The following is a 55,414-nucleotide window of genomic DNA, read 5'->3' as shown; positions in this document are numbered from 1 at the left end:
TATCTCCAGGAGGCGCGGCTAAAAGAGCCGCCTTGACCGGTCGTGCCGCTTCCCCTGCTTGGAATAATAGGTGGAAACCACGAAGTCTGTGATTCGTTGAATATCCCGAGGGGTGTTCTGAACATCGTTCCACCGGCGCGGAATTCCGTCGCCCAGATCCCACGTGCCCTCGGTCCAGCGACAGTAATCCTTGACGGTCTTCAATCCCGTGGCAAATCCCTGAGTATCCGGAACATCGTCGCCGCTGCCGCTTGTGTCGGCGATGGCGTCCATCAGATAGCCCATGCTAATGATCCCAGCGCCATGCATCAGCCGCGATTTGCGAGGGGGCTTACCCCACGCATCCTCACCGAATACCTCCCGCACCGCAGTCCAGAAGTCGCTTAGTACGGTCACCATAAGTCCGATGTTCGGCAAGGTGCTGTCGCTGCCACGGAAGCGATACAGGACGCCGTCCGAGATGCTGTTTTCGAGCATGCGCAGCATGGAGTTGTCTTTGATGACGCCGGCAGGATTCGTCGGCGTTTGAATCATGTGACGCAGCGGTGAACGCTCGTCGAAGTTGAGGCGCTCAAGAACCGTCGCGGGGAGTTGACGTACGCGCAGCTGGTTCGGCAGCGGGCCAGAGGCGGCCGGGAGCAGCTCGTGAATTAGGCCCTTTGGAAGCGGCTTGGTCGAGTTCACGAGGATGAACTGCGACCGGTGGTCAGCCTGGTCGGCGGTGATGAAGGCGGTGACGCAGATCGGGAACGCCTCGATGCCTGCGTCTCGGATAGCGGCGCAACGCTGCTGGCCGTCCACGATGAAGCCTGGCTTGTCGGCGTCCTCCCAGTCGTCGCTGACGGGTACCAGGAGAGTTCCCGAGCGTACGTAACCAGGGCCGTCAAAAGCGGTGTCAGCCGGAACGAAGCGAACTCGGTCGTCGAAGGCCACCACGATCGCATTAGGCAGCATGGGGCTCTCGGCGGACTCCACGTAGCGTCGGATTGCCGCCACGTGTGCGAGGACCTCGGGGCGCTGGTAGCCGTGTAGTTGCTGCTGGCTGTCACGCCGCACACGCGAAACGGCGGCAAAGGACGGGACTTGCTTCCCGTCCACGGCGAAGGTGTAAAGACGGCGATTCGGGCCTTGCCTGATCTCGAGAGCGGGGAGATGTAGCACGTTATTCTGGTTCCCCGCCTCGACCATGCCGCTCTTTCGGCCCTGCTTAGTCACGATCGTCTTCTCCAAGCTGCCGGCGCACTCGCTGGCCGAACACGTGTAGGTTGTGGAAGCCCCGACGCTTGTTGCGCTCGGCGCCACGAAAGATGATCACTTCAATGCCTACTGATGCACAGATCGTGCAGTCGCAGGCCCGCCACGGCCGATTTTCAAGAGTGTCGCGGTATTGGCTGGTCCTATCAGCCTTGCGATCCCACACGGCGCTGTAGGCCGCCAAGGCCTCTAGGGCGGCGTCCACGTCGACCTCGTCCTTATCGAACTGGCGAAGGCGAGCCAGCGCGGTGCGTTCCAATTGCATGGCTTGCCCTTGGCTGATCTCGCCGGAGCGAATTCTCGCCTTAAGCTTGGCGTTGCCGTCAACCTGGGGAACGCGGAGTGCCACGAAGGTTCGATCGGGGGCGTAGTAATTGTCTCGGTCGTCCTTGAACGCCTGCCGGAAGGGTGAGGTGCTGTCGAAACTCGTCACGCCATGGTCAGCGAAAGTTGGGATCTTTTCGCAACGGCTGATTCCCAGCAGATGTAACTCTGTATCGGATTCCCGTACGTCATCGATCCTCTGAAGGCAGGCGAGGATCTCATTTGTCTTGAGCGGCACCATGCCCCCGAGGGCAATGCGTCGATACCCGATCCGTTGCAGTTCCTTTACGGCGTACGCGTAGGACTCCGGGCTCCAACCCTGAGCGACCCCAAGCGGAATGAAGTGGACATCGCTAGCGCTGCATCGCCTCCAGAAATCGGCGGCCAAGTCGAGGGTGATCTTTTGCCTGCGAACCCACTCAGCGGCAGCATCATCAGTACGAACGACCTTCGGCTCGTACTGAAAGATAACGTGGTCGACTGAGATGCCGTAGTCGAATCCACACCCCTCGTAGAAGCTCACCACCTCTTCAACGCTGTACGGCGGGTTCTCTTCGCCGACGTAGGAGAAGGCACCGCAATCGCCCATGATCTTCAAGGGCGAACTCCCGTTGTTGAGACGAAAGAACTCCCTTGCCCCCTGCCGGTACAGGCGGTGGCGCTGGGGTCCGGTGTACTTGCCGGTGCTGGAGCTGGCGGTGCCGTCCACGATGGCCTTGGACACCAGGAGGCCGTTGAACGGTGGTGGCTTCAGCACTTCGTGCGCGTACAGATCGTCGCGTTGGCGCACCCGGAACGGGTCGCGTTCCTCACTGAGGAAGTCGAACGTCGGGTCTACCTGGTCCTGGCTGTCAGGAAAGAAAAACTTCATCGGATTCCCGCCCGTTCGTTCAGGTAGACGCGGATGAGGTAGTTGGACAACTCCTGCACATGGCGGGACAGGTTTTCAATCTCGTTCCACCGAAGGTTGAGCTCGTCCCACCTTCCCCCCGTCCACTGACAGTGCGGCGCAATCACCGCGAGGTGTTTGCTGACCAGTTCGGGCGCCTCGGGGAGACGGGCATCCACCGTGCCCAACACTCGATCCATCAGTCGTCCCATGGCCCGTATGCCTGCTCCGTGCATGAGCCGGCTCTTGCTCGGCGGCTTGCCCCATGCGTCGGGGAAGGTGTCACGGACCGCTGACCAATAGGTGCAGAGTGCCTGGAGAATTCCGTCGAAGTCGGTCTCGTTGCGGGTGACGTCGCGGTAGGGGAAGAGGCACCCAGCCGGCGAGGTGAGGCTCTCCTGGATCATCTCGACGACGACGGTATCGGTAATCACCGCATTCGGTGACTGCTGCCGGTTGGTCGACGCCCGCTTGATCAGCCCGTAGAAGGGCGATGCCTTGTCGACGTTCAGGACGTCGCACAGTGCCGAGGGTGCCTTCCGTATGGCGAGTCGGGGAGGTAGCGGGCTGTCGACCTCCGGCAGGAGTTCGGTCACCAGGCCACGCGGTAGCGGGCGGGTGTTGTTGATTCGCAGGAACTGGTCGCGCTGGAAACTGACGCTGTCCGCTACGAAGGCGGTCACCGGCACCGGAAACTGCTGCCGCTGGGTACGGGACAGCGCGAGAGCCCGCTGCTGCCCGTCGACGATCCATGCGGGCTTGGGCTTGCCGGGTTGCGGCAAGGGAATGCTCAGTAGTCCGGAGGTGGCGAGTCCGTCCGCGGCGCCAGGTCCTCTGCTCGACTGGAACCGTACGTTGGAGGACAGGGCCAGGATGATGGGATTGGGAAAGACGGCGGCTTCGCTGTCGAGGTAGTCGACGATCTCTTGTATGTGTTTCCGCACCTGCGGGCGTTGGTAGCCGATCAGCTTCCCGGCGTCGTCCCGACTGACGCGGGAGATGTCCGCGATCTGCAGGACCTCTTCCGCTTGCAGCGTGAAGAGATAGAGGGCCGGGGTGCCGGGCTGGGCGATTCGCAGGGCACGGCGCGCGATGGTCTTGGGATCGTGTGCGGGCGGCATCAGCAGCGCACATCCAATGAGATCTCGTCGAACAGTTGTTTAAAACGTGCCTGCTCGCATGACTTGCCGGAGTCCCGTAGCTGGCGAAGCAGGCGCGTTGCCGAGGTTGGCCCGGCGCCTGCTAGCGGCCGGATGAAGGCCTTGACCTCGTCGTCGGTCATGCGCTCGCGATGAGCTTGAGGCGTTGGCGGGGGCGCTGTGGCTGCCAGTTCGTGGGCCAGGGCGCGGAGGTGGGAGCGGCGGTGGGTGCCGGAGTCCGCGGTAACGAGGCCGACGAGGCGCTGCGCGACCCGGACGTTGAGGGCGAGCAGGCTGCCGCCGACCGCCGGCCTCATCCGAGCGGTCACCCCGACGACCAGTTCGTTCAGGTCGGGATCCGCCTGGGCCGGTCCGACGATCGTCAGCCGTTGCGGGTCGCGTAGCTGCCCCGCCGCCCTACGGAGATCGTCACTGCACGGCCGGAGGTAGGTGTCCGACAGGACGGCGATGATCGTGTCGTCGGGGTTCGTTCGGGCGAGGTCGTAGAACGACCGAGGTGCGCCGGGCTCCGGGCCCACCCACTCGCTCAGCCCGCGCCACCAGTCGCGGTTCTCGGTCGAACTCCGCCCGACCGAGTCTCCATCCCGCAATGCGAAGGTAGCGGCATAGGGACGGACGTGAGCGGTGGCAGGAATCAGTCCGTACCCGGCCGAACAGACCCAGAGTTGCGCCTCCACGCGTACAGAGGTGGCCAATTGACGCGCCGCGGCCCAATGCTCGCCGGCATAGAGTGACGTGGCGGCAGTGGAAGGTCGGTCGGGTTCGGACAGTCGTCGAATCCACTCCGCGAGCCTCTGCCTCGGCAGGTAGTCCGACAGGGCTCCGACGCGCAGGGCGGCGGGCACCGGAAGATTCTTGCGGTTCGCGCAGGTCACGACGATGTGAATGCGCGCCGGCGTTTCCTCCGGACTGTTATCCACGGTCGCGCCCGATCGATGCTCGTCGGTCGTCGCTTCCGTCACGGGGCATCGCCCCGGTAGACGGCACCCGAGGTGCAGGTCTCCCTGACCACGATGGCCGACAGCGGCAGCTGGTCGATAAGCCTCCCCCAGATCCACTGCGCCAGCACCTCGCTGGTCGGGTTCTCGAGCCCCGGCACCTCGTTCAGGTAGTAGTGGTCCAGCTGGTCCAGGATGGGCCGGAACGCCGCCTTGATGTCACCGAAGTCCATCACCCACCCGGACGACGCTCCGACCTCGCCACGCACGTGCAGTTCAACCCGGTAGGAGTGGCCGTGGAGGCGAGCGCACTTGTGCCCCTCGGGCACGTGCGGCAAGCGATGAGCAGCTTCGAAGGTGAACTCACGGAAGATTTCCATCAAGCAATCCCGATGTATTTGTGGGTCTGAAGGCTCAAAGACCATTGAGGATGGGCGAGGCAATAGCTGATGGCGGCCTGAGTGTTCGCGGCTTGGTCCGGTCCGTCCATGGGTTGAAGGAGAAAGTGGGCGAAGTTCAGACCTTCGAATCGCTCAGGCTCCGCGTCCGGTTGCGGGTAGACAAGCTTGAGATCGTCACCCTCCGTTAGGACTAGCTCAGCCCCAGCCTTCGGACTGACGCAGATCCAGTCGACGCCGGCGGGCGCCGGTCGCGTCCCGTTCGTCTCGATAGCAACCTCGAAGCCCTCATCGTGAAGTGCCTCGACGGCAGCAGCGTCGAGTTGCAGTAGTGGCTCTCCACCGGTGCAGACGACGTACGGCCTGCTCTTCGGGTGCGCTGCACCGGCCCAGGCCTTGGCTACCGCTGCAGCCAGGTCTTGAGCGGACCGGAAGCGGCCGCCTCCCGGCCCGTCAGTACCTACGAAGTCTGTGTCGCAGAACTGACATATGGCTCGGTGGCGGTGTGCCTCGCGGCCAGTCCAGAGGTTGCAACTTGTGAACCGACAGAAGACCGCGGGCCGCCCGGCATGAGTACCTTCGCCCTGGAGGGTGTAGAAGATCTCTTTGATGCGGTACGCGGATCTCATGACACGGTGCCGACGGCGGGGTCTGACATGCCGAGTTCGGCGAAGCCCCGGGTACGCAGCAGGCAGGAGTCGCAGGTGCCACACGGCCGGCCATCGACGGGGTCGTAGCAGCTGTGGGTGAGCGAGTAATCGACACCGAGGCTGAGGCCCAGCCGAATGGTATCTGCCTTCGTCAGGTCGATGAGGGGAGTATGAATCTTCAGCCGCTGACTGCCCTCGACGCCAGCCTTGGTGGCGAGGTTTGCCATCCGCTCGTATGCCTCGATGTACTCGGGCCGGCAGTCCGGGTAGCCGCTGTAGTCGAGGGCGCTTACCCCAATAAAGACATCGGAGGCCCCAAGGGTCTCTGCCCAGGCAAGCGCGAACGACAGGAAGATGGTGTTCCGAGCGGGCACGTAGGTGATGGGGATCTCGCTCCCGATCTCCTCAGCGCTCTCGTGATGAGGAACAGCAAGGTCATCGTCGGTCAGTGCGGAACCTCCAAAGATCCTGAGGTCGATGTCCGCGACAACGTGTCGCGTCGCCCCCAGAGCCTTCGCGACCCGTGCGGCGGCTTCGAGTTCCACGTTGTGCCGCTGCCCGTAGCGGAAGCTGAGGGCGTTAGCTTCGAACCCCTCCTTGGCGGCCACAGCCAGGGCTGTGGCCGAGTCGAGACCGCCGCTTAGCAGTACTACGGCTTGGGGCTTGGATGCCGACATCTGAGGCTCCTCGCTTCGTCGATGGTCGAGAAACTGCAGTAGCGTGTTCCGCCGGTGATGCGTAGTTTCTGCTCGCAGGTTGCGTCACGTTACCCGAGTACTGCGCGTTGTCGGAAGGTGGCCAGGGCGTGTCCTTCGCGCTCAAAAAGACCGGATCCGTGGCATCGACCGGGACCGGCCGGCTGGCTGAGTCGGTGCGAAGTCCGCTGGCAGGAGACAGCCGACATGTCGGAAGCGGGCTACACGGGCACTTGGAGTTGGTCCGCGACCATCCGCCACTCCAGCTGGGCGGGCAGCGGCGCCACGATGACGCCCGCCCCTTGAAGTAACCGCAGGTGCCGGCTGTAGCTCGGATGGGCGGCAAGCTGCGCCTTGACGTTCGGGAACGCGTACACCGAGATGCCAGCGCCAAGTGCTTCGTTAAGGATGCCGAGCGCAAGGGTGTCGTTGATCCCCTGGGCCCACTTATTGATGACGTTGAAGGTGGCGGGTACGACGGCAACCGCGTTCGCTGGAGGATGGGGCTCCGGGTCGCCGGGCATCCGCCACTCGCCCCGGACTGGATAGCCGGTCTGGCGCGCGAGCGCTTCCTGGTCGATCCAGGTGGCAGCGGTCGGCGTAGCGGTGAGGCAGACGGTCCAGCCGTCCTCCTGTAGCAGCTCGATCAGCTCGCCGATACGCAGCACCGGAGGAGCGGCGCAGACGACCAGCGAAAGCACGCCCTGCTCGATCATGCGAGCAGCCCAGCCCGTTCAGCCAGCGGCCGCAGCCCTGGTGTCGCCGCTCGTCGCTCCTTCGCCAGCAGGTCGAGCAGGAGCGTGCGGGCCTGAACGCTGGCGTGGACCACCTCGGCGGCTATCCGCTCAGCTTCGAGCAGGTGCAACACGGAGACTGTCCTGTCGCCGGACGACATCATCACCGCCGCCGCCAGGTCGACGTGTACCTGTGCCCTTCGGCCAACCAACACCGTCGGCAGCCGCGAGGTGTCGAGCCGCGCTCCGATCTCCAGTGCCCGATCCGCGTTGCCGGCCCGAACCGCGGCGGAGACTGCGTGGATGACGACGTTTGTCGGGCCGAAGCCAGTCCACAACCGGTTGCGGTCAAAGCCCAGCGTCGTTGCCAGCCCTTCGGCCTGCGTCAGGAACTGACCTGCTTCCTTCGGGTTGCCCTGTCCGGCCGTCATCACGGCGGCCAGAAGCAGCAATGCCCCCTGAGCGGAGAGCATGTCGGGATCGCTCGCAGGGGCAGCGCTGGTCAAACGAGCGATGCTGGTCCGCACGACCTGCTCGGCTTCGGTTGCCCGTCCGGGCAGCCGCATGAGACCGCAGGCCACCTGGTACGCCGCAATGGCTGCCAGCGCCTGGTCGTCCGCGAGCCGGGCGGCGGTGGCAGCCCGGTCGGCGGTCAGTTGGGCGGTGTCGCCGTCACCCACCTTGGCCGCAAGCTTCGACGCCGCGATGTAGGCGGCGGCAAGCAGCCGGAAGGCCCTGCTGCGATGCATCCCGGTGGACCTGCTGGACACCTCCGTCGCCTGGCTGAGCACGTCCGGTAGCAGGCGGGCGACGGATGTGTAGCTCGCGCGCTGGTAGAGGTTGTGCACTCGGCCGACGCTCCGCCGCACCTCGACGAGCGACTGAGCTGGCGCAGTGGGGGCGGTCAGGTAGCTGGTGAGGAACGTTCGGAGGTCGCTCAGCATGTCTGGCCGAGCAGCGCCGGAAGCGGGATTACGAGTCTCATCTCCCATGGCCTGCCCTCGATGTGCTGCCACCGACACGTCGACGAGCATGCCGTCGAGTTGTTCGAGCGTAACTCCCAACGCGGACGCGATCCGGGTTCGATGCCAAGGCTGAGGATCCGTCTCGGCGTTCTCCCAGCGCACCACGGTCGACCGCTCCACGCCGAGAATCTCGGCCAGGCGCTCCTGGCTGTACCCGAGGGCTTTACGCCGCTGGCAGAGCCGGTGTCGCTTAAGGGCCACGGCCCATCTCCCTCCGTATGCCGCCACTGTAGTAACAGTCCGTCGATCAGGCAGGCACGGAGACGCCTCATTTCTGCGTCACTGAGGCCCCTCGGACGCTGTAGTTCCTGGTCACCTTCTTGGCGAAACTGGGCGCATGGCCCGGGGCGGGTGCCGGGCTCCGGTGTCCCCGTCATACCCGAACGGCGAGCCGCCGTCCCCGCCCGCCCCGGCGCCGCACCTAAACAACCCAGGAAGAGCCATGGATTCCATCGATAAGGTCCTCGGAGAGCTACCCCTAACGCCCTACATCACCGCCGAAGACGTCACCTTCGCGGTCAAGGCGGTCACCGTGGACGCGGCCGAGCAGTGGCCCGACGGTCCGCGGTGCCGCAACGACCGCGCTCCTCACCCGTGCCGGCTGCACCGCTGGGGCCGCCGGATCCTCGACCAGCGCGGCCTCACCGACCGTCAGATCCACGCGCTGATCGCCGAGCAGGAGGCGCCGCAGCGATGATCTATGTGACCGGGGACCGTCTGCATTCGCACCACGTCCGCGTCGCCGTCTTCGACACCCGCTGGCGCGGACTCGACCCCGACCAGGTGCACGACTACCTCAACCAACTGGCCGACGAACTCGAACGCCTGCACCGCGAACTGACCACGGCGAACACCGAGGCCGAACGCATCCGCCAAGCGCTCCGGCAGTGGCAGTCCCGGCACGACAACTGCCACCGCCACGACCCGGGCGCACCCAACAGCCGGTGGCCGCGATGACCTCACCCCGCTGGATCATCCACCTTCCCACCACCCTTACCAGCCTCGACGAGGCCATCACCCTCGCCGTGGCCCTCCGCGACTCGCTCGGCCACGTCACCGCCATCGACTTCGGCGAGACCACCCTCAGCGAGGAGGATCGCCAGTTGCTGCGTACCCGAATCTGGTGCGACGCCAGGCTCGACGGGGCCGGCCGCTGCCGACGCCGCGATGACCACGGCGGCGCGTGCGGGGCCACGGATGAGGGCCTGGGCCGGTAGCGTCCAGGAATGCCCGACGCCAAGCACGGGACCTGCTGGCCGGCTGCACGGATCCCCAGCCGTACACCATGGCGGTCGTCGCCAGCGCTCTCCGCGCGCCCGGTGTGCATGTGGTCCTTGACCGGGGCACGGTCGTCTACGTCGGATGGACGGGTGACCTGCGGAGGCGCCTCCGGCAGCATCTGACCGGCAACCGCGGCTCGTCGGCGCTGCGCGGGCAGGCGGGTCAGGAACTCGACAACGTCGGACCCGTGGCATAGGCCAAAGACATCGCCGGCTGGCAGGGCCGGTGCGAGGTCCGCTGGCAGGAGACCGACAACCCGGAGGGTACGAAGGAAGCCCTTGTCCTTGCCCTGAAATTGCGCTTCAACCGGCAGGTGCCGAAGCCGCGCCGCGCGGTGGACGGTGGCGAATAACGGAGGCGGCAGCGAGGCAAACACCCTCGTGGCCACCTGCTGGACTGACCGCGCTCGTCTGCTCACTTCCGCCAGGCGGGGGCCATCCGCTCGGACATCTCCCGCCAGAACGTCCGCAGGTCCTCCCGGTTGACCGCCTGCCAGTCCGCCCGCCTCGGCGACCGCAACCAGCGCCCGACAAGATCGACTTGGTGCGCGCAGAACGCCTCGTCCATCTGGTACGGCAACTCGTCCCCCTTCGGTGGCAGCGGGCACAGCCGGAACGGGCAGTCGTCGATGCAGGTGGCGCCCGGTTGCACGTCGTGGGCCTGGCGGCGGCTCAGGGTGACCCGCATGGCGCTGCGGTCGATGGTGAGGCACGGGGGCAGCTCGGCGCGGCTGGCCCGGCTGAGCCGGCGCGCCCGCTGCTCGTTGTCCCGTCCCCGGTCGGCGAGGTTGAGCAGCAGCATCACGTCGGCCAGCAGCCGTTGGGCCCGCGGTTCCAGGACGGCCCAGCCGTGCGAGGGCGGCAGCCAGGATTTCTGGAGCCGGCGGATGCCCGGCTGGGGGCTGACCGACCCGATCCGCCCGACGATCTCTCGCTCGTCCAGCCAGCAGTGCCGTTCGGGATGGCGGTCGATGAGCGCCTCCACGCACAGCTCCGCGACCTCGAGGACGAGCGGGTGGGCCGTACCGCTGCCGGGCTGCGGGGCGCGGTTTCCGCCGCCGGCGATGGAGGTCCAGAAGCCGACCAGCCCGCGCGGGTCCGAACCGTGACCCCGCTCGCGCAACGTCTCGCCGGGATCCTGGGGGAGGGCGAGCAGGGTGAGCGCCTGGATGAGCATCAGATGGGAGTACCAGAACCGGGAGTGCCGCAGCGCCTTCTCGGCTTCCTCGATCAGCACGCTGCGGTGCGCCGGATACGTCCGGCAGTTGGCCGCCAGCCGGAACCCCTGCGCCAGGGTGAGTTCGTAGACGCGGGCCCCCTCGCGGAAGTCGGTGGCCAGTCGGTCGACCCAGCGCCGCAGGGTCTCCCGGGCCACGCCCTGCCAGTCCGGTTCGCCGGCGGCGTGTGTGGCGTCGGCGAAGAGGAACAGCGACGGCGCGATCCAGGTGCGCAGCTCCTCCAGGCGCTCCCGGCCCTGCGTGTTGGCCGCCTGCGGCGGCTGGTCGAGCAGGTCGCGCAGCGCGCGGACGGCCGCGTTGCCGCCGCTGGCGATCTGGCGGGCCGCGGTCAGCCGGGGCAGGTACGACGACTCGTCCGCCATCATCTGGAACAGCTGCCGGTACTGCGGCGTGGGCTGCTGCCCCCGCAGCCCGGAGGGCTCCGGGGGTCGGTCCCGCAGCTGCCGCGCGGCGTCGCCGTACCGATGCACGAGGGCGATCTTGGCGTCCTCGAGAGGGCGGTCGGTGACCGAGCCGTCGCCCTGGTACTGCGGCCAGGCCCCGCGGATGGCGTCGGCCAGTTTCCGGTGACTCGTGTGTCCGGTGGCGGCGTCCATCTCCAGCGCGACCGCGAACATCTCCAGGGCGCGGGTGCGGTTGGGCGTGCGGGTTGCCGCGTTGCAGAGCCGGCGTACGAGAGCGGTCGACCGGCTCCGGGTGGCCTTGGCGTCCCAGGCGCCCGCGGACCGTCCCACCGCCTGCCGGACTGTCTCACGGAGGCGGAGCAGACTTCCGTGCGGCGATGGTGGCTTCCGTCGCCCGTCCAGCCGTTCGAACGCGCCCGCGCTGCGGGTGTAGAGGGTGAGGGCGGAGAGCAGCTCCCGTCCGGGGCCGTGGTTGCGGGTGAAGGCCCGCTCCAGGAAGTCGCCGTCGCGCAGGGCGGCGGCGAGGTAGCGGGAGCCGAGGTACGCCTGGATCACCCCATGCTGGAAACGGACCCCGTCCTGCCGCTTCACCACGATGTTCAGCGCGTCCCCGGTGGTCTCGGCGAGCCCGAGGTCCTGCGGGTTGTCGGCGCTGAGCTTGTGCAGCCGGGCCCGGAGCTCGGCCAGGATCCACTGGCGGCCCGCGTCCCCGCTGCCGTCGGCGCCGGTGAGTTCGCCGGTACGCACCGACAGCCGGTTGTCGCGCAGTCCGATGCAGGCGAGCGCGGAAAGTACCTCGATCGCGTCGGACCGCTCGGTCTGCGGCATGCCGTAGTCCTCGTACAGGTCTCCGGCGACGATGGCGGCCCACCACTCCTCCAGCAGACCCCAGCGCAGCGCGGATCTGCCCTGGTCCGTCGGCCCGACCCGGTCCAGGCGGTCCACCTCGTGGAGCTGGCTGATGACCCGCAGGTAGAACGGTGAGTCGGCGACGTCGGCGGCCGTGACCAGCCCGGTGATCCGGTCCCACTGGTGACCGGCGTCGGAGCGGCGGCTGCGGGCCTGGACGTACTCCAACGCGGCCCCCTGGGAGAGCGGCTCCAGTTGCAGCAGCAGCGCGTCCAGCCCGCGCAGCGGATCGTCGGGCCGCGACGCGACCACCAGGGGGAGCCGCTCGCGGACCGCGCCCCGGACGGCCTCGCGGAGCACGCTGTCCCGGTCGGCGGGCTGGGCGGAGTCGGCGAGGACCTCCTCCAGGCCGTCGGCGAGCACCACGATGCGGTTTTCCAGCCAGAGCCGCCGCCACACCTTGTCGGCCTCGCCGGCGGAGTGCAACTGGGTGTCGATGGTGCGGGTGAACTGGTCGAGGGCGAGCTGATGGAAGTTCAGCTTCGCCGGGTCCGTGACGGTGCGCAGGTCGATCCCGATCGGTACGACGTCGGTGGCCATCAGCATCTCCGCGAGCCGGACCAGCGTGGCGGTCTTGCCGGTGCCGATGCCGCCCACCAGCAGCAGCGGGCGCCGGGTGGGTTCGTTCCGGAGCCGCTGGATCATCAGTTCGCAGAGTTCGTCCCGGCCGACGACGTAGCTGGCGCTGGTGTCGCGTTCGGCGGTGGGGAGCACCATCCGGAGGTTGCGCACGGCGTTGCGGTCGTACCAGCGACGGACCGGAACGTACCGCCAGAACAGGAAGACCGCGAGCCCCAGGGCCAGGATCAGCGGGCCCTTGACGAAGCCCTCCACCTGCCCGCAGTAGTACGACCGGGGCGGTTGCCCCGCGCACCACTTCGACATCGGCAGGACAGCGGGCTCGGTGTTGAGGACCGTCAGGACCAGGGAGAAGACGGTCCACACCACGAGCACCCCGGCGGTGCCGAGGATCGCCCAGCGCAGCCCGCGGTGGTGCCGCCAGCTCATCCGGTGGTCGGGCCGCTCGTCCGTCCGCCGGCGGCGGGTCCGCTCGGCGTGGCGTTCCCGTCGGGTACGCCACCTGCGCCGGCGCTGGCGTAACCACAGCTTGGCCGCCCAGACCGGACCACGTCTCGGCCCGCGCATGGACACCCCCATGATCGACATGGCCGGCTACCGGGCGGAGGTGCCGTACCTCCTCGCCAACGCCCACGCTAGTGCCCGCTCCTGCAGGTCAGTGCCCGCTTCCGGCATTCTCACGGCGGGGCGTCGGCAGCGGGCGGGATCAGCCGCCGTAGAGCTCCGGACGGCGCTCTGCCGGGAACCAGAGCGGGCGTGAGGTAACCGAAGGATTGCCGGTAGGGTCCCGGAGACCCTTGTCGGGAGGTGGTAGTCGATGCTTGCTGGGCTGGAGGTGCCGCCCGCCGTCGAAGCGGAGCGGGTGATCACGGCCGTGCTGGCCGACCTGCGCTCCGGCGCGCACCGGGGCGTGGTGGTCGATTCCCCGCCGGGTGCCGGCAAGTCGACCCTCGTGGTCCGCGCCGCTGTCGAGCTCGCCGCCGCCGGCGAGCCGCTGATCATCATCGCCCAGACCAATGAGCAGGTCGACGACCTGATCGACCGGCTCGCCCGCAAGGCTCCGGACCTGCGCATCGGCCGGCTCTCCGCCGCCGACTACCGGCCCTCCGACCGCGTCAAGGACCACGAGACGGTCCGGGTGGCCGCCAAGGTCACCGACCTCGGCGGTCCGGCCGTCATCATCGGTACGGCCGCGAAGTGGGCCACCGTCACCGAAGGCTCCTGGCCGTGCGCGATCGTCGACGAGGCGTACCAGATGCGCTCGGACGCCCTGCTGCGCGTGGCCGGCAGGTTCGAGCGGGCGCTGTTCGTGGGTGACCCCGGGCAGCTCGATCCGTTCTCCACGGTCGAGACCGCGCGGTGGACGGGCCTGACCTGGGATCCGATGCAGTCGGCGGTGGCGGTGCTGCTGCGGCACAACCCCGAGCTGCCGGTGCACCGCCTGCCGGTGTCGTGGCGGCTGCCCGCGTCGGCGGCGCCGGTGGTCGCGGCGGCGTTCTACCCGTTCACCGGGTTCCGCGCCGGCACCGGCCCCGACGACCGGGGACTGGCGTTCACCGAGCCCGGGCCGGGCGACCCGGTCGACGCGGCGGTGGACCTGGCCGCGACGACGGGATGGGCGCTGTACGAGCTGCCGGCCCGACACACCCCGCGTACCGACGGGGAGGCCGCTGCGGCCTGCGCGGCCCTCGCCCTGCGGGTGTTGCGGCGCGGGGCGGTCGCCGTGTCCGAGCACGCGCCGGCCGGCGCGCCGGTCACCGCGGACCGGATCGCCGTCGGGGCCGCGCACCGCGACCAGGTCGCGGCCATCCGCGCCCACCTCGGCGAGGCCGGCGCGGGCGTCACCGTCGACACCGCCAACCGGCTCCAGGGCCGCGAGTACGACGTGACGATCGTGCTCCACCCGCTGTCCGGCCGGCGGGACGCGACGACCTTCCACCTGGAGTCGGGCCGACTCTGCGTGCTGACCTCCCGCCACCGGCACGCCTGCATCGTGGTGGCCCGGGCGGGCATCGGCGAGCTGCTGGACGCCCACCCGTCGACCGAGACAGTCCACCTCGACGTGCCGGTCAAGTTCCCCGACGGCTGGGCCGCGAACCAGGCGATGATCGCCCACCTGGCCGCGACGTAGCGCCAAGATGTCCAAGGCCGGCAAGCGGGCTGGCTCGAGCCACTCGTGCTCCTGCCGTCAGCCGCCGCCCCGGGTGGGTAGCCGCTGACCGGGTCGGTGGTCAATGCGCCGGCGGGTCACGTCTTCGCCGCCCTTGCCGTTGTCGCCATGCTCGCCACCGGGCCGGCCGTAATCGTCGTCACAAGTCGAGGCGCTGGGAGCTAATCCAAGGGCGGAGTGTCGGCGGCGGCGGCTAATCTGCCTGCGAGCGTCACCCCTCCGCACGTCGCGCCCGCCCATCGGCCGGCGCCGCGCCGCCACCACCGCTCACCCGTTCGGCCAGATCCGACCTCAGGAGACTCTGTGACACAGCAAGCTGTCGCGGCACCGCAGCCTGTCCCGACATCGGACAAGCTCGACGCCGCGGTTCTCAAGGTGGCCGGCGTCGTCGTGCTCGGTGCGATCATGTCGATCCTCGACGTGACGGTGGTCAGCGTCGCGCTGCCGACGTTCCAGAGCGAGTTCGACGCGTCCTACGCCCGGGTCGCGTGGACAATGACCGGCTACACGCTCGCGCTGGCCACGGTCATCCCGCTCAGCGGGTGGGCCGCCGACCGGTTCGGCACCAAACGCCTCTACATGATCGCCCTGGCGCTGTTCACAATCGGGTCCGTTCTGTGCGCCACCGCCGACACCATCGGGGAGTTGATCGGGTACCGCGTGCTGCAGGGCCTCGGCGGCGGCATGCTCATGCCGATCGGCATGACGATCATGACCCGGGCGGCGGGGCCGCACCGGATCGGCCGGTTGATGGCCGTCCTCGGCATCCCGATGCTGCTCGGCCCGATCGGCGGCCCGATCCTCGGCGGCTGGCTGATCGACGTGGCGAGCTGGCACTGGATCTTCCTGATCAACCTGCCGATCGGCGCCATCGCGCTGATCTACGCGCAGCTGGCCCTGCCGAAGGACAACCCCCAGCCGTCGGAGTCGTTCGACTTCCTCGGCATGCTGATGCTTTCGCCGGGGCTCGCCCTGTTCCTCTACGGCGTCTCCTCGCTGCCCGAGGCCGGCACGTTCGCCGACCCCGAGGTGTGGGTCCCCATGCTGATCGGCGCCGCGCTGGTGGTGGCGTTCGTCCTCTACTCCTTCAAGCCGCAGCACCCGCTGCTCGACCTGCGGCTGTTCCGCAACCGCCACCTGACCATCGCCGCGGTGACCATGTTCGTCTTCATCATCGCGTTCATGGGCGCCGGCCTGCTGTTCCCGAGCTACTTCCTGCAGGTGCGCGGCGAGTCGACGCTGGCCGCCGGCCTGCTGATGGCGCCACAGGGCATCGGCGCGATGGTCACCATGCCGATCGCCGGCATTCTGGCCGACAAGGTGCCGGTCGGCCGCACGGTGCCGTTCGCGCTGGTGCTGATCGCCGCCGGGTTCTTCACCTTCACCCAGGTCGACCCGAACACCTCGTACGTGCTGCTTGGCGGCTCGCTGTTCGTGATGGGCCTGGGCATGGGCGGCACGATGATGCCGATCATGACCTCGGCGCTGAAGAGCCTCACCGGCCCCGAGGTGGCCCGCGGCTCCACGCTGGTGAACATCCTCCAGCAGATCGGCGGCTCCGTCGGCGCCGCGGTGATGTCGGTGATTCTCACCAACGAGCTGAACGGCTCCCAGCCGATCCCCGGTGTGGCCGACCCGAGCGGCAAGCCGGTCACCGAGGCCGGGCTGGCCATCGCCGCCCAGCAGCGGCCGGAACTGACCCAGCAGTTCCCGGTCGACCCGTCGCTCATCGAGCGCGGGCTCGACTTCGCCGCCAGCTCCTTCGGCACGACGTTCTGGGTGGCGTTCGCGCTGGTTCTGCTGACGTTCATCCCGGCCGCGTTCCTGCCCCGCCGGCGTGAGCGGTCGCACCTGCTCGACGACCAGCCGGGGGAGCCGGAGGAGCAGCCGAAGACGCCTGTCGTCGTCCACTGAGCCGATCTTCCTTCGGGGCCGTCGGGTACGTCCCGGCGGTCCCGCTTCGGGCGGAGGAGCGCACCGCACACGAACGGTGTGCGCCGAGACCCACGTCGGCGCTACCGTCAGCTGACTACGGCAGAAGCGTCAGCGGTGTCCGGTGGCTCGTGTAGGCGTGGCCGTCACATCCACGGGGCCACCCAGCGCGACGGGACGGAAGTCCGCCGATGCCGCGGTGTGCGAGGCCGAACGGCGCCCGAAGTCGGTTCGCGACGAGCTGCTGGTGCGCTGCCGGACGGAGCGGATCGAGCCGCCGGTGGCCGGGCGGATCGACCGGATCGTGCGCTCCGCGCTGCGCCGGGTCGCGCAAGCGCTGACCGTCCGGGTCGTGGACCGGTTGCCCCGTCGATGTCGACAGCCGGCGGCGGGCTCTGGTCGCGGCAGAGGCGCCGGGCGACGACGCCGGGGATCCCGTGTATCGCGTACTTATCCAAAATCGCATACGCCCCCGCAACGGCCCTCCGTTTCTAATGGGGGCATGAACCACAGCGCATCCCTGTCAGCACCCCCTCGCCGCACGCGCAGGATCGTGCTTGTCAGCCTGGCGATCCTGGGCGTGGCGAGCGTCGCGTTCGCCGTGCGGCGGCCGCTCATGATGTCCGCTCCGAGGTGCATGGCCGGGCGGTGGCACGGCTGCTTCGATACGTTCAACGGGGTGCTGCTCATGATGCTGGTTGCGCTGCCGTTGGCCGCTCTGGTGGTGTGGGCTTTGGCGGGCCGTCGGCGTGCCGCCGGCGTCACATCGGCGTGGCGGATGTCGCTGGCCGAGGTGGGCATGGTCCACGGGACGGTGCCGTTCGTATGGATGACCATGATGCCGGGCCTCGGGGCCGGCGTCGTCCCCGGTCGGGTGAGTCTGGTCCCGCTGCGGGACTTGGTCACGATGGGGCCGGTCGGGATCGTCGGCAACCTGCTGATCTTCGCGGCGCTGGGGTTCTTCGCTCCGATGCGGTTCGCGGCGCTGGCGTCCGTGCCGCGGATCCTGGCGCTCGGGGCAGGCTGCTCGGTCCTGGTCGAAACCGCACAGTACGTCCTGCGGCTGGACCGGGTGTCCTCCGTGGATGACGTACTGGTCAACGCCGCCGGCGCCGTGCTGGCCGCGCAGGCGTCGCGCCACTGGTGGCGCACGACGGCGGAGGTGCCGTCGGACCAGCCTCGCCCCGCGCTGCCCCCGGCAGACTGAGTTGCGTGTCCGGTGTGCACATGTCGCGATATCTTATGCTGATTATAGGCTTCCGGCATGCGGGTACTGATCGTGGAGGACGAGCCCTACCTGGCCGAAGCGGTCCGTGACGGTCTGCGGCTGGAGGCGATTGCCGCCGACATCGCCTCCGATGGCGACTCCGCCTTGGAACTGCTCAGCGTCCACTCCTACGACCTCGCGGTCCTCGACCGCGACATCCCCGGCCCCTCCGGCGACGAGGTCGCCCGGCGCATCGTCGCCTCCGGCAGCGGCATCCCGATCCTCATGCTCACCGCTGCCGACCGGATCGACGACAAGGCTTCGGGGTTTGAGCTCGGCGCCGACGACTACCTCACCAAACCGTTCGAGCTGCGGGAGCTCGTCTTGCGGCTGAGGGCGCTTGACCGCAGACGCGCGTACGCCCGGCCGCCGGTCCGCGAGATCGCGGGCCTGCGGCTCGACCCCTTCCGCCGGGAGGTTTTCCGCGACGAACGCTACGTCGCGCTCACCCGCAAGCAGTTCGCCGTGCTGGAAGTCCTCGTCGCCGCCGAGGGCGGGGTCGTCAGCGCCGAGGAGCTGCTGGAACGGGCCTGGGACGAGAACGCCAACCCCCTCACCAACGCCGTGCGCATCACCGTCTCCGCACTGCGCAAACGGCTCGGCGAGCCATGGATCATCGCCACGGTGCCCGGCGTCGGCTACCGGATCGACACCGGTACGGACACCACCGGCCCCGACACCGCCCGACCCGGCAGTACGCATGCATAGAAGCCGAGGGCTCAGCGCCCGACTGAAACTCACCCTCAGCTATGCCGGATTCCTCGCCGTCGCCGGCGCTCTCCTGCTGGCCGTGGTGTGGGTGTTCCTGCTGCGCTACGTGCCCGACAGCCCCCAGGGCCTTCTCGGGATCGCGCCGAATCGCTACCTCCTTGTGCATACCTTCGCCCCCGCCGCGGCTGTGGCGATGCTCTTCCTGCTCGTGTTCGGCCTCGTCGGGGGATGGATCCTCGCCGGCCGGATGCTCGCACCACTCACACAGATCACGGATGCGGCACGGATGGCGGGGAACGGGTCGCTGTCCCACCGGATCCGCATGAAGGGCCGCCAGGACGAATTCCGTGAACTCTCCGACGCGTTCGACTCGATGCTCGAACAACTCGAGTCCCACGTCGCCGAGCAGCAGAGGTTCGCCGCGAACGCCTCCCACGAACTGCGCACCCCGCTGGCGATCTCGCGGACACTGCTCGACGTCGCCCGCAAGGATCCCACGCGAGTCCGGGGCGAGCTCATCGAACGCCTGCACGTCGTCAATAAACGGGCGATCGACCTCACCGAGGCCCTCCTGCTGCTCAGCCGCGGCGACCGCGGAAACGTCACCCGCGAGAGCGTCGACCTCTCCCTCATCGCCGAAGACGCCGCCGAAACGCTGCTTCCCCTCGCCGAACAGCGCCGGATCACGCTGGACGTCACCGGCGGGGCGGCCCAGACCAGCGGCTCCGCCGAACTCCTGTCGCGGATGGTGACGAACCTCGTCCAGAACGCCATCGTCCACAACCTACCCGCCGACGGCACCGTGACGGTCCACACCGAGGCGTACGGCGACACGAGCGTGCTGCAGGTCGAGAACACGGGTCGTCGGCTCCCACCGGAACTGATACCGACCCTCACCGAACCCTTCCAGCGCGGAACGGAACGCGTACGCACCGACGAACACGCCGGCGTCGGCCTCGGCCTGGCCATCGTGCACAGCATCGTCCGCGCCCACGACGGGACCCTCGACCTCGTCCCCAGCCCCGTCGGCGGGCTCCTCGTCACGGTCCGGCTTCCCGGCACGCCGTAGGCATCGTCCCCGAGCGGGGCCCCGTTCAGTCTGGCGCCGTTCTTGGCGATCAGGTCGGGCGTCAGCATCGACCTCCAGAGTGACGCCCCGGAGCCGGAGCACCGCCGGCGGGCTCGTTGCCCACATCCGCGGCGACATGATTTTGAGAAAGCGTCATCGAGGTTGAGAACCTACAGCTCGGGACCGGACGGTCAGCCGGGGCGGCGAGCACCGCTGTAAGGCATATTCGCCAGCTGGGCCATTCGGACCACGTCCCCGGTATGCGGCGCGTGGACGATCAGCCCGTTGCCGACGTAGATACCCACGTGATGGTGATCGGAGTAGAAGAAGACGAGGTCACCCGTGCGAAGGTTTGCTCTGCTCACCGCCACACCTGCGGTCCATTGAGCACCTGTGTAATGGTCCAGCTGCACCCCGGCGGAAGCCCACGCGTACTGGGTCAGGCCGGAGCAGTCGAACGAGTCCGGACCGTCGGCCGCCCACACGTACGGCTCGCCGATCTGATTGCACGCGGTTTTCGCCGCGACGCCGCCGCTTCCCGTGATGGGGACGGCGGGACACTTCCCACCGATGAACAGCGAACTGGTCGACGTGATGGGTGAGGTGCTGCTCGCGGTGGCGGCTGATTGCGCTGCGGCTGCGGCTCTGGCCGCCGCCGCGTCCGCGGCCGCCTTGGCCGCTGCGGTCGTCTCCGCGGCGGCGATCTGTCTGTGTAGCGCATCCAGCCGCTTGATCTCGGCGTCGATGGCCTTCTTGCGAGCCGCCAACTGGGCCTGCTGACGCTGCTGTATCGCGATCAGCGCGTCAACCTTCTCCTTGTCGGCGTCGTAGCTCGCCTGCTGGGCCGACAGCCGGGTGATCTGTCGCTGCTCCGAATCCGCTACCCGATTCACGAGTGCGAGCTGATCTCCCAACGCTGTCGGCGACGAGCCGCGGGACAGCAGGGCGTTGAATGTGGAAAGCGACTTTTCCTGCTTGTAGTACCCCGCCACAATCCCCTGGACCCGGGTCCTGCTGATCTCCACGGACTTGCCGAGTGGCTCGATCCTCCGGCTCAGTTCGGCCGATCTCCGCTGGTTCGCAGCCAGTTCCGACCGGACCTTGTTGTACTGCTCGATGACGGGTTCGAGCTTTTGCCACGCCGCATCGATCTGCTGCTGCACATCTGCGGCCGACGGTGCGGCGTGGGCGGGGGCCGCTGGCCCGACGGCCACCAGGGCCGCCGCCGCGACGGCGAGGATTCTGGTGAACAGACGCGATCCGGCGGACCGTGTGCGCACGGGTGGCAACGGGTTCGGCTCCTTCCACTCGAGGCCGACGCACCCCACGGTGCACCGACGTCGACCGCCTGCCGGGTTAGCTGACGGGTTCGGGCGTGGAAGGCGCCCTACCGCTGATGCGGATTCACCCCGAAACCTGCGGTGGTTCCCCGGCTCGCCCGGCGACGCCACTGACGTCCAGCGACTCGACGGTGGCCGTCCCGGGGTACTCCAGGTGGAGACCGACATCCGGGACGGACGCTGACCAACATTAGTGATTACGGCCCGAGGAAATCAACGAGTCCGGTGACGCCAATTCTCTACGCTGTCAGGCGGGCACATGGGGTGCCGGAATTATGCGTACGTAAGACTCCGCTAATCGTATTCTTAACCTTCCCTAATCTTGACCGTCAACCTGTGCGCTATTTTTCTTCGGAAACCCTCAGGTGACGCTTAGCGTTTTCCCGACGTCATGGCGGCTCCATCGTCCCCGTAAGCGAGCCACCCGCCGCCGGGGCTGGCCGAGACTACTTCCCGTGCGGGTCGGCGGCGTTGAGCGTCGCGACGACCTTGTCGTAGTCCCCGCGCGCCTCGCCGTAGCGGAGGAACTTCACCCGCTCGACCTGGATCTCCTTCGCGTCGGGCTGCGACTCGAGCAGCGCGACCACCTCCGCCACGAACTCGTCGAGCGGCATCGCGAACTCGCTGTCCTCCTGCCCGGGCAGCAGCGACGTGCGGACGGCCGGCGGTTCGAGCTCCACGATCTTCACGGTCGTGTCGGCGAGCTGCAGCCGGATCGACTCGCTGAGCATGTGGATCGCGGCCTTCGACGCGTTGTAGCTCGGCGTGACCTTGAGCGGCGCGAACGCGAGGCCCGAAGAGACGGTGACGATGGTGGCGTCCGGCTGCGCCTGCAGGTGCTCGATGAACGCGGCGATCAGGCGGATCGGGCCGAGCACGTTGGTCGTCAGCACCGCCTCGGCCGAGGCGAGGAACGTTTCCGGCTTGTGCCAGTCCTCGATGCGCATGATGCCGGCCATCGTGACCAGGACGTTGAGGTCCGGGTGCTTCGCCAGCACCTCCTTCGCGGCGGCCTCGATGCTCGCGGCGCTCGTCGTGTCGATCGCCACGGTGTCGATGTCGGGGTGCTCCTCGGCGATCTGCTCGAGCAGGTCGGTGCGCCGACCGCCGACGATGATCGTGTTGCCCTTGGCCCGCAGCTCGAGCGCCAGGGCGAGACCGATCCCGCTCGTGGAGCCGGGGATGAAGATGGTGTTTCCGGAGATGTTCATGCACCGAGCTTCGGCCGTCGTCCCTGGTTGGGGCAGAGACCGGTCATCGGGGGATCCGCAATCCCTGGTTCGCGCCCGCCGCAGCCGGATACTGGGATCATGGATCGTGCAGCACTGGCCGATTTCCTGCGCCGCCGCCGCGAGGCGCTGCAGCCCGGGGACGTCGGGCTGGCTGCGGGAGCCCGCCGGCGCGCACCGGGCCTGCGCCGTGAGGAGGTCGCCGCCCTCGCCGCGATGTCGACCGACTACTACACCCGGCTCGAACAGCAGCGTGGCCCGCAGCCGAGCCCGCAGATGCTCGCGTCGCTCGCCCGCGCACTGCGCCTGACCAGCCAGGAACGCGACTACCTGTTCCGGGTGGCAGGGCAAAACGCCCCGGCCTCGGTGTCTGCGGCGACGCACGTGGCCCCGGCCCTGCTCCGCGTGCTGGACCGGCTCGAGGACACCCCGGCGCTCATCCTGTCCAACCTCGGCGAGACGCTTGTGCAGAACCGGATGGCCGAGGCCCTGCTCGGCGACAAGTCGGGCTACACGGGCCTCGCCCGCAGCGAGATCTACCGGTGGTTCACGGCTCCCGCCGAGCGGCTGCGCTACCCCGAGGAGGACCGCGACCGGCAGAGCCGCGCCCAGGTCGCCAACCTGCGCGCCGCGTACGGATCGATGGGCCCGCAGTCGAGGGCCGGTGAGCTGGTGCGGGCCCTGCAGAGGGTGAGCCCCGAGTTCGCCGAGCTGTGGGAGCGGCACGAGGTCGCCACCCGGTTCGCGGACCACAAGACGCTCATCCATCCCGAGCTGGGCCCGATCGAACTCGACTGCCAGGCGCTGTTCACCGAGGACCAGTCCCAGGCCCTGCTCGTGCTCACCGCGCCGCCGCGCAGCGAGGGTTACGAGAAGCTGCAACTGCTCGCCGTACTGGGGCACGAGCGCTTCCCTGCCGACACGAGCCCCAGTTAGCTGCTGCTCCCAGGTCCCGCCCGACTGCGCTCACCCACCTCGCGCCCACCTGGGCGGGACGTGAGCTCACCCGGACGGCGCGGCGGGGCTGCCGGAAGCTGACCGGGATCGGTAGCGTCCGGGGATGACCGAGATCGCACACGAGGATCTGCTGGCGGGCTTCACCGTCTCCCGCCCGTACACGATGGATGCCGTCGCGGACGCGCCCCGCGCGCCCGGCGTGCATGTGGTCTTCGCCGGGGACACGGTCATCTACGTGGGGCGGACCGGGAACCTGCGGGACCAGCTGCGCCAGCACCTCACCGGCAATCGCGCTTCCTCCGTGCTGCACGACCAGGTCGGGCAGCTACTCGACCGGTCCGGGCCGGTGGCATCGGCGAGCGACATCGCGAGCTGGCTGGGCCGGTGCATCGTCCGCTGGCGGGAGAGCGACAACCCGGACGCGGACAAGGAGGCGCTGGCCCTGGCGCTGAAGCCGCGCTTCAACCGCCAGGTCCCCAAGCCGCGCGACTGACCCGGGCACCGGCCGCCGGCGCCGCTGAATCGTCTGCGTCATCAGCTCCATAGCGTCCCCGACCAACCACCGCCAGGCGGATGGCGCCGAAGCCGGTCCGCCGACCGGCCAGGTGGGGCGCCGGTCGACGGACCACCCGGGCGCCGGTCATCGACCTGGGGGCTGATAGTTGGCGTTCACCCGGGTCGCCTCGTCGACCTCCTCGGCCGTCAGCACCGGGGTGATCCGGGTGTCCACACCGCCCGCCGCCCGGATTGCGATGGCAACTCCGGCCGCGGTCTTGTGGTCCGGCAGCTCACACAACACGTAGGTGTCGCGCTCGGCGAAGGAGAAATGGATCGACTCCAGCTGACCACCGCTGGCCTCGATCGTCTGTTGGACGACCTTGGCGCGCTTGGTACCGCCGTCATTGATCAACCCTTTGAGCCCGTCGACGGTGTACGTCGACTGCAACAGGAACTTCGGCACCTCGACAGCACCTCCCCGATGTGTAGCGCCGCTCAACGGCTACCTGCCCGTTTGCACAAAGCCTCAGCGGATCAGCGCGTTCCCTGGCGTTGGATGCGCTCGCTGCCCTCGACCTTGGCCCGGCCCTGGTCGCGTTCGGTGCTGGCGGATCCGGTCGCGGTGCGGCGGTGCCGGGCCGTCGGTGAGTGCTCGACGGGCGAGCCCTGGTGGCCGGGAGCGCCGCTGCCGGGATGCCGCCGGCCGCGCGCCGACTCGCCGCCGGGATCGTGCTTGTTTTCCTTGTGGCTACCCATGGCCGGCGCGTACCCGCCAGGCCGGCGGCTAGTCATCGGCAACCCGCCGCGCCTGCGGGGCGTCGAGGCGGTCGGTCCAGTGGCGCCGGTGGAAGTCCAGCCAGGCGGAGGCGGTGGCGAGCGGTGCCGGTTCGAGCCGGCAGACGTGCCGGCGGCCGGTGATGGTGCGCCGGACCAGGCCGGCGCGTTCCAGCACCTGCAGGTGCTTGGACGCCGCCGCCAGGGACATCTCCAGGGGCTCGGCCAGCTCGCCGACGGTCAGCTCCCGTTCGGCGAGCCGGCGCAGCATGGTGCGCCGCGCCCCGTGCGCGAGGGCGTGGAACACCGCGTCCATCCCCACCGGATCCTCAACCATGTGGTTGACGATAACCGGCTGCGGACCGTTCGTAAACCGATCAGTTGAGCTTTCTGGAGCTCACGGCTCGTCCGGGGCGCCCTCGCCCTCCAGCAGCCGGGCCAGGCCGGTCGCGCCGGGGCCGACCCGTTTGATCTGGTCGTTGAACAGCATGTGGACGGTGCTGGCCGAGTCAATCAATGTCGGACTGTTCCGTTACGGTCGGGAGGCCATGCAGTCGCGGTTCGGCGAGACCATCATCGGGCGGGAGCACCCCGCGGGTCTGCTGCGCGCCGAAGTGGACCGGGCGACCGCGAGCCACGGCGGCCTTGTGCTCGTCACCGGCGAACCGGGCATCGGCAAGACGATGCTCGTCACGGCCGTGGCCGAGGAGGCCCGGCAGCGGGGCGCGCTGGTGCTCGGGGCTGCCTGCTGGGATTCCGACAGCGCGCCGGGCTACTGGCCCTGGGTGCAGGTGCTGCGCGGCCTGCGCCGCTCGCCCGACGACTGGGCGCTCGCGCGGGAGGCCGCCGAGCCCGGTCTCGGGGTCCTGCTCGGCGAGGCGACCGGCGGCGCCACGGACGAGGAGGACGGTGACCAGGAGGCGTTCGCGCTCTACGACGCGGTGACCACCGCGCTGGTCGCGGTCTCCCAGCGCCGGCCGGTCGTGGTCGTCCTCGACGACCTGCACTGGGCCGACCCGGCATCGATGCGGCTGCTGCGGTTCGCCGCCCAGCACACCTGGTTCGAGCGGCTGCTGCTGATCGGCACCTATCGCGACGCGGAGGTCGAGTCGGGCGACCATCCGTTGCGCCCGCTGCTGATGCCGCTGACGGCGAAGGCGACCACGGTCACCCTCACCGGCCTGTCCCGCGATGAGGTGGGCGCGCTGATGACCCGCACGGCCGGCCGGGAGCCCGCGCCGGGGCTCCTCGACGAGGTGCACCGGCGTACCGGCGGCAACCCGTTCTTCGTCGAGCAGACCGCCCGGCTGTGGCGCGCCGACGGCCTGGTCACCACGATCGCCCCCGGGGTCCGGGAAGCCGTGCGGCGGCGCCTGGCCCAGCTGCCCGCCCCGGTGGTCGAGGCGCTCACCGTCGCCGCCGTGCTGGGCCGCGACTTCCACCGCCAGGTTCTCGCCGCCTGCGTGCCCACCCCAGCTGCGCAGGTCGACCGGCTACTGGACCGGGCGGTGGCCGCCCGGCTCGTGGTGGCCCGCGGCGGCGGCCGGTTCGCCTTCGCCCACGATCTGGTCCGCGAGACCCTCTACGACGGGCTGCCCGACGACGACCGGCGCGCCCGGCACGCGGCGGTCGTCCGGGCCGTCGATCGCTCGGCGGCGCTCGCCGAGCGGCTGATCCCCGCCGATCTGGCCCGCCACGCGTGGCTCGCCGGCGCCGACCTCGACCCTTCCCGCGCCGCCGAGCTGCTGGTCGCCGCCGCCCGGGACGCGGGCCGCCGGCTGGCCATGGAGGAGTCGGCGGTCCACTTCCGCCGCGCGCTGGACGCCGCCGAGGATCCGACCCAGCGCGTCAAGATCATGGTGGAACTGGCCCAACTGCTGCACCACTCGGGCGGTCCGGGCGAGGCCGAGCGGCTCCTCGCCGACGCCGCGACCTTGGCGCTCGCGCTCGACGAGCCGGTGGTGCTGGCCCGGGTCGCGCTCACCGCCTACCGGCAGCGGCCCACCGCCCGCCGCTCCGCTGAGCCGGCAGAGCTGCTGCGCGAGGCGTATCGGCGGCTCATCGGCGAGCCCGACGTCGCCGCGCCGCTCAGCACCCTCGTCGCCGATCTCATCACCGCCACCGAGACGCTCGCCCGCCGCGGCCACGACGACGAGGCGCTCACCTTCAGCCTGTGGGCCCGCCACGACACCACCTGGGGGCTGGGCACGGCCGCCGACCGGGCAGCGCTCACTGCCGAGATCCGCGACGTGGCTCGCCGCAGCGGTGACCGGGAGACCGAGATGTGGGCAACCTCGCTGCGCTGGGTCGCGCTGCTGGAGCTCGGCGACCCGGGCTACCACCGGGAGCTGATCGCATTCGTCACGGCCGGCCGGGAAGGCGAGGACGCCCGCCACCGGATGGGGGCTGCCATCGACGGCGGCATCGTCGCCGCGTTCCGGGGCGACTTCACCGAGGCCGACGAACTCTTCTCGCAGTTGAAGGATCTCGGCGAGTGGGAGCACGCCGAGCACGCCTTCATGGTCCCGCACCTGCGCTGGTCACGGCTGCTGCTGCAGGGCCGGTTCGACGAGATCGACACGCTGCTCGACGGGCCGGCCGCGGCCGCGCACCCCCAGCTGGAACTGCTCCGGGCGATCACCGCCGCCGAACGCGGCGACGGCGAGACTGCCGCACGCCTGATCGCCGGCGTCGAAGCCGCCGGGACGACGTACTCCCGTGCGGTGTCGCCGCTGTGGGTGCGGCTGCGCGCGCAGGCCGCCGTCGCGACCCGCGACCCGCGCCGCTGCGCCGAGGTGCGGCAGGCGCTGGAGCCGCACCGCGGCGGCTGGTTGGCGGCGCTGTTCGGCTGCGACATCAGCGGTCCGGTCGACCATTGGCTGGGCCTGGTCGACGCCGCGCAGGAGCGATGGGACGACGCCGTGGCCCGCCTCTCCGCTGCCCGCGACGCCGCTGACCGGATGGGTTCCCGACCCTGGTCCCTCATCGCGCGCGCCGCGCTGGCGGATGCGCTGGCCAGGCGCGACCGGCCGGGCGATGCGTCGGCCGCCGCATCGCTGCGGGCCGCCACCGAAGGCGACGCCCGCACGCTCGGCTTGGCCCAGGTGCTCACCCGGCTGGCCAGCACTTCGCCCGCCGGGCCCAACGCCGTGCCCGCTGATGCCAGCGCGGCACCCGGCTGGGCCGGTGCGGTACCCGCCACGCCCGCTGGGCAGCATCAGGTGCAGGAGGCCGAGGCGTCCACCACCGGCCAGCAGTCGGGCGGGACGCCCGTGGCGCCGATCGTCGTACCGCAGCCCGTCGAGGCGTACGAGTTTCGCCGGGACGGCCCCGTCTGGCAGCTTGCGTACGCCGGCGCGGTCGCGCACCTGCCCGACGCCAAGGGTCTGCACGACCTGCGCCTGCTGCTCAGCCGGCCCGGCGTCGACGTGCCGGCGGTCGAACTGCTCGACCCCGCCGCCGGCCCGGAGCTCGCCGCCGCCCGCCGGCTCGGCGGTGACCCCGTCCTGGACGACGAGGCGAAGGCCCGCTACCGGCGTCACCTGCACCGGCTCGACGGCGAGATCGACCGGGCCGCCGCCCGCGGCGACGAGTCGAAGATGGCCGCCCTCGACGCCGAGCGCGCGGCGCTGCTCGACCAGTTGCGCGCCGCGGCCGGGCTGACGGGCCGCAGCCGGCGCCTCGGTGACGAGGCCGAGCGGGCCCGCAAGACCGTGACCGCCCGCATCCGGGACACGCTGCGCCGGCTCGACGACCGCCACCCCGCGCTCGCCGCCCACCTGCGCGACACCGTCTCGACCGGCAGCACCTGCCGCTACCTCCCACCCGAGCCGCTGCCCTGGCGGCTGTGAACGGGGCCGGCGGTGACGGCGACGGGCGCCGCCCGAGTCCGGGGGCGGCGCCCGTCGGCGATCGCGAGGGTCAGCGGCGGTTGTAGCGGTACATCGTCAGCGTGCCGAAGACGACCACGAAGCCGGCGCTCCAGAGCAGCAGCCACATGGTTTTCGTCGGATCGGACGATCCCGCCATCGTCGCCCGCACCGCCGCCACCAGGTGGGTGATCGGGTTGGCCTTGACGAACGCCTGGAGCCAGCCGGGCATGGTGCCCGGGTCGACGAACACGTTGCTCAGGAAGGTGAGCGGGAACAGCACCATCATGCTGACCCCCATCACGGATTTCTCGCTGCGCAGGATCAGCCCGAAGAACGTCCAGACCCAGGAGAACGCGAACGAGAAGACCACCAGCAGACCGATCCCGGCCAGCACGCCGAGCAGCCCACCGTCGGGCCGGAACCCGAGCGCCAGCCCGACGCCGAGGATGACCAGGGCGGCGAGGACGTAGCGCAGCACGTCGCCGAAGATCATGCCGACCAGCGCGGCCGGCCGCCAGACCGGCAGGGTCCGGAACCGGTCGAAGACGCCCTTCTCGATGTCGGTGTTCAGGCCGACGCCGGTGTACATCGTGATCATCACGACGCTGGTCACCATGATGCCGGGCAGGAAGAACTGCAGGTAGTCCCGCGGACTGTCGGCGAGGGCGCCGCCGAACAGGTAGGTGAACATCAGCACCATGATGATCGGGAACGCGGTCACGTCGAACAGCTGCTCCGGCACGTGCTTGATCTTCAGCAGCGCGCGCCAGCCGAAGGTGAGCGACGCCGACAGCGCGCTCGGCCGGGGCGGTCGCGCACCGGGTGCGAGGACGGTCGCCAGCGCCTCGGCGGACGGCACGTAGACGGACGGCGCCCGCCCGGTCGTGGTAGCGGCGTTGCTCATCGCGCTGCCTCCAGCTGGTCGTCCCGCTCGTCGGCCTCGACGGCGGGGTGGTCGGTCAGGGCCAGGAAGACCTCGTCCAGGCTGGGCTGGCCGAGGGAGAAGTCGTCGACGACGATGCCGGCGCGGGCCAGCTCCCCGAGCGCCCGGGCCGCCTGCTCGCTGGCGTCGAGGTCGGAGCCGTCCCCGCGGACGCGGGCCGTCAGCGCCACCGGATCCGCTTCGAGCTGCACCGGCACGCCGAGTGCCGCCTGGAGCACCTTCTCGGCCTCCGGCCGCCGCCCCGGGTCGCGCAGTCGCAGGTGGACCGTGCCCGAGCCGACCGACGACTTCAGCTCGCCCGGCGTGCCCTCCGCGATCACCCTGCCGTGGTCCACCACCGCGATCCGCCCGGCGAGCTGGTCCGCCTCGTCCAGGTACTGCGTGGTCAGCAGCACCGTCGTGCCGTGCGCGACCACCGCCCGGACGATCTCCCACACCTGGTTGCGGCTGCGCGGGTCCAGACCCGTCGTCGGCTCGTCGAGGAACAGCAGGTCGGGGGTGCTCAGGATGCTCGCCGCGATGTCGATGCGCCGCCGCATGCCACCGGAGTACTTCTTGACCTGGCGGCCGGCCGCGTCGGTCAGACCGAACGCGGCCAGCAGGCTCTCGGCCCGCTGGCGGGCGGCCGGTTTGGCCAGCCCGAGCAGCCGACCGAGGAGCACCAGGTTCTCCACGCCGGTGAGGTCCTCGTCGACCGAGGCGTACTGGCCGGTCAGGCTGACCCGGCCGCGCACCGCGTCGGCCTCGGCCACGACGTCGTGCCCGAAGACCCGCGCCCGGCCGCCGTCGGGGCGCAGCAGGGTCGCCAGCACCCGTACCGCCGTGGTCTTGCCGGCGCCGTTCGGGCCGAGCAGCCCGTAGACGGTGCCGGCGGGGACCTGGAGATCGAGGCCGTCCAGCGCCCGGGTCTCCCCGAACGACCGGGTCAGGCCGTCGGCCTCGACAGCGAGACCGGTGGTGCGCTTACTCATGATCGCAACCTTCCTCTCATCCGTTCAGGAGACGTACGGGCGCGCCGCGCGACCGTCGCGCAGCGCCAGACCCCACCAGCAGAGCTGGTCGAGCAGGACCCGGACGTCCTGGCGCAGCTGGTCCTCGGCCTGCGGCGTCGGCTCGCCGCAGAGCAGATCCACGCCGACGGTGTCGCGCACCGTCACGGCGTGCAGGGCGGTGAAGACCGTCCGGAGCTGGTCGACCGCGTGCAGCCCGACCGAACGGCAGCCGTACGACACGAAGCCGACCGGCTTGGCCTGCCACTCGTCGTACGCGTAGTCGATCGCCTGTTTCAACGAGGCCGGGAAGCTGTGGTTGTACTCGGGGGTCACCACGACGAACGCCTCCGCCCGGCTCACCTGCTGGGCGAATGCCCGCATGGTCACGGTCGGCTCCGCCGGATAGCTGGCCGGGAAGTCGTACGCGGCGAGGTCGACGACGGTCAACGTCATCTCGTCGCGCTGTTGTGCCTGGTCGACGAACCAGCGACCGACCCGGTCGCCCATCCGCCCCTCACGGGTGCTGCCGATGATCACGGCGAGCCGCAGCGGTGTCATGCTTCCCTCCCGCCTCGGTCGGGCTTCACCCTTCAGGCGCGAGACGACGGCGAGCGCCCGCTAGATCCGATCTAGCGGGTCGGATGATGTGCCGGGAATCATCGGTGGTGGCTGCTTCAATGAGCCTCCGGGAGAAGGGGGGCGACATGACCGAGGTGCGCATCGAGCCGTGGGACGAGGGCGACCTGGGGCTGCTGCGCCAGCTCAACGCGCCGGAGGTGCGGGCGCACACCGGCGGCCCGGAGACCGACGAGGAGGTGCTCGCCCGGCACGAGCGGTACGTCCGGGGACCGGGCCTGCGCAGCGGCAACATGTTCAGCGTCGTGCTGCCCGACGGCGAGAAGGTCGGCAGCGTCGGCTACTGGGCCCGGGAGTGGCGCGGCGAGCAGGTCTACGAGATGGGCTGGGCGATCCTGCCCGCGTACCAGGGCCGGGGCCTGGCGACCGCGGCGGTGCGCGCGGTGGTCGCGGAGGCCGCAGCCAGCGGGGACCGGCGCTGGGCGCACGCCTACCCGTCGGTGGACAACCCGCCATCGAACGCGGTCTGCCGCAAGGCCGGCTTCACCCTGCTCGGCGAGACCGAGTTCGAGTTCCCGCCGGGCCGGCTGATGCGCTCCAACGACTGGCGGATCGACCTGACCAGAACCGGCTGACCCTGATCGGTGCTCCTCGGAGATCAATGGGCAAAGGGGACGCTCGGCAGCTTGCCAAACGCCGGCCTCGGGAGGTACCGGGAGGTCCGGGTGCTCTACGGCTGGTCGCCGCGTGACGGGTCTTCCAATCACGCGAACTCCAACAATCGGTGGCAATGCGTTGAAGGCGCTTCCGTCCGGATCAATCGCCCGATAAGGGCCTGAGCCGCCTGTCCGACTTCCGACACTTTCCAATCGTGTCTGTTACCAGACGATTACCCTCGGACGTATTGATCAAATGGACGTCACGTCATGCGGTGGTAGCGCGAGACAATTGAACAGGAATGAGGACAGCCGGTGTCTAGACGATCCTCGGGAGCCAATGTAAAGTTGCAGCGCACCGTGCGTGCCATTCTGCTCGTGGGTGCGACCGCGCTCGTTCTGCTGGCGATCTTTGACGGCCCTGTCGGCAGTAGCGCCGTCAGAATCATCCTCGGGATCTTGGGCCTGGTTTTCATCATCGGATACTGGAATGCGGGACGAATTAGCCGGTTGTCGGACGACTTTGGTGCCGACGGGGAAGTGGCCGGCCTCGTTCCGCCTGACGTACTGGTGGCGGAGCAGGAGCGCGTTGCCCGCAAATATTCGCCACACCAGCTCGACTTCCTCGAAGAGTTTCTCGTGAAGCCGGAGACGTTCGTAGCGCGTGCGATCGAGCATGTGGAAGTAAAGGATCCCTCCCTGACGGTGACCGTTGAGTTGGTCCTCAACATCTCGGACCTCAACGCGTCTGACGGGCCTCATAAGCGCCTCATTCCGCTTGCGCGAATACGCAAAGGCGTAATGCTGGACACGCTGGAGATCCATGATGGGGCTGGGAATGCGCTTTCGCCATTGCCCTATCTCGAGACCAGGGCACTCCTGATGCTGATGATCAGGCAGCTCTTCGTTCGGACCTTCACTTTCGTCGGACAAAAGATGGTTCGTCGCGATAGGGAGTGGGTGGAGCAGGTGCGGAGGGCTCGCGATATCGCGCTCGAGTTAGTGTCAGCGGACCTCTCTCGCAACGCTGCGGTCACCACGGACATCAAGAAGGAGATTGAGGAAGCGGTGAAGTTCTGGCGGAAGCCAGAGGAAGGGAAGACCGTTAACGAGGATCTGCTGAAGCGTCTCCAAGGTGTGTGTCAGTTCTTCGAGACTCATTACCTTTTGATTGTGGAGGCAGCCGTCGAAACCCAATGCGTGCTTCGGTATTCGAGAGATCTGCCGCTCTTTATGCGGACGAGTAGCGTCCAGGACGGTCTCCGCGCCCTATTGGGACTACGGCCGTCCCGATTCACCGTTCCGCTCAGCTGGCCATTCATGGCAGGCAGTTACCATTTCCGCATCAGCGGAGAAGCATCGCTGCACATCAGTGACCATGCGTTGGTTCGGCTCGACACCAAGGAGCCTGTCACGCCGGCAACAATCAGGTCCGGCCTGGGCGAGCGCGATGGTGCCAAGTATCGGCTGCGTCCGGACGCCAAGCGTGCGATGCTGCCGCACATGCAAATTCGAGAGAACTCGGCCTTGCCGCACGGGCATGCATACCTCAGGAACTTCTGCTTTCTCAAACCTTTCGGGGCGGCAACGGTCGTAGCGTTTGAGGAGGTGCCGCCAGGTGTCCTGGGCGGCGCGGCCATCGTCTCCACGTTGAACACGGCCCTCGTTCTCTTCTTTACGGGCATCGGGACGGCTAGGGAGTTCAGCTCCGGGCTTCCGGCCTTCCTGCTGGCCCTTCCAGCGTTCGCCGCTTCCTGGCTAGGCTATTCCTCCGACAGCTATCGGATTCTACGGACATCGTTGACGGCTCGTTTGGGCCTTATCGGAGTAGGAGTAGTGTCGGTTGCTTCGGCTCTGCTCTTCCTAGGGCAGTCCCTGCAGCTTCAGCCATTGATGGAGAGGTCGCTTCAGCTCTCTCTCTTCAAAGGATCACTACGCTTTCACAATGTTTCGCCTTGGTGGACGTGCCTCGCCGTGTTCTCGCTATGCCTAACCTTTTGGCTGGCGCAGGCGCTGGTCCAGAAGTCGATGGGTTACTTCGACACGCTCAGGTCGTTGAGCAACGTGGACCGAGTCCACAAAGAATGGACTCTAGGGGGCTCCGAGTGAGGGATATTGCCGTGGCGCCGTCGGTCGGAACGAACATCTGGGCCCGCCTTCATTGGTGGCGGCAACCCCACCACAGGTTTGATCTCGACGTGCCCGCGCTCGCGGTGCTGCAGGAAAAGAATCCCGACGTGCTACGCGATGCCTACTACGTCGACACTGGTGAGCCCGTCGGAAGCGAGTTGGGGCTGCTGCAAGGCGGGTCAGAGGTGGAGGAGAAGGAAGCGAATGCGATCGAGGCGGCAAGGCTGGTCATGGAGAACTGGCGTCAACTGACTGAGACCGAGAGGGAGACGCGAATCGCCGAGATCATGCAGACGCGCCGGCAACTGGGCCTCTCCGACGGGTCGGACAGCGACCCAGCATATCCAACGCCCGCTCCGGAAGACGTCGAAAGCGATTCCTCTTCGTGATTGACCCGGCTACCAGGGCAACACCCCGTACCCGCCGCCGGCGTCCATCTGGAACCCCCAGAGCAGGCCGCTCGGCCCGTCCGCCGGCAGCGTCGCCAGGTGCACGCTGACCTCCGCCCCCTGGTCGGGGGTGCGGAAACCGGAGTTGTGGTTGAGGTCGGTGGCGCAGTAGCCGGGGTTGGCGGCGTTCACCTTGATCGGGGTGTCCCGCAGCTCCTTGGCGTACATCGCGGTGACCATGTTCAGCGCCGCCTTCGACGACGGGTACGGCACGGAGGTCAGTTCGAACAGGGCGCCCTGCGGGTCGGTCATCACCGCGATCGAGCCGACCTCGCTGGAGACGTTCACGATCCGCGCCGCCGGGGCATTCCGCAGCAGCGGCAGGAACGCGTTGGTCACCGCCACCACGCCGAACACGTTCGTCTCGTAGACCTCGCGCAGGGTGGCGAGGGTGGTCTCGCTGGGCATCGCCGAGCCGTCGGCCCGGACGATCCCGGCGTTGTTGACCAGCACGTCCAGGTGGCCGTACTCCGTCTCGACCAGCTTGGCCGCGGCGGCGACCGATTCCTCGTCCGTGACGTCCAGCGGGACGAACCGGGCGTCCGCGCCGCCCTCGCGCAGCGTCCGCTCGGCCTCCCGGCCCCGCGCCGCGTCCCGCGCGCCGACCAGCACGGTCCACCCGCGCGCACCGAGCTGCCGGACGGTGGCCAGGCCGATTCCCTTGTTGGCCCCGGTGATCAGGGCGATCGTCGTAGTCATGCCATCGACCCTGCCGGTCGGCGCGGCCGGCCGGGAGAGGCCCACCGAGGCTGGTACCGGCGGTACCGCCTTCGCGGGGCGGGGGTGCGGCAAGCTGGAGGGCATGACCACCCTGCGGCGTGCCGAGCTGGCCGACTTCCTGCGCAGCCGGCGGGCCCGGCTGCGCCCGGCCGAGGCCGGCCTGCCCGAGGGGGTACGCCGCCGCACGCCCGGCCTGCGTCGGCAGGAGGTCGCCCAGCTCGCCGGCATGTCCATCGACTACTACATCCGGCTCGAACAGGGACGCGGGCCGCACCCGTCCCGGCAGGTGCTGGCCGCGCTGGCCCGCGCGCTGCTGCTCACCCGCGACGAGCGGGCGTACCTGTTCCGGATCGCCGGGGAGAGCGCGCCCGAGTCCGCCGGCCCGAGCCGGGAGGTCCCCGACGGGCTGCGGCGCCTGCTCGACGCGATGACCGAGACGCCCGCGTACCTGGTGGACGCCGCCTACGAGGTGCTGGCCTGGAACCGGCTGGCCACCTGGTTCGTCGGCGAGCTGTCGGCGGTGCCGGCGGATGAACGGAACATGATCCGCTGGATGTTCAGCCGGACGGTTCCCGGGTCGCACTGGAACGACCCGGAGGTGCTGCGGTTCGCCCGGACCTCGATCGCGGACCTGCGCGCCGCGTACGGCCGCTACCCGGCCGACCGGGCGATCGCGGAGCTGGTCACCGAGCTGCTCGGGGTGTCACCCCGATTCGCCGCGCTCTGGGCCGAGCACGAGGTCGGCGAGCGCCGCCCGACCGTCAAGCGGGTCGCCCACCCGGAGCTGGGCCCGCTGGAGTTCGAGTGCCGGGTGCTGCACGTGCCGGAGACCGACCAGCGGCTGATCGTCTACGTCCCCGAGCCCGGTTCGGCGACCCAGGCGGCCTTCCGCCGGGTCGCCGAGCGGGTCGGCAGCTGAGGGGATCAGGCCGCCTTCTGCAGGGCGGTGACGGCCAGCGGCGCCAGCCGGATCAGCAGCTTCTGGGTGGCCGCGAGGTCACCGTTCTCGTCGGAGGCGTCGATCTCGAGCACGAAGTTCCCCCGGGTCAGCAGCAGCGTGCACTGGTGGAACGGGCGGCTGCTGGCGAGCCGTTCGCAGAAGGTGATGGTTTCCGGCCCGTTGGGCACCGGGGGAGGCGTCGGGCGCAGGATCGTCGACACCTTGCCGTCGGACGAGTATGTGTACCGCTTGCATTTAGCGAGGGTCGCCCGCAGCTCGTCGGCGAGCTTGCGGCCGGGCACCTTGAGGTAGCCGACGACGTACTGGCGGATCCAGACCTTCTTCCCCCGCCAGAGCCGCTCCCGCTGCCCGCTGCGCTTACGATCCGACGGCAGGCTGTCCCGGCAGGGCGCTATCAGCTTCACCGCCTCGGTGTTCTCCTCGGCGTAGTCGGCCGTCTCCGGGTGGAACTCGGCGTCAAGGTCCAGCATCGCGGCCTTCACCCGGCTGCGCACCTGACCGGCCGTGGTGGGCGCGGGCCGCAGCGGCGGTGGCGGCGTCGCCGAGGGTGTCGGCGGGGCGGACCAGGTGCTGGCCTGCGGGGCCGCGGTCGGTCCGCAGGCGCCGACTCCGGCGACGATCAGCAACGACAGCAGGGCCAGCGGGAGACGGCGGCGCATCATCGCGGCGAGGTGGTCCTTTCGTACGCGAGGAGGGGCCCGGTTTCGGGCCCCTCCTTACCTGCGCCGCGATTTCGTGGTGCGTTACGTCAGCTCGGTACGTAGTCGAAGGTGTCCGGGTTCGGGCCCTGCCGGCCGGCCTCGCCCTTGTCCAGGTTCGTGATCCGGTCCATCGCCGCGTCGTCCAGCTCGAAGTCGAAGATCTGGAAGTTCTCCTCGATCCGCTTCGGGGTGGTCGACTTCGGGAAGACGATGTCGCCGCGTTGCACGTGCCAGCGCAGCACCACCTGGGCGGTGGTCCGGCCGACCTCGCTGGCGATGTCGACCAGGGTCGGGTCGTCGAGGACCTTGCCCTGGGCGATCGGCGACCACGCCTCGGTGAGGATGTTGTGCGCCTTGCCGTACGCGCGCACCTCCTCGTTGCCGAAGTACGGGTGCGCCTCGATCTGGTTCACCGCCGGCACCACGTCCGCCTCGGCGGCCAGCCGCTCCAGGTGCGCCACCTGGAAGTTCGACACCCCGATCGACCGGACCCGACCGTCGCGCTGCAACTCCTCCAGCACCTTCCAGGTGGAGACGAAGTCCCCGCCGTAGAGGGTCGGCAGCGGCCAGTGGATCAGGAACAGGTCCAGGTAGTCGAACTTCAGCGCCTGCAGCGTCGACTCGAACGCCCTGCGGGCGTCGTCGGGCCGGTGGAAGCCGTTGTTCAGCTTGCTGGTGACGAAGACCTCGCCGCGGTCCAGTCCGGAGGTGCGGACCGCCTGCCCCACCTCGGCCTCGTTGCCGTACATCTCCGCGGTGTCGATGTGCCGGTAGCCGACCTCCAGGGCCTTGCCGACCGCCGCCGGGGTGTCCTTCGGCTCGATCTGGAAGACCCCGAAGCCGAGCTGCGGGATGGTGTTGCCGTCGTTGAGTGGGATGTCGGGAATCGTGTTCGCCATGCGGCTGTCTCTCCCATCGTCAAGGTGCCCGTCCGGCGCGGGAGCGCTGCCACGGCCCGCCGGGCGCGCCTTTCTCTTCCTTGTCGTACCCGACGGCGCCGCTTCGTCACCGCGGTTTGAGGGTGATCTGCGACAAGGGTCGCCTCCGGTCGCTCAGCCGGTCGGCGCCCGACCGGCCTCGAAGAGGGCCGGCCCGCGCACCCTGATACTCCAGCCCGGGTTCGTGAGTTTGGCGCTGATGCCACAACCGAATCGGATCCCGGACCACTCATAGTGTCGTGGGGAGGTCGGGTTGCGGGATGAACGGGAATACGTCGACTACGTGCAGGCGCGCACGCCGTCGCTGCGGCGGCTCGCACACAGGCTGTGCGGAGAGTGGTCGGCCGCTGACGATCTGGTACAGGAGTGTCTCGTCGCGCTGTACCGGCACTGGCGGAAGGCGTCGGCGGCGGACTCGATCGACGCCTACGTGCGGGCGATGCTGGTCCACGCCTACCTGGCCGAGCGGGAGCGCATCTGGAGCCGCCGGGTCCGCCCCACCGCCGACGTGGCGGGCCCCTGTGCTGTCCCGCTGACCGGCGCCGAGCACCGCATCGACCTGCTGGCGGCGCTCGCCAAGCTGTCCCGCGGGCAGCGCGCAGTGCTGGTCCTGCGCTACTGGGAGGACCTCGACGTCGCCCAGACCGCGGCGGCGTTGGGCTGCTCGACCGGGACCGTCAAGAGCCAGACGTCGTACGCCATCGCGGCGCTGCGACGCCTGCTGCCGAACTACGTGCCGGGAGGGTCGGACATCCCATGAGAGACCTGTTCGCCACCCTGCCGGACGAGCCGGCGCCGCCGATGCCGGCCGGCTACCTGGACACCGTGCTCACCCTGGGCCGCCGCTCGGCCCGCCGCCGGCGGATCGGCACCGCCGCGGTGTGGGCAATCGTCGTGCTCCTCCTGGCCATCCTGGTCGTGCCCGGCGTCCAGCTTCCCGTCCAGACAGCAGCCCCGTCGACGAAGCCAAGCCTGCCGGATCGCTTCGCCGGGTACTCGATGCTCACCAGCACCGTCGCGAAGGCTCCGCCCGGCCGCGCGGTCGCCCTCTACGGCTACGGCAACGGCGAGACGTTCAACATGTTCCAGTCACTGGTCGTCGGGGCCGACGGGGAGACGTACCGGCGCGTCGACGCCATGGAGGACCGGAGCCGACCGTCGGCGCTGCTCGCCCCGGACGGCACCCGCGTGCTGCTCGGCGACGACCGCGGCGCGACCGGCGACCTGATCCTCGTCGACCTGACCACCGGCAAGCGCCGATCGATCCCGCTCGGCGACCCGGTCGGCGTGCGGCTGCTGGCCTGGTCCCCCGACGGCCGCCACGTCGCGTACAGCGCCGGGCCCCTCACCGGCTCCGGCGAGTTCGGCACCGTCAACGTCGTCGAGGCCGAGGTGGCCCGCACCGGCACGCTGCGGCTGCTCGACCTGTCGACTGGACGCAGCACCGAGGTGCCGGCGATCAGACCGGCCTGGACGGCGGCGTTCGCGCCGGACAGCCGCCGGCTTGCCGTACAGGTCGGCCAGAAGGCCCACCTCATCGACCTCGACGGCCACGAGTACGGCAGCGTCCAGATCACGGCCGGACGCGAGCTGGCCGCCAACGTCGCCTGGTCGCCGGACGGCAGGTTCCTCGCCACCGTGCCATGGCTCTACGACGGGCCGTTCAACGGCACCACCGGCGGCGACACCGGCCATGGCACCTTCCTGTGGAAGGTCGGCAACGTCGAGTTCGTGCCCGTCACGGGCGCCAGCACACCACCGGCGCCGGTCCAGGATGTCGTGCAACTGCTCGGCTGGCGCTCCGCGGGCAGTGTGGTCGTCGCGACCATCAACGCCGAGGGTCACGCGTCATTGGCGGAGATGCAACTCGGCTCCGGCACCCGCCGGACAATGTCCCGCTTCGACACCGGCCACAACTGCGAACTGGGCATGCAGACCTGCCAGGTGTTCGACCTGCAGCTCGCCACCGGTCTGGTGTCCGACCTGACCGTCCGGCACGCCGGCCGCCCCCAGCGCGGCCCCTGGCCGGCCGCCCTGACGATCCCCGTCGCCACCGTAGTCCCCGCCGCCGCCCTCCTGCTCTGGCGCCGAATGCGCCGCACCTGACAACCCACGGCACCTCCGCTTCCGGCGATCTTGCGGTTGGGGCCCGGGCATTTCGGGTGAACGCCGCGAGACGCGGGCCCGAAGTGCAAGATCGGCGAGGCGGGGCCGGGACCATCCGGTCCCGGCCCCCTGCACGCGGTGCTTACTTGGCGAGCGGCTGGCCCTGCTTGTCCTTGAACGACCCGATCAGGATCAGGATGAAGTCGATCAGGGTCCAGATGCCCAGGCCCCCGAAGGTGATGAGCTGCAGGACGCCGGTGCCGACCTTGCCGACGTAGAAGCGGTGCACGCCGAGCACGCCGACGAAGAAGCAGAGCAGCAGCGCGACCAGCCAGGACTTCTGGGCGGTAGCGGTGACAGGAGCGGTCACTGTTGGTCCTTTCACGATGGAGTAGCGGCCGGGAGCGTACCGGGGCCGCGGACCACCGGACAAGATCGCGCAGGGGAAATCCGACCGGACGGTGGATCCGCAGCTCAGCCCGTCGCCAGGTCGCGCAGCGCGCAGACCGACTTCCAGTTGCGGCTGGTCGCCACCACCCCGAGCTTCTTCTCCAGGTACGCGTTGGTGAACTTGCTCCGGCCGTACCCGCCGTCGGGAAAGTGCAGGTGGATCTCCCGACCGGCCACCGTGTACTCGACGTTCTCCCCGGCCGGCACCGTCAGCTCGGCCACCCGGGCCTTCGTGGGCGGCGCCGACAGGAAGGCCACCAGCAGCCGGGTCGGATCGTCCTGCCGGTCCGCGTACGGGCTGCCCTCGATCACCGCCGTCAGCTCGGCGCCGCTGCGCACCAGCACCGGCACGTCGAGCCCCAGCTCGTCGGCGAGCGCCCGCTCGATGCCCCGCGCCAGTTTCGCGGTGTCCGTCCCGGCGCTGGTGAAGACCACGTTGCCGCTCTGCAGGTAGGTCTTCACCTCGGTGTGGCCGAGGTCGGCGACGAGGCGGCGCAGGTCGGCCATGGCGATCCGGGTGGTGCCGACGTTGACGCCACGCAGCAGGGCGACGTACCGGTTCGTGCCGCCGGCCATCGGTCTCTCCTCACCGTCGAGGTGTGTGGCTGTACAGCCTAAAGGGACCCGGGCGGATCGCGCCTCAGCGCTGGCGGATGGCAGTGGAGTCGAGCCGGAAGCCGATGGTGCGGTCGACGATCCGCTCGACCAGCTCCAACTTGCGCAGTCCGGTCACCCCGCGCAGCCCCGCCCACGCCGCCAGCGCCCGCAGCTCCCGGGTCGTCCACGCCGCCAGGTACGCCGTGCCGTCGGCGCGCCGCGACATGGCGGCGAGCGCGGCGTACGCGCGCTCGGCGTCCACGGGGGACGTGGGTGCCGGCGCCGACGCGCGACCGACGTCGGTCGCGGCGCCCGAAGCCGGTCCGTCGACGGCCGGCGCGGCGGTGACCGGGACGGGAGAGATGGCGGTGGGCGCGGCGTGGTCCGGAAGCAGCGCGAGCCGGGCGCGCCCCTCGGCTAGCGCGGTCACCTCCGCGGCGGAGAGACCGGCCAGGAACTCGGCGACCCGGGCCAGCACGGCGCGCGTCGGGTCGGTCATCCGGCCGCCCCCGCCGGCTGGAGATGAGCGAGGAACTCGGTGGTGATCTGCCGCAGCTCGTCGCGGACCGGTGGCACGGTGACCCGGTCCCGCAGCACCACCGGCACCCCGCGCGGGGTGTTGGTGGCGAAGAGCGTGACGTTCTCCCGCAGCGCGGTCGGGAAGACCGGCACGCCGAGCGCCCGCACCTGGTCCATGTAGCCCTGCTGGGCGGCGACCGGTCGCTGCGCCATCAGCTGGATCATCGTGAACACCACGCCGGCGATGCCCGGCGCGACCTTGTGATGGCGGCGGATGGTGGCGAACCGGCGGGAGTCGGCGTTGTACCGGTCGACCAGCTCCCGGACGTTGCCGTGCAGGTAGTCGATGCCGAGCGTGGAGAGGTAGTCGGCCCGCGCCGGGATCAGCAGGTGGTCGCTGGCGATGATCGCCGACTGGGTGACCACGTTGAAGTTCGGCGGGCAGTCGATCAGGACCAGGTCGTACGGGTCCAGCGCGTCGTCGTGCAGTCCCTCGGCCAGCGAGCCGCGCACCCGGAACAGCTCGGCGTCGTACTCGTCGCCGTCGGCCACCCCCCGGGCCAGGGCCAGGTCGATGTCGACGAGCTGGAGGTGGGACGCGATCAGGTCGAGCCGGCCGGCGCCCTTCAGGTGCGCGTTCGCCGGACCGGGGGAGACCACCAGCTCGCCCAGGGTGGCCCGTGGGGTGTCCCCGCGCAGCCCGTCGTACCAGCGCTTGATCGTGCGGCCGTCGCGCAGCCGGTCCCGCCAGTCGTCCGGCTCGTAGAAGCTGAACGTCAGGCTCGCCTGCGGATCGAGGTCGATCAGCAGCACCTTCATGCCCCGGTTGGCCAGCTCGGCACCGAGATTGGCGGTCATGGTGGTCTTGCCCACCCCGCCCTTGTAGTTGATCACCGACACGACGTACACCGGCACCTCCCCGGCGGGAACGGTAGCGGCCCATGACGGCAGGCGACAGGCCGCGGGCCGGAAGTGTCACGGCGACGTCGGGCGCGGGAGCCGTCCCGCCTGTCTCGCGTTCGTGACGATTCTGTGACCTGACGCGACTTCGCATTCACCGTCGCAAGTGGTCTGCTGGGGGCATATCCCCAGGTCAATGCGACATCCGCGCGCAACGTCCCGGGGTTCACACGTGTTACCCGGACGGCGGTGGCCGGAGCTGATCACCGCCCCACCCGCAGGAGGCATCCGCGTGCGAATGAGACGACCGAGTTGGATCGCGGCCGCCTTGGCGGGCGTCACGGCGCTGGCCTTCACGGCCTCGGCGCCCGCCCAGGCGAGCGATCACGAGAACCTTCCCGGCGAACCCACCATCACGTTGCCGATCAACGACAGCGCGGCGGGCGGGACCTACGACCAGGACTTCACCCGGGTGTATGCCAACACCACACCGGACGGCACCCCGGTCTACATCTACGTCCCGGTCGGCACCCCGCTGAACGGCACCGCGCCGACCGGCGTGGCCAGCCTCGACCCGCAGTTCGACCACAACCCGGGCGACGAGTTCGTCCCGTGCGCCACCGCCACGGCCGCGCAGTTTGCGCTCACCCAAGCCGAGATCAACTACGTCGGCGACAAGCTGGCCGACCAGATCGTCGCGGTGGACGAGGAGCACTTCGGCCCGATGCAGGCGGCCGACCCGACCGAGCCGGCCAGCGACTCGCTGGTGATGGTGCTCTACAACATCCAGGACGACGCCTACTACGACTGCTCCCAGACGTCGTACACGGCCGGCTACTTCGCGCCGGACTTCATCGACAGCGTCGGGATGAACGTCATCGTGGTCGACGCCCTGGACTGGGCAAACCGGGTCGGGCCGAACACGTCGCCGTGGCGCGACGCCAACCCGGCCAACGACCGCCCCGAGCTGTACGAGGGCACGGTCGCCCACGAGCTGGAGCACCTGCTGCACAACTACAGCGACCCGGGCGAGCTCTCCTGGGTCGACGAGGGGCTGGCCGACTTCGCCATCTTCCTCAACGGCCTGGACGCCGGCGGCTCCCACCTCAGCAACCACCAGGTCTTCTACGAGGAGACCTCGCTGACCCGCTGGGGCGGCACGCTGGCCAACTACGGCGCCGCGTTCACCTACTTCCAGTACCTCTGGGAACAGGCCGGCGGCAACGGCGACGGCACCTACACCCCGGACAAGCAGTACGACGGCAAGGCCGGTGACCTGCTGATCAAGATGATCTTCGAGGAGCAGGCCGACGGCATGACCGGCGTGCAGAACGCCATCGACGACTTCAACGCGCAGACCGGCGCCCATCTGCGCAGCGCGGCCGACCTGTTCCGCGACTGGTCGGTGGCCGTCTACCTGGACGACGAGGACTCGTCGATCTACAACATCAAGGCCTTCGACTTCGGTGACCCGGCCGACACGTCGTGGACGATCGACATCGCCGACGACGTCTTCTGGAGCGGCCGGGGCAGCTACAACGGCGCCACCCCGGAGGCCAAGTGGGCCCGGCTGAAGAACCGGCCGGACACCACCGCCGTGCCGTTCGGCATGTCGGTCGAGCGGTTCCGCAACCCCGGGCCGACGGTGGCGCTGGCCTTCGCGGGCGACGACAAGACGATCATCGCTCCGCACACCGGCAGCACCCACTGGTACGCCGGCTACGAGAGCCAGTCCGACAACATCCTCAACGTCGACACCTCCGGAGCAGTCACCTCGCTGGACTTCTGGAGCTGGTACTTCATCGAGGAGGGCTGGGACTTCGGCTTCGTCGAGGCGCTGGTCGGCGGCAACTGGGTGACCGTGCCGCTGCGCAACGACGCCGGACAGGTCGTCACCACCGACGACGACCCGCACGGCAACAACACCGAGGGCAACGGCCTGACCGGCACCTCCGGCGGCGAGTACTTCGTGGACGACCCGGTCTACGTGCACCTGACCGCCGACCTGCCCGCCGGCGCCACCGACGTGCGGTTCCGGTACTCCACCGACGCCGCGTACCTGGACACCGGCTGGTTCGTCGACGACGTCCGGGTCAACGGCACCGCCGCGACCCTCTCCTCGCCGGCCGGCGACTGGTTCACCACCACCGGCGTGCAGGAGAACAACTGGACCGTCCAGGTGGTCAGCCACTGTGACCTCACGCCGGGCACCACCTCGGCGGGCGAGACCACGGACGGCGCGGGCAACTGGGTCTACCGGTTCACCGGCGACCGGATCGACGTCAGCGGCCTGCGGACCAGGTGCGCCAGCGGCAACCAGGACGACTTCGCCGTCCTGATCTCCAACCTGCCGACCGGCGACCTGACCTTCCTCGACGCGGACTACACCTTCCGGGTGAGCAACACCGGCAACCGGAAGTAGGACGCACCACCGGGTGGGCCCGTGCCGCACGGCGGCGCGGGCCCACCGCCCGTCCGGCCCCTGGTCGGAGGTGCTGGCCGTCCGACGGTCGAGCGGCGGTAGCCGGACCCCGGAGGTCAGGACTCCTTGTAGACGGGGAGGCCGAGGGTGGCGCGTACCTTGTTCGCCTGCCGGCCGCCGTCGTGGGCGGCGGCGGCGCGGATCTCCCGCATCAGCGCCTCGGCGCTCGCCGCCTCGCCGGCCAGCCGCCAGTGCTTCAGTGCCAGCTCGTTCTCCTTGAGCAGCGCGGCGATCGGGGCCTGCGCCTTCGCCGGCCAGCCGGTCGTGCGCAACTGTTCCGCGTGGGTGGCGTTGGTGGTGGCCACCGCACGGGCCAGCGTGCGCACCGTCCGCCACGGCCGGCCGGCCTGCAGCGCGTCCTCCAGCTTCTCCAAAGCGGTGTTGTACGGCGCCACGATCGCCAGGTAGCGGCCCTTGGCCTCCGGCACGGTGAGCGGGGCCGGGGCGGTCGGTGCGGGGGTCTGCCAGGCGGGCGGCTGAGCGGTCCGCTCGATGCCGCCACCGCAGCCGGTGAGCAGCAGAACCAGGGCCAGGGCGGCGGGCCAGCGACGCACGGGACTTCCCATCTGGGCCGGGGGCGGGTCACCGGGAGTCTAGGGGTGACCCGGCGACCGCGCCGGCCGCCGACCTATTCGGCGATGGGCAGCAGGACCTCGTTACGGCGCAGGAACCACGGCTTCCACGGCGGGTCGAAGCGCGCGTACCGGACGGCGCCGCCCGGCTGGAAGCCGGCGTCGGCGACCGCCCGGCCCAGCGCGGTGGCCCGCTCCTCGAACGCCTTCATGGTCCAGCGGCCGGAGAACCGCATCGCCGCGACGAGCTGCGCGGGGATCTCCCGGGTGGCGACCCGGGGGTCCTCCGGCTCGGGCAGGGTCGCCGCGGTGAAGCTCGCCGGCATCACGAACCGGACCAGCCAGCAGCCCGGGGTGTCCCCCTCCTCCTGGACCACCGGGGCGGTCATCGCGATCTTCTCCGCCCCGGCGGACTTCTGCACCACCGGCGCCGTCGCGTTCTTCCGCCGGGACCGGTTGGCGCCGCCGATGTACCGGGCCAGCGGCCGGAACGCCTCGTTGCTGGCCTTGGCGAAGTCGCCCTGGACGCGTACCTCGGCCACCAGGTGCGGCGGGTAACGGCGCAGCTCGAAGCCCGGATGGCGGGTCACCACCCGGTACGGTTGCCGCTCGGTCATCGCACGCTCCCGGCTCGCTGTCCCGTCGGAAACGCTACCGGCCGGCAGGGCGGTCGGCGGCGGGATCCGGCGGCCGGTCGCCCGGGTGCGTGCCGTGCCGGGCCGGCGGGGCGGGCCGGATTGAACTCCTGCCGGTCGGGGGCCGTACCAGTGGGCGAGGATGTGGTGCGGCGGGTCAGCCGCACCGCTGCCGAGCTGCGGGAGGCCTGCCGTGCGAGTTGGTGAGCAGTCGACGGATCCCATCGATCAGATCCTGGGCGAGGTGCCGGTGCCGGCGCCGCTGACCCCCGAGGATGTCCGGCTCGCGGTCCGGGCGGTGGTGGTGCACGCCGCCGAGGAGTGGCCCGCCGGACCGAAGTGCCGCAACGACGGCGCCGCGTACCCCTGCCGGCTGCACCGCTGGGGCCGGCGGGTGCTGAAGACCCACGGCCTCAACGAGCGGCAGATCGACGCGCTGGTGCGGCACGGCAACCCGTTCGTGCACGTGCCCTTCCCGTTCGTGCTGACCGGGCGGGCGCCCGCGCGTCCGTCCGCCCCGGTCACCCCGTCCCCGCGCGGTCAGGCCGGCCGGGTCGTCGCACCCGGCGTGCGACCCGCCATCCGGCCCGGCGGTACCGGTCGGCCGGTGGCGCCCCCCGCCACCACGCCGCGCTGGCCCCGGGCGAGCTGACGACTGCTCCGGGTCGCGGCGTGGCGTCAGACACGCCGAGCCGGAGTGGTCGGATCGGGGGTACGCCCGACAGCCCGTGACCGGGGCGGCACGACGGCGGCCCGGCTGCGGGGTCCCCCACCCCCGCAGCCGGGCCGCCGTCCTCGTCGATCGACTCAGCCGATCCCGCAGTTCGGCGCGGACCAGCTCGTCGAGTTCGTCGAACGGTCGTTGTTGTTCTCCCGGCGAGAGTCCACGTGGACGTGGCTGGAGTGGCCGGGGTAGCCGGGACCGTAGATGCCGCTGAAGCCGCGGTTGCGGGCCGTGCGGGCCACCTGGCACAGCGAGGAGCCGCGCGGAACCAGGTCGGCGGCGGTGCCGTAGAGGTGCTGGCTGTCCGAGGCCCCGCCGACCTGGCGGTTGCAGGCGATGCTGCGGAAGCCGCTGGTCACGTAGAGCGGCTTGTCGCCGAGGCTGCGCCGCAGCGCCTCCAGCTTCCACATGGTGCGCACCGCGTTGGCCCGGGTGGCGGTCGACGAGAGCGGGCCCCCGCTCCACCCGCCCCTGCCGCAGCCGTTGTCCAGCTCGCTGTAGCTGAAGTGCTTCGGCGTGCAGTCGTTGTCCTGCAGCTCGTAGATCTTGGCGAACGTCCGCGAGCCCGCGATGCCGTCGGCGGGCAGGCCGTACGCGGACTGGAAACGCTTGACCGCGGCGGCGGTCTCCGGTCCGTAGCTGCCGTCGACGCGGACGATGTCCCGGTAGGCGGCCCAGCCGGCCACCCGGATCTGCAACTGGCGGACGTCCTCGCCGGAACGCCCCTGGGACAGGGTCCGCTGCCACGTGTAGCAGCCGTCGGCATGGGCCGCTGGCGCGGCGACCACCGTGGCGATCGCGGCCCCTGGCAGCGCCAGGGCGAGCGCGATGACCGCCCGCTTCAGGGTGTGTACGCGCACAGAAAGTCCTCCCGGTAGAAGAGCCGATGGGATGGTGATCAGGACATCGACCACGCCGTCCTGTCCCTTCCACCGTGACAGTCGCTCGGCTGATTCGTGGCTTAATAACCAGAATTGTTCTCATAACTGCTCCTTCCTGGGCATCGGCTGTGAATGCGGCTAATTGGGAACCGGCCAGCCGGCTCAGGTCGGGGGAATTGACGCGGTACCGGGCAGGGGTGACGGAAACGGCGCTTCGGGGGCACCGAGGGTGATGCCGACTCGTGATCCGGGCCCGGTAGCGTCTGCGCCGGGCTCCGCGGACGGGGGGAGGTGGCGCGTGGCACGCGGTGGCGTCTTCTGCATCGAGGGCCAGTGGCACCGGGACCTCAACGAGCGCGGCTCCGTCCTGCCCACCCTCGAACTGCTCGAACGGCTCGGCCGGATCCGGTTCATCCACAAGGACGCGGCCACCCGTGACGAGCTCTTCTACTTCCTCGACCGTTGGCTGCTCAAGCAGTACGCCGACTACCGGGTCGGCTTCTTCGCCATGCACGGCGAACCGAGCCGGCTCTGCCTCACCGACTGGGACTCCGTCGAGCTGGCCGACGTCGCCGAACGGATGGCCGGCCGGTGCGAGGGGCGGCGGCTCTACTTCGGCAGCTGCTCGGTGCTGCGCGCCTCCGACGCCACGCTACGGGACTTCCTCGACGTGACCGGGGCGGCGCTGATCTGCGGGTTCACCCGCGAGGTCGACTGGGTCGAATCGGCCGCGTTCGAGACCGTGCTGCTCGACGTGCTCGCCAACGGCCAGCGGCACAACGCCGCCGAGCTGCGGATGGGCTCGGTGCACTGGGCGCCGCTGGCGTCGTACCTCGGGTTCCGGGTGATCTACGCCAACGGCCGGGCCTGGCGGCCCGCGGTCCGCCCCCGGGTGCCGGCACAGCCCGCGCCGCGCCGCACGGTCGACCGCTCCCGCTGAGGCGCGCGGACGGCCCGACGCCGGCCGGCGGGACGCGGAGCCCGGGGCGGCTCCGGCCGACGCTGCCGCGGCCTGGTAGAACCGGGGGCATGGCACGCACCATCGCGAGCAACACCCGGGTCGACCGGGCCGCCCTGATCGAGTTCCTCCGCCCCCGGCACAAGGTCGTGCTGATGACGACCCGCGCCGACGGCCGGCCGCAGTCCTCGCCGGTCTCCTGTGGGGTGGACGGCGCGGGCCGACTGGTGATCTCCACCTACCCGGAGCGGGCGAAGGTGACCAACATCCGGCGCGACCCCCGGGTCTCCGCCTGCGTGCTCTCCGACGACTGGAACGGGCCGTGGGTCCAGGTCGACGGCACCGCCGAGGTGCTCGACCTGCCCGAGGCCCTCGACCCGCTGGTGGACTACTTCCGCAGCATCTCCGGCGAGCACCCGGACTGGGACGAGTACCGGGCGGCGATGGTCAAGCAGGGCAAGTCGCTGATCCGGGTCACCATCGACAGCTGGGGACCGATCGCCACCGGCGGCTTCCCCGCCCGGCTGACCGACTGAGCGTCAGTACGCGGCGGTGAACCGGGCGTTCGCGAACCGCGGATTCTCGATCTCGTCCACGATCGCCACCGCCAGGTCCTCGTAGGTGAGCACCGAGCGGCCCTGCGCGTCGGTCACCGGTTCGTCGGTGCCGGTGCGGTAATGGCCGGTGCGCTCGCCCGGGTGGAACTCCAACGGCGGCGGGGAGACGTACGTCCAGGTCACCCCGTCGGCGGCGGCGCGGTAGACGGCCAGCGCGTCGGCCTGGCCCTTCGCCGAGTCCCGGTACTCGGCCGGGAAGTCCGGCTCGTCGAGGAACGGCGTGCCCTTCGGCGTCAGCAGCGTCGCCCCGCCCCCGACGTGGATCACCCGGGGCGGATGGGGCAGCTCCCGCAGCGTGCCCACCAGGGTGTCCGCCGCGTCCCGCCACAGGTCCCGCTCGCCGCCGCCGATCGCCACCACGAACACGTCGGCGTCCTCGGCCAGCTCCCGAACGCTCCGCGGGGACGTCGCGTCGCCGGTGACCGTCCGTACCCCCGCCGGCAGGTAGCTGGTCGCCTCCGGGCGGCGCACCGCCGCGGTGACCCGGTGCCCCCGCCCGATCGCCTCGGCGGTGATCCGCGACCCCGCGGTGCCGCCGGCGCCGAACACGACGATGTTGCTCATGACCGCCTCCCGCCCCGACCTGCCTCGCCTCCCAGGCTATGGAGCGGGCCGCCCGGCCGGTGCCGTAACGGCGATCCTGGCCGAGCGCGCCCTGGCGCGGTCAGTCGATCAGCGCGGAATAGACCAGCTGGCGCAGCTGCGAGCGCAGCGGGTAGGTGCTCGACGGCATGAGCTGGGTGAAGAGCAGCGCGGTGACCTCCTCCACCGGGTCCACCCAGAACGCGGTGCTGGCCAGGCCCCCCCAGTAGAACTCGCCGACGCTGCTCGGCACCCGGGCCGGCACCGGGTCCAGCACCACGGCGAAGCCGAGGCCGAAGCCGATCCCGTCGAGCACCGTCTCGGCGAACCCCTCCGGGTGGAACGAGGCCAGGTCACGGCCGCCGGGCAGGTGGTTGCGGGTCATGAAGCGCAGCGTGCGCGGCGCGAGCAGGCGTACCCCGTCCAACTCGCCGCCGCGCAGCAGGAACTGGGTGAAGCGGTGGTAGTCGGCGGCGGTGGAGACCAGCCCGCCGCCCCCGGAGAACCAGCTCGGCTCGGCCAGCGCCGCCCGCCCGACCCCGTCGGCGCGGACCGCCTGCCCGGTCGCCGGGTGCGGGGTGTAGAGGGCGGCCAGCCGCTTCGCCTCCGGCTCGTCGACCCACCAGCGGGTGTCGGTCATGCCCAGCGGCCGGAGGATCCGCTCGGTGAAGAACTCGTCCAGCCGCTGCCCCGACACCACCTCGACCAGCCGGCCCAGCACGTCGGTGGCGACGCCGTAGTTCCAGCTCGTGCCCGGCTGGAAGAGCAGCGGCAGCCGGGCCAGGCCCGCCGAGGCCGCCGCCAGGTCCGCGCCGGCCGGCACGCCCAGGTCGAAGCCCGCGGCCCGGTACAGGCCGTCGACCACCGTGGTCTGGGCGAAGCCGTACGTCAGGCCGGCGGTGTGGGTGAGCAGGTGCCAGACCCGGATCGGCTCGACCGCCGCAACCGTGTACGGCTTGAGCACGGAACCCTTGTCGTAGACCCGGACGTCGGCGAACTCGGGCAGCCAGCGGCTGATCGGGTCGGTCAGCTCGAACCGGCCCTCCTCCCACAGCATCATCGCGGCCACCGACGTGATCGGCTTGGTCATCGAGTAGATGCGCCAGAGGGTGTCCGGCTCGACCGGGGCGCCGGCCTCCCGGTCCCGCAGGCCGTACGTCGACGAGTGGGCGATCTCGCCCCGGCGGCTGACGACGATCTGCCAGCCGGCGAGCCGGCCGTCGTCGACGTACCTGCCGAAGTGCTCGTCGATCCGCGCCAGCCGGGCGGGGTCGAAGCCGATACGGTCCGGGTCGGTGCTCACAGCGACGCTCACGCCGCCGAACCTACTAGCCGGTACGCCAGCCGGGAAGTGTCGGTCGCGCCCACTAATCTGGCCCGATGCCGGAGCCCACCGAGAACGTCACCTACCGCCACCAGGACTGGTACGCGGAAGAACTGGCCGACCGGCACTTCGTCCGCTGTGAGTTCTTCCACGTCGACCTCACCGAGGCGGTCAGCCAGGGCGCGGTCTTCACCGAGTGCGTCTTCGGCAACGTGGCGTTCAACGCGTCCCGGCACACCGACTCCGCCTTCACCCGGTGCACGTTCAAGCGGTGCAACCTCTTCGAGGCCGAGTTCACCGGCTGCAAGCTGGTCGGCAGCGCGTTCGATCAGTGCGACCTGCGCCCGCTGCGGATCAGCGGCGGGGACTGGTCCTTCGTCGCGCTGCCCGGGGCGGACCTGCGCGGGGTGAGCATCACCGACGTCCGGATGCGCGAGGTCGACCTGACCGGCGCCAACCTGACCGGTGCGACGGTCACCGGGGTCGACCTCTCCGGCGCGCAGTTGCACAGCTCCCGGCTCTCCGGCGCCGACCTGCGGGGCAGCGACCTGACCGCGCTCGATCCGACGGTGGTGGAGCGGGCCGGCGCGATCGTCGACGCCGAGCAGGCGATCGTGCTGGCGCAGGCGCTCGGCTTCGAGATCCGCTGACCGGGGCCCGCCTGCCGACCGTCCTGCGGAGCCGAACCGCGGGCCGTGCGCCGTTCGCTACCGTCAGGTAACAAACTGGAAACGCCCAGCCGTCCCCATATGGCGCATTCGCCCCGCCGATGAAAACGTGAGCGGGTCACGCCCGCCCGTCCGCCGGCCGGAGCGTGGGTGGGGAGCGGAGGTTCGGTGGCGGAGGAAGACCGCACTCGGTTCGCAGGGTCGCCGTCGTCCCCGTACGGCCAGGGGCCGACCCGGTCCGCGCTCCGCCGGATCGCGCGGGCCCGGCAACGCCGCCGCTGGATCATGGAGACGCTGGCCGCCGTCGCGTGCCTGGCCGCTCTCGCCGCGTACCTCGGCACCGAGCAGCATGCCGGGCCGCGGCAGCAGGAGCGGGCCGCCGGGCCGGGCACGGCGCCCGGGGCGGGGCGGCCGGCCGTACCGTCGCCGCAGCGGTCGGGCGCCGACGCGGCCGCCGCCTCGCCCGGGCTGCGGCCCCGCCAGCGGCCACCGTCCCCATCGGCGTCCCCGTCGCCACCGCCGTCGGCCATCGAGCCCGTCCTCACCCTGAGCCAGGCCGACGTGCCGGCGCGCGTCGATCTCAGTGCGGCCGGTCCGGTCGACTGGGTCCACTGGGGACTGCTCGGCACCGAGCCGCCCGTCCGCAAGCGGAACGGCTCCGGGGCGATCCGCGACGAGGGCGGGCGTGGCACGCGAGAGAGTTACAGCAACAACCCCGAGGCGTACGCCTGGCGGGACGGCTCGCCCGTCGAGTCGGCCAGCGGCACCATGTCGGGGGTATACACCTGCGGGCGGGGCAGCGGGTTCACGCTCGCGGTGACCGGCGACGGCGTGCCGCGCACGGTTCGGCTCTACGCCGGCCTGTGGATGGCCCGGGGTCGCCTCGACGCGCGGCTGTCCACCGGCGGGCCGACCAGCACCGTGCGGCTGGAGGACCCGCACACCCAGCACACCGCCGAGTTCACCGTCCGGTTCCGGGCGCCCCGCGGCGCGCGGCTGCTGCTGACCTGGACGGTGGAGGAGTCCTTCGGGGACGGCGGCAACGTCAGCGTCCAGGCCGTCGCGCTGCGCTGACCGTCGTTCACCCGGCGACGGCCGCCGGCCGGGAGTAGCGTGGGCGCGACGGCCGGCCAATGACCCGGGAGGGAACCCATGACCGCGAGCGAGCAGGTGCTGGACAGTCCGGAGGGGTGGGTCGCCGACCACATCCGCCGGTACGTCGAGACCGACGGCGCGGAGGGCCACGAGTGGCGTCCCGGCGTCTTCACCCTGCTGCTGACCACCCGGGGCCGGCGCAGCGGCAAGCTGCGGCGCACCGCGCTGATCTACGGCCGGGACGGCGACGCGTACCTGGTGGTCGCGTCCCAGGGCGGCGCGCCCGAGCACCCGGCCTGGTACCTCAACCTGCTCGCCGAGCCGGAGGTGCAGGTGCAGGTCGGCGCGGAGAAGTTCACCGCCCGGGCGCGCACCGCCACGCCAGCGGAGAAGCCCCGGATGTGGCAGACCATGACCGCGACCTGGCCTGCGTACGACGGCTACCAGACCAGGACCGACCGGGAGATCCCGGTGGTGGTGCTGGAGCGGGTCTGACCGAGGGGTCGGCGATCATCGTCGCGGGGGTCGGGCCGGGACCGTCCTCTGTGGAGGGCTGCACCGATGAGCAGCAGTGGCGGCGTCGTCCGTCCCGCCGTACCGGCCCGGCGCGTGACCCGTCGCTGCGGGCCCGCCCCACCGACGGAGGGGATGGGGCCCGCGGCGGGTCAGCAGGCGATCGGCTTCACCCAGGCGCACTCCAGGCCCTCCGGCACCCGCGGTGCCTCCGGCGCCGTCGGCGCCGTCAGCCGCGCCGTGGTCGTCCCCTGCTCGGTGTACGAGGCCAGGGTGATGGCGATCTGGTCCTCCAGCCCCTTCACCGAGGAGGTCAGGTAGTTGTTCAGCACGATCGAGAAGGCCAGCAGGTGGCCGTCGGCGTCGGTGACGTAGCCGGAGAGGCTGGACGCGCCGGTCAGGCTGCCCGTCTTGGCGTGCACGTTGTTCGCGGCCGGCGTGCCGCGCATCCGGCTGCGCAGGGTGCCGCCGACGAAGCGTTCGGCGTTGCCGGCGATCGGCAGGGCGGCGTACCAGGTGTCGAACCAGGGCTCGCGGCGGGCCGCGGTGAGCAGGGCGACGAACTCGGCCGGCGGGATGAGGTTGCGCCGGGAGAGGCCGGAGCCGTCGCGCTGGCGTAGCGTGCCGGTGTTCACGCCGTTGTCGCCGATGAACCCGCCGATCGCGGCGAGCCCGGCGGACCAGGTCCCCGAGCCGGAGAGGACCCGGCCGAGCTCCTTGGTCAGCACCTCCGCGTGGCCGTTGTTGGACAGCTTGAGGAACGGCACCATCAGGTCGGCCAGCGGCATGGAGTCGTGCCGCGCGACCGGCGTGGCGTCCGCCGGGGTCGCCTGCCCGAGGATGGTCCGGCCGAGCACCCGGACGCCGTGCCGCCGCAGCGCGGCCCGGAAGACGTCGGCGGCGTAGCCGGTCGGCTCCCAGACCGTCATCCAGTCGCTCTCCGGCTCCTCGCCGGCCGCGATCTGCCCGGTCACCACGATGATGTTGCTCCCGTGCTCGCGTTCGAACGAGATCGTCGTCTCGCCGTCGGCGACCGTCTCGGCCCGGTTGTCGATCCGCAGGTAACCGTTGGGCGGCGTCATCGTCACCACCGGGGGCGCGCCCGCGCCGACCCCCGGGGCGGCGTGCACGATCACGGTGCCGGCGTCGTAGTCGCTGTCCGGCGCCACGGTCAGCGCCGAGACCTGCGCCGCGTAGTAGTAGGACTCGTCGTCCCAGGTCCAGTCGGGGCCCAGCCGGGTCCGGTCGTACCGGGTGTCGTCGGCCATCAGATCGCCGGTCACCACCCGGACGCCCTCCGCCGCGACCTGGGCGGCCAGCGCGTCGTAGTCCTCGGCCAGCATGGTCGGGTCGCCGCCGCCGCGCAGGTACAGGTTGCCGGAGAGCAGCCCGGCCCGTCGCACGCCGTCGCCGGACACGTCGGTGGTGAACCGGTGGCCCGGGCCGAGCAGTTCCAGCGCCGCGGTCGAGGTGAGCAGCTTGGTGTTGGAGGCCGGCACCAGCCGGCGGTCCCCGTTGCGCTGGTAGAGGGTCTGGCCGGTGGCGGTGTCCACGACGACCACGCCCGCCTGCGCCCCGACCAGGCGGGAGTCGGCGAGAACGGCGTCGATGGTGGCGTTCAGCCGGGTCTGCGTGGGGGTGGGCGACTCGGCCGTGGCGGTGGGGGCGCCGGCGGTGGCCGCGGTGGCGACCAACGCCAGCACCGCGAGCGTCCGGGTAAAGAGACGGCGATGCATGCGTAGATGCTGCCATGGAGGTTTCTTCCGGAAAAGCCTCTGCGGCGGAAGTTATTTCCAAACAGGCCGGACCGGCGGGTCGTTCTGTGCGACAACCCCTGGTCATCGCCCCGACTACCCGTTCCATGCCGGGCCACTCCCGGCACCGGGCGGCGCGGTGTCGACTGACCCCGCTCTATTTGACGGATGCCCGGCCAGGGGGCACCGTGGGTCATGAGGGGCCCGCTACCTGCCCTGCTTTGCACGGCGAAGACCGATTCGCCTTCCTGGGTCCAGGCCCGGCCACCCGGCCGCCCGACCCGCCCCGATCCCGCACGAGCCACGAGGAGTTTCCGCCATGCTGACCATGACCGACAACGCCGTAATGGTGATCCGCGACCTCGCCGTCCAGCAGGACGTCGGCGAGGACGGCGGGCTGCGCATCGCGGCCGATACCGACGCCGGTGCGCTCTCCATCGAGCTGGTGCCCGAGCCGGCGCAGGGCGACAAGGTGGTCGACAACCAGGGCGCCCGCATCTTCCTCGACCCGGACGCCGCCGAACTGCTCGAGGACACCTCCGTCGACGCCACGGTCGACGACGAGGGCATCGTCCAGTTCGGCTTCACCGAGAAGGAGTGACCGGCGCGGCTCAGCCCGCGCGGCGGGTCTCGCCGCCCCGGTGCGGCCGGCCGGAGCGCCCCCGAACGGGTGCC

General features: G+C 70.3%; 57 protein-coding genes and 1 riboswitch (1 of these 58 only partly in view). Of the genes, 25 read left to right on the top strand and 32 right to left on the bottom strand.

Translation table 11 applies throughout. The features are described 5' to 3' along the window. Nucleotides 1-18: 18 nt before the first annotated feature. From dbpB (I8N68_RS18245) to I8N68_RS18205, 9 genes are all read right to left on the bottom strand, one after another. Nucleotides 19-1,215, bottom strand: coding sequence for a DGQHR domain-containing protein DpdB (dbpB, locus tag I8N68_RS18245; protein WP_307812869.1), 1,197 nt, complete (start codon nt 1,213-1,215; stop codon nt 19-21). Beyond that, the gene (gene dpdA, locus I8N68_RS18240) at nt 1,208-2,449 is read right to left on the bottom strand and encodes a tRNA-guanine transglycosylase DpdA (RefSeq protein WP_200211344.1); all 1,242 of its coding nucleotides are present in this window, start codon (nt 2,447-2,449) and stop codon (nt 1,208-1,210) included. The genes dbpB (I8N68_RS18245) and dpdA overlap by 8 nt, the downstream gene beginning before the upstream one ends. Further along, on the bottom strand, nt 2,446-3,588 hold the full coding sequence (gene dbpB, locus I8N68_RS18235) for a DGQHR domain-containing protein DpdB (RefSeq protein WP_200211341.1): 1,143 nt from the start codon (nt 3,586-3,588) through the stop codon (nt 2,446-2,448). The genes dpdA and dbpB (I8N68_RS18235) overlap by 4 nt, the downstream gene beginning before the upstream one ends. Then, nucleotides 3,588-4,589 carry a hypothetical protein gene (locus I8N68_RS18230; RefSeq protein WP_234040026.1) on the bottom strand — a complete coding sequence of 334 codons (1,002 nt, stop codon included), beginning with the start codon at nt 4,587-4,589 and terminating at the stop codon, nt 3,588-3,590. The genes dbpB (I8N68_RS18235) and I8N68_RS18230 overlap by 1 nt, the downstream gene beginning before the upstream one ends. Beyond that, on the bottom strand, nt 4,586-4,945 hold the full coding sequence (gene queD / locus I8N68_RS18225) for a 6-carboxytetrahydropterin synthase QueD (protein WP_200211340.1): 360 nt from the start codon (nt 4,943-4,945) through the stop codon (nt 4,586-4,588). Before queD ends, I8N68_RS18230 begins: the two co-directional genes overlap by 4 nt. Continuing rightward, complete coding sequence (queE, locus tag I8N68_RS18220) at nt 4,945-5,592, bottom strand: 7-carboxy-7-deazaguanine synthase (protein WP_200211338.1); 648 nt, start codon at nt 5,590-5,592, stop codon at nt 4,945-4,947. Before queE ends, queD begins: the two co-directional genes overlap by 1 nt. Then, the gene (queC, locus tag I8N68_RS18215) at nt 5,589-6,290 is read right to left on the bottom strand and encodes a 7-cyano-7-deazaguanine synthase QueC (RefSeq protein WP_200211337.1); all 702 of its coding nucleotides are present in this window, start codon (nt 6,288-6,290) and stop codon (nt 5,589-5,591) included. Before queC ends, queE begins: the two co-directional genes overlap by 4 nt. A 239-nt stretch (nt 6,291-6,529) precedes the next feature. Continuing rightward, nucleotides 6,530-7,024: a flavoprotein gene (locus I8N68_RS18210; RefSeq protein WP_200211329.1), complete on the bottom strand. Its 495-nt coding sequence runs from the start codon at nt 7,022-7,024 to the stop codon at nt 6,530-6,532. Further along, complete coding sequence (locus I8N68_RS18205; protein WP_200211327.1) at nt 7,021-8,268, bottom strand: helix-turn-helix transcriptional regulator; 1,248 nt, start codon at nt 8,266-8,268, stop codon at nt 7,021-7,023. The genes I8N68_RS18210 and I8N68_RS18205 overlap by 4 nt, the downstream gene beginning before the upstream one ends. Nucleotides 8,269-8,509: 241 nt before the next feature. On the opposite strand from I8N68_RS18205, the gene I8N68_RS18200 reads away from it, so the two are divergent. From I8N68_RS18200 to I8N68_RS18190, 3 genes are read left to right on the top strand one after another with little or no spacing between them, the layout of a single operon-like run. Continuing rightward, the gene (locus I8N68_RS18200) at nt 8,510-8,764 is read left to right on the top strand and encodes a hypothetical protein (protein ID WP_200211326.1); all 255 of its coding nucleotides are present in this window, start codon (nt 8,510-8,512) and stop codon (nt 8,762-8,764) included. Further along, complete coding sequence (locus I8N68_RS18195) at nt 8,761-9,024, top strand: DivIVA domain-containing protein (RefSeq protein WP_200211325.1); 264 nt, start codon at nt 8,761-8,763, stop codon at nt 9,022-9,024. The genes I8N68_RS18200 and I8N68_RS18195 overlap by 4 nt, the downstream gene beginning before the upstream one ends. Then, nucleotides 9,021-9,284: a hypothetical protein gene (locus I8N68_RS18190; protein ID WP_200211323.1), complete on the top strand. Its 264-nt coding sequence runs from the start codon at nt 9,021-9,023 to the stop codon at nt 9,282-9,284. The genes I8N68_RS18195 and I8N68_RS18190 overlap by 4 nt, the downstream gene beginning before the upstream one ends. Before the next feature lie 478 nt (nt 9,285-9,762). Here I8N68_RS18190 and I8N68_RS18185 read toward each other — a convergent pair whose 3' ends face one another. Further along, nucleotides 9,763-13,044, bottom strand: a complete 3,282-nt coding sequence (locus I8N68_RS18185; protein ID WP_200211322.1) for an NACHT domain-containing protein — start codon at nt 13,042-13,044, stop codon at nt 9,763-9,765. A 250-nt stretch (nt 13,045-13,294) separates the two neighbouring features. On the opposite strand from I8N68_RS18185, the gene I8N68_RS18180 reads away from it, so the two are divergent. The 5 genes from I8N68_RS18180 (at nt 13,295) to I8N68_RS18160 (ending at nt 19,626) form a co-directional block, all read left to right on the top strand. Next, the gene (locus I8N68_RS18180) at nt 13,295-14,608 is read left to right on the top strand and encodes an AAA domain-containing protein (RefSeq protein ID WP_200211319.1); all 1,314 of its coding nucleotides are present in this window, start codon (nt 13,295-13,297) and stop codon (nt 14,606-14,608) included. Nucleotides 14,609-14,950: 342 nt separating this feature from the next. Continuing rightward, nucleotides 14,951-16,561, top strand: a complete 1,611-nt coding sequence (locus I8N68_RS18175) for a DHA2 family efflux MFS transporter permease subunit (protein WP_200211317.1) — start codon at nt 14,951-14,953, stop codon at nt 16,559-16,561. 520 nt (nt 16,562-17,081) lie between these two features. Further along, nucleotides 17,082-17,786, top strand: a complete 705-nt coding sequence (locus tag I8N68_RS18170) for a VanZ family protein (RefSeq protein WP_234040025.1) — start codon at nt 17,082-17,084, stop codon at nt 17,784-17,786. Between the two features lie 57 nt (nt 17,787-17,843). Next, on the top strand, nt 17,844-18,554 hold the full coding sequence (locus tag I8N68_RS18165) for a response regulator transcription factor (protein WP_200211315.1): 711 nt from the start codon (nt 17,844-17,846) through the stop codon (nt 18,552-18,554). Between the two features lie 82 nt (nt 18,555-18,636). Further along, complete coding sequence (locus I8N68_RS18160; protein ID WP_307812867.1) at nt 18,637-19,626, top strand: sensor histidine kinase; 990 nt, start codon at nt 18,637-18,639, stop codon at nt 19,624-19,626. 191 nt (nt 19,627-19,817) lie between these two features. Here I8N68_RS18160 and I8N68_RS33935 read toward each other — a convergent pair whose 3' ends face one another. Both I8N68_RS33935 and I8N68_RS18150 read right to left on the bottom strand, forming a co-directional pair. Next, a complete protein-coding gene (locus I8N68_RS33935; RefSeq protein WP_200211311.1) occupies nt 19,818-20,789 on the bottom strand; it encodes a C40 family peptidase in 972 nt (323 codons plus the stop codon). Nucleotides 20,790-20,956: 167 nt separating this feature from the next. Then, nucleotides 20,957-21,080: riboswitch (cyclic di-AMP (ydaO/yuaA leader) on the bottom strand. A gap of 332 nt (nt 21,081-21,412) precedes the next feature. Then, entirely contained in the window at nt 21,413-22,177 is a 765-nt protein-coding gene (locus tag I8N68_RS18150; protein ID WP_200211309.1) for an SDR family oxidoreductase, read from the bottom strand. 99 nt (nt 22,178-22,276) lie between these two features. Here I8N68_RS18150 and I8N68_RS18145 point away from each other — a divergent pair, with 99 nt between their 5' ends. Together I8N68_RS18145 and I8N68_RS18140 are read left to right on the top strand one after the other, a co-directional pair. Next, nucleotides 22,277-23,131: a helix-turn-helix transcriptional regulator gene (locus I8N68_RS18145; RefSeq protein WP_200211307.1), complete on the top strand. Its 855-nt coding sequence runs from the start codon at nt 22,277-22,279 to the stop codon at nt 23,129-23,131. 124 nt (nt 23,132-23,255) lie between these two features. Next, nucleotides 23,256-23,645 carry a GIY-YIG nuclease family protein gene (locus I8N68_RS18140; protein ID WP_200211305.1) on the top strand — a complete coding sequence of 130 codons (390 nt, stop codon included), beginning with the start codon at nt 23,256-23,258 and terminating at the stop codon, nt 23,643-23,645. Between the two features lie 147 nt (nt 23,646-23,792). On the opposite strand, the gene I8N68_RS18135 is transcribed toward I8N68_RS18140, so the two are convergent. From I8N68_RS18135 to I8N68_RS18125, 3 genes are all read right to left on the bottom strand, one after another. Beyond that, complete coding sequence (locus tag I8N68_RS18135; protein WP_200211303.1) at nt 23,793-24,113, bottom strand: GYD domain-containing protein; 321 nt, start codon at nt 24,111-24,113, stop codon at nt 23,793-23,795. A gap of 71 nt (nt 24,114-24,184) precedes the next feature. Beyond that, complete coding sequence (locus I8N68_RS18130) at nt 24,185-24,406, bottom strand: hypothetical protein (RefSeq protein ID WP_200211301.1); 222 nt, start codon at nt 24,404-24,406, stop codon at nt 24,185-24,187. 28 nt (nt 24,407-24,434) lie between these two features. After that, nucleotides 24,435-24,761, bottom strand: a complete 327-nt coding sequence (locus I8N68_RS18125) for an ArsR/SmtB family transcription factor (RefSeq protein ID WP_200211299.1) — start codon at nt 24,759-24,761, stop codon at nt 24,435-24,437. A gap of 211 nt (nt 24,762-24,972) precedes the next feature. Here I8N68_RS18125 and I8N68_RS18120 point away from each other — a divergent pair, with 211 nt between their 5' ends. After that, a complete protein-coding gene (locus tag I8N68_RS18120; protein ID WP_200211297.1) occupies nt 24,973-28,275 on the top strand; it encodes an ATP-binding protein in 3,303 nt (1,100 codons plus the stop codon). Between the two features lie 70 nt (nt 28,276-28,345). Here I8N68_RS18120 and I8N68_RS18115 read toward each other — a convergent pair whose 3' ends face one another. Genes I8N68_RS18115 through I8N68_RS18105 form a run of 3 tightly spaced genes read right to left on the bottom strand, consistent with a single transcriptional unit; the run spans nt 28,346 to nt 30,789 of the window. After that, entirely contained in the window at nt 28,346-29,200 is an 855-nt protein-coding gene (locus I8N68_RS18115) for an ABC transporter permease (RefSeq protein ID WP_200211295.1), read from the bottom strand. Further along, nucleotides 29,197-30,210, bottom strand: a complete 1,014-nt coding sequence (locus I8N68_RS18110; protein WP_200211294.1) for an ATP-binding cassette domain-containing protein — start codon at nt 30,208-30,210, stop codon at nt 29,197-29,199. Before I8N68_RS18110 ends, I8N68_RS18115 begins: the two co-directional genes overlap by 4 nt. Nucleotides 30,211-30,234: 24 nt before the next feature. Further along, entirely contained in the window at nt 30,235-30,789 is a 555-nt protein-coding gene (locus tag I8N68_RS18105) for an NADPH-dependent FMN reductase (protein WP_200211292.1), read from the bottom strand. Between the two features lie 146 nt (nt 30,790-30,935). Here I8N68_RS18105 and I8N68_RS18100 point away from each other — a divergent pair, with 146 nt between their 5' ends. The 3 genes from I8N68_RS18100 (at nt 30,936) to I8N68_RS18090 (ending at nt 33,982) form a co-directional block, all read left to right on the top strand. Further along, nucleotides 30,936-31,442 carry a GNAT family N-acetyltransferase gene (locus tag I8N68_RS18100; RefSeq protein WP_200211290.1) on the top strand — a complete coding sequence of 169 codons (507 nt, stop codon included), beginning with the start codon at nt 30,936-30,938 and terminating at the stop codon, nt 31,440-31,442. Between the two features lie 381 nt (nt 31,443-31,823). After that, nucleotides 31,824-33,572, top strand: a complete 1,749-nt coding sequence (locus tag I8N68_RS18095) for a hypothetical protein (RefSeq protein WP_200211288.1) — start codon at nt 31,824-31,826, stop codon at nt 33,570-33,572. Between the two features lie 11 nt (nt 33,573-33,583). Further along, nucleotides 33,584-33,982 (top strand): hypothetical protein, encoded by a 399-nt coding sequence (locus I8N68_RS18090; protein ID WP_200211286.1) that lies wholly within the window; start codon nt 33,584-33,586, stop codon nt 33,980-33,982. A gap of 9 nt (nt 33,983-33,991) precedes the next feature. On the opposite strand, the gene I8N68_RS18085 is transcribed toward I8N68_RS18090, so the two are convergent. Continuing rightward, on the bottom strand, nt 33,992-34,741 hold the full coding sequence (locus I8N68_RS18085) for an SDR family oxidoreductase (protein ID WP_200211285.1): 750 nt from the start codon (nt 34,739-34,741) through the stop codon (nt 33,992-33,994). Between I8N68_RS18085 and I8N68_RS18080 the strand changes: the two genes are divergently transcribed. Further along, nucleotides 34,740-35,681: a helix-turn-helix transcriptional regulator gene (locus I8N68_RS18080; protein ID WP_234040023.1), complete on the top strand. Its 942-nt coding sequence runs from the start codon at nt 34,740-34,742 to the stop codon at nt 35,679-35,681. The genes I8N68_RS18085 and I8N68_RS18080 overlap by 2 nt on opposite strands. 5 nt (nt 35,682-35,686) lie before the next feature. Here the strand turns inward: I8N68_RS18080 and I8N68_RS18075 are convergent, their stop codons facing one another. Both I8N68_RS18075 and I8N68_RS18070 read right to left on the bottom strand, forming a co-directional pair. After that, entirely contained in the window at nt 35,687-36,385 is a 699-nt protein-coding gene (locus I8N68_RS18075) for a hypothetical protein (RefSeq protein WP_200211284.1), read from the bottom strand. Between the two features lie 86 nt (nt 36,386-36,471). Continuing rightward, nucleotides 36,472-37,323, bottom strand: coding sequence for an aldo/keto reductase (locus tag I8N68_RS18070; protein WP_200211283.1), 852 nt, complete (start codon nt 37,321-37,323; stop codon nt 36,472-36,474). Between the two features lie 292 nt (nt 37,324-37,615). Here I8N68_RS18070 and I8N68_RS18065 point away from each other — a divergent pair, with 292 nt between their 5' ends. Both I8N68_RS18065 and I8N68_RS18060 read left to right on the top strand, forming a co-directional pair. Beyond that, nucleotides 37,616-38,122: a SigE family RNA polymerase sigma factor gene (locus tag I8N68_RS18065; protein ID WP_200211281.1), complete on the top strand. Its 507-nt coding sequence runs from the start codon at nt 37,616-37,618 to the stop codon at nt 38,120-38,122. After that, entirely contained in the window at nt 38,119-39,468 is a 1,350-nt protein-coding gene (locus I8N68_RS18060) for a hypothetical protein (RefSeq protein WP_200211279.1), read from the top strand. Before I8N68_RS18065 ends, I8N68_RS18060 begins: the two co-directional genes overlap by 4 nt. Before the next feature lie 142 nt (nt 39,469-39,610). Here I8N68_RS18060 and I8N68_RS18055 read toward each other — a convergent pair whose 3' ends face one another. The 4 genes from I8N68_RS18055 to I8N68_RS18040 form a co-directional block, all read right to left on the bottom strand. Further along, nucleotides 39,611-39,838 (bottom strand): TM2 domain-containing protein, encoded by a 228-nt coding sequence (locus I8N68_RS18055; protein ID WP_200211277.1) that lies wholly within the window; start codon nt 39,836-39,838, stop codon nt 39,611-39,613. A 104-nt stretch (nt 39,839-39,942) separates the two neighbouring features. Then, nucleotides 39,943-40,494 (bottom strand): DUF1697 domain-containing protein, encoded by a 552-nt coding sequence (locus I8N68_RS18050; protein ID WP_200211276.1) that lies wholly within the window; start codon nt 40,492-40,494, stop codon nt 39,943-39,945. Between the two features lie 64 nt (nt 40,495-40,558). Further along, entirely contained in the window at nt 40,559-41,014 is a 456-nt protein-coding gene (locus tag I8N68_RS18045) for a hypothetical protein (RefSeq protein ID WP_200211275.1), read from the bottom strand. After that, nucleotides 41,011-41,943 (bottom strand): ParA family protein, encoded by a 933-nt coding sequence (locus I8N68_RS18040; protein WP_200211274.1) that lies wholly within the window; start codon nt 41,941-41,943, stop codon nt 41,011-41,013. Before I8N68_RS18040 ends, I8N68_RS18045 begins: the two co-directional genes overlap by 4 nt. Before the next feature lie 289 nt (nt 41,944-42,232). Between I8N68_RS18040 and I8N68_RS18035 the strand changes: the two genes are divergently transcribed. After that, the gene (locus tag I8N68_RS18035; protein ID WP_200211273.1) at nt 42,233-44,356 is read left to right on the top strand and encodes a M6 family metallopeptidase; all 2,124 of its coding nucleotides are present in this window, start codon (nt 42,233-42,235) and stop codon (nt 44,354-44,356) included. Nucleotides 44,357-44,472: 116 nt separating this feature from the next. Here the strand turns inward: I8N68_RS18035 and I8N68_RS18030 are convergent, their stop codons facing one another. Continuing rightward, nucleotides 44,473-44,970: a hypothetical protein gene (locus I8N68_RS18030; RefSeq protein WP_200211267.1), complete on the bottom strand. Its 498-nt coding sequence runs from the start codon at nt 44,968-44,970 to the stop codon at nt 44,473-44,475. A gap of 74 nt (nt 44,971-45,044) precedes the next feature. Then, on the bottom strand, nt 45,045-45,605 hold the full coding sequence (locus I8N68_RS18025) for an SOUL family heme-binding protein (protein WP_200211266.1): 561 nt from the start codon (nt 45,603-45,605) through the stop codon (nt 45,045-45,047). Nucleotides 45,606-45,816: 211 nt separating this feature from the next. Between I8N68_RS18025 and I8N68_RS18020 the strand changes: the two genes are divergently transcribed. Further along, entirely contained in the window at nt 45,817-46,275 is a 459-nt protein-coding gene (locus I8N68_RS18020; RefSeq protein ID WP_200211265.1) for a hypothetical protein, read from the top strand. 155 nt (nt 46,276-46,430) lie between these two features. On the opposite strand, the gene I8N68_RS18015 is transcribed toward I8N68_RS18020, so the two are convergent. Continuing rightward, nucleotides 46,431-47,207 (bottom strand): D-Ala-D-Ala carboxypeptidase family metallohydrolase, encoded by a 777-nt coding sequence (locus I8N68_RS18015; protein ID WP_200211264.1) that lies wholly within the window; start codon nt 47,205-47,207, stop codon nt 46,431-46,433. A gap of 319 nt (nt 47,208-47,526) precedes the next feature. On the opposite strand from I8N68_RS18015, the gene I8N68_RS18010 reads away from it, so the two are divergent. Together I8N68_RS18010 and I8N68_RS18005 are read left to right on the top strand one after the other, a co-directional pair. Continuing rightward, nucleotides 47,527-48,168 carry a DUF6642 family protein gene (locus I8N68_RS18010; protein WP_200211263.1) on the top strand — a complete coding sequence of 214 codons (642 nt, stop codon included), beginning with the start codon at nt 47,527-47,529 and terminating at the stop codon, nt 48,166-48,168. Between the two features lie 89 nt (nt 48,169-48,257). After that, nucleotides 48,258-48,722 carry a PPOX class F420-dependent oxidoreductase gene (locus tag I8N68_RS18005; protein WP_200211262.1) on the top strand — a complete coding sequence of 155 codons (465 nt, stop codon included), beginning with the start codon at nt 48,258-48,260 and terminating at the stop codon, nt 48,720-48,722. Between the two features lie 3 nt (nt 48,723-48,725). Here the strand turns inward: I8N68_RS18005 and I8N68_RS18000 are convergent, their stop codons facing one another. Both I8N68_RS18000 and I8N68_RS17995 read right to left on the bottom strand, forming a co-directional pair. Then, complete coding sequence (locus I8N68_RS18000) at nt 48,726-49,367, bottom strand: NAD(P)-dependent oxidoreductase (protein ID WP_200211261.1); 642 nt, start codon at nt 49,365-49,367, stop codon at nt 48,726-48,728. 100 nt (nt 49,368-49,467) lie between these two features. Next, entirely contained in the window at nt 49,468-50,700 is a 1,233-nt protein-coding gene (locus I8N68_RS17995; RefSeq protein WP_200211260.1) for a serine hydrolase domain-containing protein, read from the bottom strand. A gap of 65 nt (nt 50,701-50,765) precedes the next feature. Between I8N68_RS17995 and I8N68_RS17990 the strand changes: the two genes are divergently transcribed. The 3 genes from I8N68_RS17990 to I8N68_RS17980 all read left to right on the top strand — a co-directional run bounded on the left by I8N68_RS17990 (nt 50,766) and on the right by I8N68_RS17980 (nt 52,967). Then, on the top strand, nt 50,766-51,359 hold the full coding sequence (locus I8N68_RS17990; protein WP_200211258.1) for a pentapeptide repeat-containing protein: 594 nt from the start codon (nt 50,766-50,768) through the stop codon (nt 51,357-51,359). A gap of 186 nt (nt 51,360-51,545) precedes the next feature. Beyond that, nucleotides 51,546-52,451, top strand: a complete 906-nt coding sequence (locus I8N68_RS17985; RefSeq protein ID WP_200211256.1) for a hypothetical protein — start codon at nt 51,546-51,548, stop codon at nt 52,449-52,451. Between the two features lie 78 nt (nt 52,452-52,529). Further along, nucleotides 52,530-52,967, top strand: coding sequence for a nitroreductase family deazaflavin-dependent oxidoreductase (locus I8N68_RS17980; protein WP_200211254.1), 438 nt, complete (start codon nt 52,530-52,532; stop codon nt 52,965-52,967). A gap of 170 nt (nt 52,968-53,137) precedes the next feature. Here I8N68_RS17980 and dacB read toward each other — a convergent pair whose 3' ends face one another. After that, complete coding sequence (gene dacB, locus I8N68_RS17975) at nt 53,138-54,721, bottom strand: D-alanyl-D-alanine carboxypeptidase/D-alanyl-D-alanine endopeptidase (protein ID WP_200211251.1); 1,584 nt, start codon at nt 54,719-54,721, stop codon at nt 53,138-53,140. A gap of 337 nt (nt 54,722-55,058) precedes the next feature. On the opposite strand from dacB, the gene I8N68_RS17970 reads away from it, so the two are divergent. Then, nucleotides 55,059-55,340 carry an iron-sulfur cluster biosynthesis family protein gene (locus I8N68_RS17970; RefSeq protein WP_200211243.1) on the top strand — a complete coding sequence of 94 codons (282 nt, stop codon included), beginning with the start codon at nt 55,059-55,061 and terminating at the stop codon, nt 55,338-55,340. Between the two features lie 10 nt (nt 55,341-55,350). Here I8N68_RS17970 and I8N68_RS17965 read toward each other — a convergent pair whose 3' ends face one another. Continuing rightward, nucleotides 55,351-55,414, bottom strand: the end of a protein-coding gene (locus tag I8N68_RS17965; protein WP_200211240.1) for a beta family protein. 1,040 nt of this gene lie beyond the right edge of the window; 64 of the gene's 1,104 nt are visible here — the last part of the coding sequence; its start codon lies beyond the right edge, outside the window — the gene reads right to left on this strand; its stop codon occupies nt 55,351-55,353.

This window comes from Micromonospora coerulea (assembly GCF_016598485.1).
GTDB classification, from domain to species: domain Bacteria; phylum Actinomycetota; class Actinomycetes; order Mycobacteriales; family Micromonosporaceae; genus Micromonospora; species Micromonospora coerulea.
This window is presented reverse-complemented; position numbering and strand designations above follow the sequence as displayed.

Coding starts and splice junctions, on each gene's coding strand:
- dpdA (WP_200211344.1), bottom strand. CDS start 2,449: ATGAAGTTTTTCTTTCCTGACAGCCAGGACCAGGTAGACCCGACGTTC.
- I8N68_RS18025 (WP_200211266.1), bottom strand. CDS start 45,605: ATGACCGAGCGGCAACCGTACCGGGTGGTGACCCGCCATCCGGGCTTC.
- I8N68_RS18035 (WP_200211273.1), top strand. CDS start 42,233: ATGAGACGACCGAGTTGGATCGCGGCCGCCTTGGCGGGCGTCACGGCG.
- I8N68_RS18185 (WP_200211322.1), bottom strand. CDS start 13,044: ATGCGCGGGCCGAGACGTGGTCCGGTCTGGGCGGCCAAGCTGTGGTTA.
- queD (WP_200211340.1), bottom strand. CDS start 4,945: ATGGAAATCTTCCGTGAGTTCACCTTCGAAGCTGCTCATCGCTTGCCG.
- I8N68_RS18085 (WP_200211285.1), bottom strand. CDS start 34,741: ATGACTACGACGATCGCCCTGATCACCGGGGCCAACAAGGGAATCGGC.
- I8N68_RS18100 (WP_200211290.1), top strand. CDS start 30,936: ATGACCGAGGTGCGCATCGAGCCGTGGGACGAGGGCGACCTGGGGCTG.
- dbpB (WP_200211341.1), bottom strand. CDS start 3,588: ATGCCGCCCGCACACGATCCCAAGACCATCGCGCGCCGTGCCCTGCGA.
- I8N68_RS18005 (WP_200211262.1), top strand. CDS start 48,258: ATGGCACGCACCATCGCGAGCAACACCCGGGTCGACCGGGCCGCCCTG.
- I8N68_RS18050 (WP_200211276.1), bottom strand. CDS start 40,494: ATGGCCGGCGGCACGAACCGGTACGTCGCCCTGCTGCGTGGCGTCAAC.
- I8N68_RS18075 (WP_200211284.1), bottom strand. CDS start 36,385: ATGATGCGCCGCCGTCTCCCGCTGGCCCTGCTGTCGTTGCTGATCGTC.
- I8N68_RS17990 (WP_200211258.1), top strand. CDS start 50,766: ATGCCGGAGCCCACCGAGAACGTCACCTACCGCCACCAGGACTGGTAC.
- queE (WP_200211338.1), bottom strand. CDS start 5,592: ATGAGATCCGCGTACCGCATCAAAGAGATCTTCTACACCCTCCAGGGC.
- I8N68_RS18060 (WP_200211279.1), top strand. CDS start 38,119: ATGAGAGACCTGTTCGCCACCCTGCCGGACGAGCCGGCGCCGCCGATG.
- I8N68_RS18180 (WP_200211319.1), top strand. CDS start 13,295: ATGCTTGCTGGGCTGGAGGTGCCGCCCGCCGTCGAAGCGGAGCGGGTG.
- I8N68_RS18070 (WP_200211283.1), bottom strand. CDS start 37,323: ATGGCGAACACGATTCCCGACATCCCACTCAACGACGGCAACACCATC.
- I8N68_RS18120 (WP_200211297.1), top strand. CDS start 24,973: ATGCAGTCGCGGTTCGGCGAGACCATCATCGGGCGGGAGCACCCCGCG.
- I8N68_RS18125 (WP_200211299.1), bottom strand. CDS start 24,761: ATGGTTGAGGATCCGGTGGGGATGGACGCGGTGTTCCACGCCCTCGCG.
- I8N68_RS18190 (WP_200211323.1), top strand. CDS start 9,021: ATGACCTCACCCCGCTGGATCATCCACCTTCCCACCACCCTTACCAGC.
- I8N68_RS17970 (WP_200211243.1), top strand. CDS start 55,059: ATGCTGACCATGACCGACAACGCCGTAATGGTGATCCGCGACCTCGCC.
- I8N68_RS18165 (WP_200211315.1), top strand. CDS start 17,844: ATGCGGGTACTGATCGTGGAGGACGAGCCCTACCTGGCCGAAGCGGTC.
- I8N68_RS18200 (WP_200211326.1), top strand. CDS start 8,510: ATGGATTCCATCGATAAGGTCCTCGGAGAGCTACCCCTAACGCCCTAC.
- I8N68_RS18080 (WP_234040023.1), top strand. CDS start 34,740: ATGCCATCGACCCTGCCGGTCGGCGCGGCCGGCCGGGAGAGGCCCACC.
- dacB (WP_200211251.1), bottom strand. CDS start 54,721: ATGCATCGCCGTCTCTTTACCCGGACGCTCGCGGTGCTGGCGTTGGTC.
- I8N68_RS18000 (WP_200211261.1), bottom strand. CDS start 49,367: ATGAGCAACATCGTCGTGTTCGGCGCCGGCGGCACCGCGGGGTCGCGG.
- I8N68_RS18210 (WP_200211329.1), bottom strand. CDS start 7,024: ATGATCGAGCAGGGCGTGCTTTCGCTGGTCGTCTGCGCCGCTCCTCCG.
- I8N68_RS18045 (WP_200211275.1), bottom strand. CDS start 41,014: ATGACCGACCCGACGCGCGCCGTGCTGGCCCGGGTCGCCGAGTTCCTG.
- I8N68_RS18170 (WP_234040025.1), top strand. CDS start 17,082: ATGAACCACAGCGCATCCCTGTCAGCACCCCCTCGCCGCACGCGCAGG.
- I8N68_RS18145 (WP_200211307.1), top strand. CDS start 22,277: ATGGATCGTGCAGCACTGGCCGATTTCCTGCGCCGCCGCCGCGAGGCG.
- I8N68_RS18110 (WP_200211294.1), bottom strand. CDS start 30,210: ATGAGTAAGCGCACCACCGGTCTCGCTGTCGAGGCCGACGGCCTGACC.
- I8N68_RS17980 (WP_200211254.1), top strand. CDS start 52,530: ATGACCGCGAGCGAGCAGGTGCTGGACAGTCCGGAGGGGTGGGTCGCC.
- I8N68_RS18130 (WP_200211301.1), bottom strand. CDS start 24,406: ATGGGTAGCCACAAGGAAAACAAGCACGATCCCGGCGGCGAGTCGGCG.
- I8N68_RS18150 (WP_200211309.1), bottom strand. CDS start 22,177: ATGAACATCTCCGGAAACACCATCTTCATCCCCGGCTCCACGAGCGGG.
- I8N68_RS18195 (WP_200211325.1), top strand. CDS start 8,761: ATGATCTATGTGACCGGGGACCGTCTGCATTCGCACCACGTCCGCGTC.
- I8N68_RS18105 (WP_200211292.1), bottom strand. CDS start 30,789: ATGACACCGCTGCGGCTCGCCGTGATCATCGGCAGCACCCGTGAGGGG.
- queC (WP_200211337.1), bottom strand. CDS start 6,290: ATGTCGGCATCCAAGCCCCAAGCCGTAGTACTGCTAAGCGGCGGTCTC.
- I8N68_RS18115 (WP_200211295.1), bottom strand. CDS start 29,200: ATGAGCAACGCCGCTACCACGACCGGGCGGGCGCCGTCCGTCTACGTG.
- I8N68_RS18140 (WP_200211305.1), top strand. CDS start 23,256: ATGACCGAGATCGCACACGAGGATCTGCTGGCGGGCTTCACCGTCTCC.